The following is a 55246-nucleotide window of genomic DNA, read 5'->3' on the forward strand; positions in this document are numbered from 1 at the left end:
TAGATGCCGACCATTTCAAACAGTTCAACGATCAGCATGGTCACCTGATGGGGGATGAATGCCTGAAATTGATGGCCAAGACCATAGCTGCCGCGTTGCCTTCGCCCCAGTGTCTGGCGGCGCGTTTTGGCGGTGAGGAGTTCGCCCTGGTGTTGCCCGGATTCAACAGCGCCATGGCCTGGGTGGTGGCCGAGCAAATAGCCGAGGCCATTCGTAGCCTGGACTTCGTCAAATTGGGGCTGAGCCGTGAGGTTTGTGTCAGTGTCAGCCAGGGGATTGCCACTGAGATCAATGGCCAGTACCGCACCGCCGAGGCCATGCTCAGCGCGGCGGACACAGCCCTGTACCGGGCCAAGAGCGATGGCCGTGACAGGATTAAGTTATCCGCCTGAGGAGGAGAGGATGAACTGGTATGTGATGACGCTGATGCCCAGCGCCCGGGAGCGGGCCGACTGGTTTGTCGATATTCAGCTGCGGCGCTACTGCCATTCGCCGAAAAAAGCCGCCCTGAGACTGTGGAAGGGCTATTGCACCGAGCCTTTGGTAAGACAGCTGCTGAGCGACTTACAACAGATAGCAGCGGCTGAGGGGCAACTCCCGGCGGAAGAGCTGCGCTATTTGCAGGCCTTGCTGGCCCACTTCGACTGGTTGGCGTGTCAGCAACAGATGCGTTTGAGTCTCTCCTGAGTCTCACTGTGAAAGTGATAGAGAGCATCCTGAGGCTTGTCCTGACGCCAAAGTGCCTTATCATCCAGGCCCAGCAACAGGGCGCGCAGGATAATCCCTGTCAGGCCGTGCGACACAAGGATCACCCGCTCCGGGGTTGCTGGATCGGTCAGCCAATGTGCCAGCCGCTGTTGCACCTGGGGGAGTGTTTCTGCGCCCGGGCCCTGCAGATACCAGTCATTGCGCCCGGCAAGCTCGGGTCTGGCGGCGTGGATATCGGCGACCCGGGTCTGTTCCCATTCACCTAAACCGCATTCAATCACCCTGGGCTCGGCGATAATGGCGCCGGGATCCCGGCAAAGTACCTCTGCCACCAGAGTCGCCGTTTCCATGGCCCTTCCCAGCGGGCTGGAAACCAGCTGAAATTCGTGTTCAGGATTTATTGCCGATTGCAGCCGTTGTTGCAAGACAACACCATAAGCTCTTGCCTGCGCCCTGCCGAGTTCGGTCAGCGGTGAGTTACAGTGTCCCTGCAGCTTACCGGCGGCATTAAATTCAGTTTGGCCGTGGCGTAGTATAAATATTTCCTTTGGCATGGCGGTCAATTCCCGATACTGCTTAAACGGTTGGCTGCGAAAGAGGGTACTCCCCGGCTGCGGAAGGAGCAAGTTGGGACTGAATACTAGTGACTCACTTGCCATGGGCTTCCAGGCCATCTGCATCGCAGGTGATGGGCTGCAGCTTAGCCAGCAGATAAACCCAAGGTCATTGGTTAGTTTTTGCCTGAAGCTATGATAGCCGCTGTGCCAGCGGCCTAAAGTCGTGGTGTAAGTGCATCCATGCACAAAGGCCAGTTCGCCATCCCTGGCTCTCGCTCGTAGCCGGTCGCTAGGCGACACTCGCCCCTGATTCGACTGGCGCTGCTTCGGCATCAAAATCCTTCCATGGATAAAGGCCTGCTCGCCTTCCTTGGCTCGCGTTCATAAGCCACTCGCCACCGGCGAGCATTCGCCCTCAGCCACGTTATTTGTGCCAACGGCTTTCGGCGACACCGAGCCGAGGGGGAGAGGAGGTGTAATTCTTTCCACACAGAGTCGTTTAAAGCTGCAAACATACGCCTATTTTCCAGGCACAGGCGGAACTGTGACCTTCCGAGCCCGGGATGGCGAGGCAGAGCTTACAGGGATGTACTCGCAGCGAGTCACAGGATCGCCTGTGCATAAGCCTGCGGCAGGCAATGGGAGACATCCGTTGCTGGAAGTTCAATCTATGTTATTTGGCTATTTTGAGCTGAAAGCAATGCTAGCCGCTGTGCCAGCGGCCTAAAGTTGTGGTTCAAATGCCTCAATGCATAACAGCCAAGTTGCCATCTCTTGATCTCGCTCGTAAGCACGTTGCTGCGCAACTCTCGCCATGTCACAGGGGAGCCTGTGCGAAAGGCGCACCGCAGGTGATGGGCTGCATTGAGGCCTGAAGCTATATTAGCCTCACTGCCAGGGCTCGCTATGTAGCAGATAATCTCTTGTGTTTATAAGGCAATAGCGGTTTGGAAATAAGCCCCGCTATTGCCAAACCCTTCCTCAATCGCGTGTCTGACCTGTGCCATTGACCAGGAATTTCTCCGTGGTCAATGATTCCAGTCCCATGGGGCCGTAGGCATGCAGCTTAGTGGTGGCGATACCGATTTCGGCACCGAGCCCAAGCTCGCTGCCGTCGCTGAAGCGCGATGAGGCGTTGACCATCACCACAGAGGCATCGACCCCTTGCTGAAACTGTTGCGCCGCTTGCTGGCTTTCGGTGCAGATCACCTCGGTATGGTGGCTGCCGAAGCGGGCGATATGCTCCATGGCATCCGCCAGCGAGTCGACCTGGCGTACGGCTATTTCCAGGTTCAGGTATTCCTGGCCGAACTCATCTTCCGTCAGCACAGTGGCCTGGTCGAAGAAGGGGGCCGCCTTCTCATCGGCATTGATCTTCACCCCCTTGTCGGCCAAGGCCTGAGCGGCGATAGGCAGCCAGACTTTGGCGATATCCTTGTGTACCAACAGGCCTTCCAGGGCATTACAGACACCGGTGCGCTGGGTCTTGCCGTTGAGCAGCAGGTTGAGCGCCTTTTCCACATCGGCATCTCTGTCGACATAGAGGTGACAAACGCCTTTAAAGTGCTGGATAACCGGGATTTTAGAGTTGTCGCTGACAAAGTTGATCAGGCCTTCGCCGCCTCTTGGGATCACCAGGTCGATATAGTCGCGCTGTTGCAACAGTTCCAGCATCAGGGCGCGGTCGGGATCCGGCACCACGGATACCAGCGCGGTCGGCAGTTTGAACTCCTGCAGCACTTTGTGCAGCACTTTGGCTATCGCCAGGCTGGAGTTGAGCGCCTCTTTACCGCCGCGCAGTATTACCGCGTTGCCCGATTTGAAACACAGCGCTGCGGCATCAGCGGTCACATTGGGGCGCGCCTCATAGATCATACAGACTACCCCGAGCGGCACTCTGAGCTTGCTTATCTGAATACCGTTGGGGCGGCGGCCCAGCTCGCGGCGCTGACCCACGGGGTCATCCAGCTCGACTATGGTGTCAATGCCACTGGCCATGGCGGCGATCCGCTCTGGCGTCAGGGTCAGACGGTCGAGCATGGCTTCGCTGAGACCTGCGCTGCGGGCCGCCAGGAGATCTTCCTCATTGGCCTTGAGAATATTGTCATTTTCAGCGAGAAGCGCCCGGGCCATCGCTTTCAGCACCTGATTTTTGGTTTGGGTATCTATGAGTGCCAGCTCCCTGGCCGCCTTGGCCGCTGAGCTTGCCAGTGTGGTTATCAGACTCATTTGGGTCCTCCTTTGTTCGTTGCGCTACTCTGCTGGCGGGCCGCTGCTATTTCTCCAGTTGCGGCGTTTTACTGAGCAGGGCGATATCTTTTTCCGAGACTATGCCGCCCAGGCTGTCGGTGAAGCTGTCGGCCAGTTCAGGGTCTTCCTGCTCGGCGATAAAACTCAGCAGGCTGCTGCTGTAGTTACTGCGGGCCTTGGCCAGACGGGTGCCGTCGTCGCTGCGCAGCAGTATGGTATCACCGGCGGCAAAGTTACCTTTGACCTCAAGTACTTCATTGCTGGAAAGCTCGGCGCAATTCTTGGCGCTGTCCATCTCCTCATCGGCGGCGACTATCACTTCCCCTTGAGCCCTGACAGTGTGGGTCAGCCAATGCATCCGCTCCTGCAACGGAGTTTCGGATGCCCGGAACAGGGTGCCGGGATTGCGGCCCGACAACAGGGCATTAAAGCTCTCCTCTTTGAAGCCGTTGACTATATAGGTATCAATGCCGTGGGAGCTGGCCTTTTCCGCCGCTTCTATCTTGGTGCGCATACCGCCGGTACCGACATCGCTGTGACTGCCGCCGGCCATGGCATAGATGGCGGCATCGATTTTATTGACCTCGGGCAGCAGCTCGGCATCGCTGTGCAGATGCGGGTTTTTGTTGTAGAGGCCATCAATATCCGAGCAGATCACTAAGGTATCAGCGTCGGCCGCGGCCGCCACCATGGCCGACAGGTTATCGTTGTCACCCACCTTGAGTGCATCTGTGGTGACGGTATCGTTTTCGTTGAGGATCGGCAGTATGTCGTGATCCAGCAGGGTAAACACGGTTTCCCTAATCGACAGGTAACGCTCTCTGTCGCGTAGATCGCCATGGGTCAGCAGAATTTGCGCCGTGGGAAAGTCGAAAAACTTATCCCAGGTCGCCATCATCTCAGTCTGCCCGGCGGCGGCCATGGCTTTTTTCAGTACTACCTGGGCCTCCGGGCTATTGGCTTCACTGCCCGGTTTGAGCGGAAATCTGTGGGCTCCGGCGGCAATTGAGCCGGAAGAAACCAGTATGGTCTGAATGCCTTTAGCGCGGCAGCGCACAATGAATTGGGCTATGGCCAGCAGATAGCGCGAGCTACAGCCCTGTCTGTCAGGGGCAATCAGGGCGCTGCCGACTTTTAAAACAATTCGTTGCCTTGGTTGCTTATTCATAACTTCCTTAACCTGTTTGAGGTGTTACTTCGAAGCGGATTGGGGATTGAAGCTAGACCCGGCGTCTGCCACCGGGTCTATAACGGGATTTGTACTATCCAGCTATCAGCCGACCTGCTGCAGCTTTTCCCGGGTAGCGTGGAAGGTCTCCTGCACTGAGTGTGAGGGATCCTGGCTAAAGTGACTGACCAGCACTATCGCCGCAGAGCTTATGATAAAGCCGGGAACTATCTCGTAGATCACGCTGGAGAGTGTCTTGCCATCGGGCAACACCGGCAGCAGGATCCACAGCAGCACTGTGATGGCGCCGGTGAGAATACCGGCGACGGCGCCCGAGTGGGTCATCTTCGACCAGAACAGACTGAACAGCACCAGTGGCCCGAAGGCGGCACCGAAACCGGCCCAGGCGTTACTCACCAGTGACAGTATGCTGCTGTTGCTATCCAGGGCCAGCAAGGTGGCCACGGCAGCAACGGCAAATACCCCGAAACGGCCTATATTCACCAGCTTCTTCTCGTCTATGTCCTTGTGGAACACGGCGCGGTAGACATCCTCTGTCAGCGAGCTGGATGACACCAGCAGCTGTGAGGAGATGGTGCTCATGATGGCTGCCAGAATCGCTGCCAACAGGAAGCCACTCACCAAGGGGTGGAACAGAATTTCCGAGAACAGAATAAAGATGGTTTCCGGGTCCTGCAGCCCTGGGTGGAACTTGTTGACATAGGCGACACCGATAAGGCCTGTGGCCAGGGCGCCGAGTATGGTCACCAACATCCAGCTCATGCCTATGTTGCGGGCCGTCTTGATATCTTTAACCGAACGAATTGCCATAAAGCGCACTATGATGTGGGGTTGCCCGAAATAGCCCAGTCCCCAGGCCATGCTGGAAACAATCGCCAGCAGGCTCATTTTCTCCACAGATTCAGACAGAGGCACTATGGTGTGATTGGCCTGCGCCATCATCTCTGTGCCATTGTTGAACTCCTGAAAAGCCACTATAGGCACCATCACCAGGGCGACAAACATAATACAGCCCTGCACAAAGTCGGTCATACTGACGGCCAGAAAGCCCCCCAATAGGGTGTAGGCCACCACCACTGAGACAGTGATCACCAGGCCAAGCTGGTAACTCAGGCCGAAGGCGGATTCAAACAGTTTGCCCCCGGCGACCAGGCCGGCAGAGGTGTAGAGAGTAAAGAAGAGTATGATCACCGCTGCAGAAATCATCCGCACCGAGCCGTTTTTCTTCTCGAAGCGCTTGCTGAAAAAGTCCGGCAGAGTCAGGGCGTCATCTGCTTCCTGGGTATAAACCCTGAGCCTGGGCGCCACCAGCAGATAGTTGAACCAAGCGCCGATAAGCAGGCCCAGCGCAATCCAGATGGTGTCGAAGCCGATAACAAACATGGCGCCAGGCAGACCCATCAGCATCCAACCACTCATATCGGAAGCGCCGGCCGACAGCGCCGTGACCTGAGGGCTGACCTGACGGCCGCCGAGAATGTAGCCCGAAATATCATCGGTAGAATTGCGATAGGCAAACAGGCCTATCGCCAACATGACCACAAAGTAGATGGCCAAAGAGATATAACTCGAATAATCCATAGATTAGTGCCCGTTATTGCCACTGAAGGCTTGATTGAGTTTTTGTTTGCAGAATGGGTACAGGTAGGTTGAGAGTACGAGCCAGAAACACCCTAATTGGATCAGGTACTTGGCTTTATCTCTGAGGCTGATTTGGTAGCGTGAAAGATGACTGTCAGACTCCTGTGAGCTGTTGGCATTCATCGTGATTCTCCTTCCTTAAGTTTCAGCTAAAGTGGGACTAGCGAAAAACCACTTGAAGGCTAACCAATTAATTGATTAGTGTTCAAATGGTTTTGGTTCGAACGATATTATTCATGTTTATCAGAAAATGATCAAGTTTCTATCTGAGTGATTCACTGGGTTATGACTTGATGTCTTGTATGTTTTTCATTAAAAATCATTCGCTTATTTTTGATAAAACTTAATCTTTTCAATTTTTAATATATTGCATGCAATTATAAGACAAGCGATAAGATCTCGATTTGAGCTATAACTGTTTTGCAATCAAGCTCTGAAATAAGCCGGAAATAATTAGAGTTTAAAATTAATTTACGACAGTACCTGACTCTGCTAAATGAACAGTTGCAACCCAGCGCAATCGCTGGGCCAGATCTCCAATTCCAATCCGATAGACTCCTCAAAATAGCGCTTGAACTATAGGTGTTTTTATATATGATTTAGCACATATCTGTTTATCCATATATTCTCCAGGTTACTGAAGATGCTCATTTGAGTGGCCAACTGAAACGGCAGATGTATGGCAGGCCGACTAATGGCCTTAAGGAGTGGTGCTTATCATGGAACTAACCATTTTTTTCAAAGCCTTGGCCGATGAAACCCGGCTGCGCAGTCTGCTGTTGATCCTGCAGCAGGGAGAGCTTTGTGTCTGCGAGTTGACTGAGGCCCTGGCCTTGAGTCAACCGAAGATCTCCCGTCATTTGGCGCAGCTGCGAACTCAGGGGCTGCTGCAGGACAGACGCCGGGGCCAATGGGTGTTTTATCGTCTCAGCCCCGAACTGGCACCCTGGTGCGAGCAGTTGCTGCGGGACACACTGACGGCCAACCCTGGCTTTATTGCTGATGAGCTGACTCGGCTGGAGGCTATGGCCTCGAGGCCGCAAGCTTGCTGTTGAAACAGGCCGAAATCTATCACTTGAGCGCCGGAAGTTAACCGCCGGGGGATCGGAGAGGGGGATGTATGGGAATTTTTGAACGTTGGCTCAGCCTGTGGGTAGGGCTGTGCATTTTAGCTGGGATAGCACTGGGTTATTTGGCGCCGGGTGTATTTACCGCGGTGGCGGCGCTGGAATACGCCCATGTCAATTTGGTGATCGCCGTGCTTATCTGGGTGATGATCTATCCCATGATGGTGCAAATTGACTTTTCCGCTATCAAGGATGTTGGCCGAAATCCCAAGGGATTGCTGCTGACGCTGGTGATCAACTGGTTGGTGAAGCCTTTTACCATGGCGCTGCTTGGCTGGCTCTTCTTTCGTTTTCTGTTTGCCCCCTGGGTCGAACCGCAAACGGCGCAGGAGTATATCGCCGGGATGATCCTTCTCGGAGTCGCTCCTTGTACCGCCATGGTGTTTGTCTGGAGTCAACTGACCCGGGGCGATGCCAACTACACTCTGGTGCAGGTATCGGTCAATGATGTGATCATGATTTTTGCCTTCGCACCACTGTCGGCGCTGCTGCTGGGGGTGAGTGATATTCAGGTGCCATGGGAAACCTTGATCCTATCTGTGGCGCTGTATGTGTTGCTGCCCTTGTTAGCCGGGGTATTGACCCGCAAACACCTCAATAGCCGACCAGAGGCAATCACGGCCTTGCTGTCCAGGCTCAAACCCTGGTCGATATTGGGGCTGCTGCTGACGGTAGTGCTGCTGTTTGCACTGCAGGCCGAAACCATAGTGGCCCAGCCGCAAAATATTGTGCTGATCGCCATTCCACTGTTACTGCAGACTTACGGTATTTTCCTGCTGGCCTGGTGGCTGGCGAAGCGTTTGCGCCTGCCCCACAGCATAGCCGCTCCGGCTTGCATGATAGGCACTTCCAACTTTTTCGAACTGGCGGTTGCCGTGGCTATCTCCCTCTTTGGTCTGCACTCGGGAGCTGCGCTGGCCACAGTCGTTGGGGTACTGGTGGAAGTGCCTGTGATGCTGTCCCTGGTGGCATTTGCCAACCGTAGCCGCAGTAACTGGGCAGCGGCCAAAAAATTAACGGAGAATTGAGATGACAATAAAGGTGGGAATTAACGGCTTTGGCCGTATGGGACGGCTGGCCTTGAGGGCTGCCTGGGATTGGCCGGAACTCGAATTTGTGCAGATCAACGACCCTGCAGGTGATGCCGCCACCCTGGCGCATCTGTTGGAGTTTGACTCGGTTCATGGCCGTTGGTCGCACCCAGTCGAGCATGAGGGCAGTGCCATAGTCATAGCCGGTCGGCGGATAGTGACCAGTCGCAATCAGGCCATTGCAGACAGCGATTGGTCTCAATGCGATCTGGTGATCGAAGCCTCGGGCAAGATGAAAACCAAGGCGCTGCTGCAAGCCTATCTTGATCAAGGGGTGAAACGTGTGGTGGTTACAGCGCCGGTGAAAGAGGACGGTGTCGCTAACCTGGTGATGGGGGTGAATCATCAGAGTTACGACCCGGCCAGGCATCCGATAGTAACAGCCGCATCCTGTACTACCAATTGTCTGGCGCCTGTGGTCAAGGTTATCCATGAGAACTTCGGCATTCGCCATGGCTCCATGACCACTATCCACGACATCACCAATACCCAGACCATATTGGATGCGCCCCATAAGGATCTGCGCCGAGCCCGCGCCTGTGGCCAGAGCCTGATCCCGACCACCACAGGCAGTGCCACCGCCATTACCCATATTTTCCCTGAGCTGAAAGGCCGCCTCAACGGCCATGCGGTCAGGGTGCCGCTGGCCAACGCCTCACTGACCGACTGTGTGTTTGAACTGGAGCAAACAGTGACAGAGCAACAGGTCAACGACTTGTTGCAACAGGCGGCCGAGACTGAACTCAAGGGCATTCTCGGCTTCGAGTCGCGGCCGCTGGTGTCGGTGGACTACAAGACAGATTCCCGCTCCTGCATAGTGGATGGGCTGTCCACCATGGTGATCAACGGCACTCAGCTCAAACTCTACTGTTGGTATGACAACGAATGGGGTTATGCCAATCGCACCGCCGAGTTGGCGCTGATGGTGGGCCGTTTGGACCGGGATGCCTGAAGGACAACACCATGGCTGAAATGAGTCCGGCGCTGCGCCAATATCTGCTGATCACCGGCAACTACTGGGCCTTTACCCTGACAGATGGTGCGCTACGCATGCTGGTGGTGCTCTATTTCTATCAGTTGGGTTACGGTGCGCTGGCCATTGCCATGCTGTTTCTCTTCTATGAGTTTTTCGGTGTGGTAACCAATCTGTTGGGCGGCTGGCTCGGCGCCCGTTTGGGGCTCAACCGCACCATGAATATCGGCCTTGGGCTGCAGATAGTGGCGCTGGCCATGCTGTTGGTGCCTCAGGCCTGGCTGACCATTCCCTGGGTAATGGCGGCCCAGGCGCTGTCGGGGATAGCTAAAGATCTCAACAAGATGAGTGCCAAGAGTGCCATTAAGACTCTGGTACCCAAGGATGCGGCTCAGGCGGGACAGACCCTGTATCGCTATGTGGCGTTGCTGACCGGTTCCAAGAACGCCCTCAAAGGAATAGGTTTCTTCCTCGGCGGCGCCCTGCTTAGCCTGCTGGGATTTGCCGGTGCCATTGCCACCATGGCCGCTGTTTTGACCTTGGTGTGGTTGAGCTCGCTGCTGTTTCTCAAGGCGGAACTGGGCCTGGCCAAGAATAAGCCCAAGTTCAGTGAGCTGTTTTCCAAAAGCCGGGCAGTGAATATTCTCTCTGCGGCCAGGCTGTTTCTGTTTGCTGCCAGAGATGTTTGGTTTGTGGTGGCCTTGCCTGTGTATCTGGCCAGCCAATTTGGCTGGGATCACTGGCAGGTGGGGGGCTTTCTGGCCGGCTGGATTATCGCCTACGGCTTGGTGCAGGCCCTGGCACCCAGACTGACCGCCAGGACTGACGGCAAGACAGCCGGCAAGCATAAAGGCTCGGCCTTGCCGGGACGGGCGGCGGCGCTCTTCTGGTGCGGCTTGCTCGCTCTGGTGCCCGCGCTTATCGCCCTTGGGCTTGATAGCCAATACTCCCACGTCTGGCTTATCGGTGGCCTGTTGCTGTTCGGAGCCTTGTTTGCGGTGAACTCTTCGCTGCACAGTTTTCTGATTGTCAGTTATGCCCGCGAGGATGGGGTATCCCTGGATGTGGGGTTCTACTATATGGCCAATGCCGCCGGGCGCTTGCTGGGCACAGTGCTTTCCGGTGCGCTGTTTCAGTGGTGGGGGCTGGAGGCTTGTCTCTGGGTTTCCAGCGCCATGTTACTGCTGACTCTGATTATCTCCCGTGGTCTGCCCCAAGAGTATGAGGCGTAATGATCCATTGCAAAATTAGACTATAAGGGAGTGTCACTTTTTCCCATAAGGGCATAGGCTTAGAGGTGCGGTAAAGTTATTTCCGCAGCTGTATTGAATTGTTTCAAAGAGGGAAGTGTTATGTCCATGAGCTTGCAGTTTTGGGGTGCTACCCAGGAAGTCACAGGTTCCTGCCATCTGTTGCGGGTCAACGATGCAAGTTTGTTGTTGGATTGTGGTCTTATTCAGGGAGGGCGGCAGGATGAATTGCGTAACCATGAAGCCTTTCCCTTTGCTCCTGAATCCCTGACTGCCGTGGTGTTGAGTCACGCTCATATCGATCATTCTGGGCGCTTGCCCCTGCTGGTGAAGCAGGGTTTTAGCGGCCCAATCTACACCCATAAGGCCACCATGGATCTGTGCGCCATCATGCTCAAGGATGCCGCCATGTTGCAGCAGCGTGATGCCGAACGGCAGAACCGCAAACGTGCCAAGCAAGATCTAGAGCCGATAGAGCCGCTGTTCACCGAAGAAGATGTCGAACTGGCACTGACCCGCTTTATTCCACTGGACTATGGCACCAAGCTGGATCCCATTCCCGGTGTGACCCTGTGTTTGAGTGATGCCGGCCATATTCTGGGGTCGGCGCTACTGGAGCTGTGGATCAATGATGGCAACACCCAGAAAAAACTGGTGTTCAGTGGCGATCTTGGCCGCGCCGGTATGCCGATCCTCAAAGATCCTACGCTGATCCAACAGGCCGATCTGGTGCTGATGGAAAGCACTTATGGCGACAGGTTGCACCGGAGTTGGGAGGCGACTCTGGAAGAACTCAAGGGGATCTTCGCGACAGCCATCAGTGAGAGCCGCGGCAATATCCTGATCCCTGCCTTCTCGGTTGGCCGGGCGCAGGAGCTTTTGTATCTGTTTCACCTTTATGCCGGGGAGTGGGATCTGTCACGTTGGAAAATCTGCCTCGACAGCCCCATGGCCATAGAGGCCACCAAGGTGTATATCAATAACTATCCCTTGATGGACGAGGACTTCAAGCGTTTCGTGCATCAACACCCCGGGCAGCACCCGCTGCTGTCTGGAATAGAGTTTATCCAAAGTACCGAAGAGTCGATGGAACTCAACGACGTACACCAGGGGCTTATCATTATTGCCGGCAGCGGCATGTGTAACGGCGGTCGTATCCGCTGTCATCTGGAACACAACCTGTGGCGGCCCGAGTGCGACATTATCATCTGTGGTTTTCAGGCACTGGGAACCCCCGGGCGGCTGCTGGTTGATGGCGCCAGTGAGCTTACCATCAACGGTAATTCGGTGAATGTCGCCGCCAGAATTCACACAGTCGGTGGGTTGTCGGCCCATGCGGATCAGGCCGAACTGCTGCGCTGGTATCGTGAGTTTGAGGGCGCGCCGCCACTTATTCTGGTTCACGGTGAGCCGGATGCCCAGCGGCAACTCCTGAGTGTGCTGGAACATGCCGACGGCGTGCAGCCCAAGCCCAGACCTCAGGCCTCGGCTATAGCGACCGAAGGCGACAAGCTGGATCTCAGCCGTTTACCCGAACTGAGCTGGGTTGTGGGCTAAGTGTGTTGTCAGGCTTAACAGCTTCAGAGAATTAAACAGGGTTATTTTATCTTTGCCATTAACAAATAAAAACGCCCCTTAATAAAGGAGCGTTTTTATTGTTGGTGCAAACCTGGCTTTAGCCTTGGCGCTGCCAGAGGATCTCCAGTTCATCGGCTTCGCCCATGGCGGCTTCCAACAGGTTGATGAGCTCGGCATCGGCCTCTATGGCCTTAAAGGTTTCCAATTGAGTGCGGTTCAGCCAGTAGTCCTGGTCGGCATCATGCTCTTCTACCAGGTTGTCGATCAGGAACTGCAGCTGTTGTTCGGAGATATGGCCGATAACGGCGCCGGTTTCTTTATTGCTGAGTTGGATCATTCTCTCTCCTTGGATTGGTGTGGCCTCAGTGGCCGAAAATCATAGCTTGCACTATATCCTCTTCAGTGAGTGCGTTGAATCCCATGTTTTGTCATAAAACTCTCTTCATAAACGACCCCGGTCAGGGTGGCGATAGCTAGGCCAAGCACCAGTGCCAACAGTAGAGGCTTGCAAACCCCCATGGGCACCAGCCAGATCAGTAACAGTGCCAATACGCAAATGCCACCACTGATGGGGTTGAATAAGAGTTCCAGACTGATCTCGAAAACACTTAAGGTTTCTGCGTCCTGATAGCGCCGGAAATGGAGCAGGAAATAGAGAGCTCCGCAGAGCAAACTGACACTGGAAAATGCCAATAGGCCGCTGAAGCTGAAAGTTTCTTTGAAGTACAAAGTGGCTTGGTAACCCGCCACAGTCAATATTGCCAGCCAGATAACAAGTAGTGGCGCCAGGATCAGTCCCATTATACTTCCTAGGTTAGACGTCCATGTTTACAGGTGACTGTAACCTAAAAGCATATGCACAACAAACCACCAGTGGATGATTTGTGGCCCGGCTCGCTTCTCCACCAAGATTTGTTAGTGCTAACAGAGGTAAAACCACTATTTTCAACATTTAACAATCTGGTTACTTTTTGGGCTGTTTGCAGGATATACTCAGACAAGTAATTGTTGTCGGAAGAAAACTTGTTTGGAGAGTCCTTATGCGTTTTATCAAGACACTGTTTATCCTGTTGGCACTGATAGTGGCTGTGCCGCTGATTGCCGCTCTGTTTGTCAAAAGCGACTACCAGGTGACCACCAATGTGGTGATAAATCGCCCGGTGGCCGAGGTGTATGACTATGTAAAGTATCTTAAGAATCAAGATAATTTCAGCGTCTGGGCCAAGATGGATCCGGCGATTAAGCGCAGTTATCGCGGCGTTGACGGCACTGTTGGCTTTGTCTCGGCTTGGGAGAGTGACAACCCGCAGGTGGGCCAAGGCGAGCAGGAGATAGTCGCCATGGAAACCAACAAGCGCATCGATTATCAGCTCAGATTCCTGACTCCCTTCGAGGGTACTGAACCTGCCTACATGCTGTTTGAGCCCTATGAAGGCAATAGGACCAACCTTAGTTGGAGCTTTAAGGGGCATCTGGACTATCCGATGAATCTGATGTTTCTGTTTGTCGACTTTGAAACCATGATCGCCACGGATCTATTGCGTGGGCTCAGTAATCTCAAGCTGTTACTCGAGTCAGAACCCGCGCCGCAGGAACAAGTTCAGAGCCCGTAAATCCAGGCCACCCATTGACGGTAAAGATTAAGCCCTATCAGCAGGTTAATCGGGAAGGTGACCCCCAGCGAGGCCAGCATGGCCACGCCGATATTGGCCGATGGAATGGCCGCACGGATCGCCGCCGGTGCCGCAATATAAGAGGCGCTGGCGCAGAGACCGGCCAGTACCAATGTCGAACCGGCGGGCAGCCCCAGGGCGTGACCTGTAATGATACCCACCCAGGCGAGCACAAAAGGGGTGATGGCGGCAAATACCAATAGGCGCCAGTGACTCAAGGGCAGTGGAGCACAAACCCTGGCGGTACACAAGCCCATTTCCAGCAGGAATAGCGCCAGCAAGGTCTTGAATCCCTGCATCAGCACAGGGCTTAACGAGGCCAAGCCCTCAGCGCCGTAGCCCCAACCGATAAGCACGCCGCCCCCCAGCAGTATCACCCCACGACTTGTGAGTGCTTCCAGCAGAATATTGCCACTGCCTCCCGTTTTATCCCGGTTAAGGCGTCGATAGAGCCACAGCATGACTATGATGGATGGCAGCTCCAGCAGTACCAAATAGAGAGTGGTTTCGGGCTTGAGTGGCCAGCCCAGCTGTTCTGTCATGGCGTAGACAACGGCAAAAGTCCCGGCACTGACCGAGCCGTAGTGGGCGGCAATACTGATGGCATCGCTCTGGGATAGGCGAACCACTTTTTTCAGTATGGGATACAGCGCCAGCGGGATTGCCAGTCCCAAACCTATTACTAGTCCCAGTTCGGCAAAGGACAGCTGATCTGTGTGGCCGTGTAGCGCCATGCCGCCCTTGAGGCCCAGGGTCAGCATTAACAGTATGGAAAGGGTTTCGTAGGTGGATTCGGGGACTCTGAGATCCGATTTGAGCAGACCGGCCAACAGGCCTAGGCCGAAAAAGGCAATAACAACATCAGGCATGGGATTCTCCTTGTTAGACGGCTGGAGATTGTGCTCGCCCGGCGCTATATTGGAAAATAAATTATTAACTGCATATATATAGATAATTATCTATGGATCTTCGCCATCTCAGCCTGCGCTTGTTGCAGGTGTATATCGAAGTGGTTCGGCGGCAGAATATTTCAGCCGCCGCCAGACACCTGTATCTGACTCAGCCGACCGTGTCGCTGCAATTGAAAAAACTGGCTGAGCTGGTGGGTGAGCCTTTGCTGGAAACCGGCCCGGGAGGGCTGCGGCCGACTCAGGTGGGGCAGGAGTTGTACCGGGCGGCGGTCGATGTGATGACTCGTTTGGAAGACTTCAACGGCATGCTGGCCAAGGTGCGGGAAGGGCAGAGCGGCCACATCAATATCGGCCTGGTGACCACGGCCAAGTACGTGGTGCCGCGGATCCTAGGCGCTTTCTATCGTCGTTTCCCCGGTGTCCGAGTCACACTGAACATAGGCAACCGTGCCCATGTGCTGAATCGTTTTGAGCATCTGGAAGACGATCTCTACCTCTTCAGCCATCCTCCCAGGGGCGAAACTGTGCAATCGGCACGGATCATCCGTAACCCACTGCAGTTGATTGCCCCCAGAGATCATTGGGCCGCCGGGCAGAGTGAACTCAAGTTTGAGCAGCTCAGTCGCGAGCGGTTTCTCATCCGTGAGCCGGGTTCGGCTACCCGTTTGATGTTTGAGTCTTGGCTCAGCGGTCAGGGGGTGGAACTGGGCGACTGTATGCAGATAGAGAGCAATGAGGCCATTCGTCTGGGGGTCGCCTCGGGGTTGGGGTTATCAGTTATCTCGGCCCATACCCTGGAGGAAGGGCGCGAGCGCCCGGCTATTCTGGATGTGAAGGGCTTCCCGTTGGAAAGCAACTGGTATCTGGTGAGCCGTAAAGACAGGCGTATGCCCTATGCGGCGCGGCAATTGGTGCACTTTATGGCTGAGCATCTGCAGCAGTGCATAGAGGCTGAATGGGTGGCTGGTGATATCGCCCAGCTACCAACCAACCTGGGGTTGAGCGCCGACTGAGTTTGACCTCGGGTTTCCAATTGTTAATGTTTCGTTGTAATCTGGGTGTTCCTTATGCAGTTTTGCCATAACAGGTGGAAACTGCAACGATAACAATAACTACACGAGGTTGGAATGGAAACAATAATGGAATGGGTTAGCCAGCTCAACAGCCTGGTTTGGGGTGTGCCCATGCTGGTGATGATCCTGGGGGTAGGACTGTTTCTGTCCATAGGTTTGCGCTTTATGCAGCTTCTCAAGCTGGGGCGGGGGTTCCGCTTACTCTGGTCCGGGCGGATCCCGGATAAAGACACCAATATGAAAGGGGAGATCAGCCCCTTCAATGCGCTGATGACGTCACTGTCGGCCACCATAGGGACAGGGAATATCGCCGGGGTGGCGACGGCAATATTTCTTGGCGGCCCGGGGGCGTTGTTCTGGATGTGGTGCACCGCGCTGGTGGGGATGGCCACCAAGTTCTCCGAAGCCGTGTTGGCGGTCAAGTATCGCGAGGTCGATGACAGCGGCAACCACATAGGCGGCCCTATGTACTACATCAAGAACGGCCTCGGCCAGAAATGGGCCTGGCTGGGAACTTTATTCGCCTTATTTGGTGGTTTTGCCGGTTTTGGTATAGGCAACACAGTGCAGGCCAATTCGGTGGCCGATGCCTTGGATAGTAACTTTGGCGTTCCAGCCTGGGCAACCGGCCTGGTAATGATGATTTTGGTGGGTGCTGTTTTAATGGGCGGCATCAAGCGGATTGCTGATGTGGCCGGTAAGTTAGTGCCCTTGATGACAGTGTTTTATATCACCGCAGGCTTGGCTGTGATTGTGGTCTATTTCGATCAGATCCCGGCGGCGTTGGAGTTGGTATTCGAGAGCGCCTTCAGCCCAGTGGCGGCCCAGGGTGGTTTCGCCGGGGCGGCAGTTTGGGCTGCCATACGTTTCGGGGTCGCCCGCGGAGTGTTTTCCAATGAGGCAGGTCTTGGCAGCGCACCGATTGCCCATGCGGCTGCGCAGACCAATAACCCAGTGGCTCAGGGCCTGGTAGCCATGCTGGGTACCTTTATCGATACCATAGTGGTCTGCTCCATCACAGGTTTGGCGATTATCGTTTCCGGTGCCTGGACCTCGGGGGAAACCGGCGCGGCCTTGACCTCCTATGCTTTCAGCCATGCCTTGCCTATAGGGCATTACATAGTGGCGGTGGCTTTGGCTATTTTCGCCTTTACCACTATTCTCGGCTGGAGCTTTTACAGTGAAAAGTGCGTGCAATATCTGTTTGGTATTCGCGCTATAGTGCCGTTTCGCTTGGTCTGGACTCTGATGGTGCCAGTAGGGGCCGTTGCGTCTCTGGACTTTATCTGGCTGGTGGCCGACACCCTCAATGCCATGATGGCGATTCCCAATCTGATAGCCCTGGCGCTGCTCAGCCCTGTGGTTTTCGCGCTGACTCGTGAATATTTTATCAAGCAGCGTAAGGCTGAGTTGCAAAAATAGTGGGTCAATCAAGCGATCGCCATAAAAATGGGCAACTTATAGTTGGCCATTTTTTATCAGTCGGCGTTACTGTCAAACTCAGTGTCTTCCAGTAACTCGAACATGGGCTCGGCATTGGGTAACTGTTTGAATAGGTGACTGAAGTGTCGCTGCACGCCTTTGAGATCTATCCCAGCCATGCCAGAGGCGAAACCAAACCAGGCATAGAGGCCACTGAAGTTATCGAACATAGGCGGCAGATACTTGGGGGCGGCAATAAGCCCCTCCCTGTGGGCCTGATAAAGCACCGGGATATCCTCAATGGCCAGCTTGCCGACAAACAACATGGGGATGATCTCCGGGATCCCGGCTGTGATGGCAGAGCGGATAAAGTTAATGTTTTCCACATAGCCGCGCACATAGGAGATATCCTTGGTGAAGTAGCTGCCGCCTTGCACCATACCACCGCGAAATACTCGCTGAGTCACCCGGTAGCTGTCTCGTTTGCTGAGGTTCTGGCCGCAGAAATAGTTGAATACTTCTATGAAGTCGGCGCCTTGCTCGGCCATATCGACCGCAGTGATCCTGTCGCTGATGCGTCTGGCCCGCCCAGGGTTGGAGCTCAGGGTGATGGTTTCCATCAATACGGCTAGCCCTTCTTGGGCTGCGGCTACCCTGGGAGAACCAACACTGAGCCAGGTGGCCCAGGGTTGAGCCCGGCCATTGAGGGTGGTGCCCACATGTACCCAGCCCTCATGTACCTCATAAACATCGAGGTCCGATTGACTGAACAACGCCTTGCTGTTGAGTTTGACCGTATCGCCGCCCACTGCGGCATCCGAGACTATGCCGTCACTGAGGCGCACCCGAATATCGTCGCTGTGGAAATAATCTTTCAGGCGGCGGCTGAGAATATCCACCGCCTCCGGCGCGGCGATTTCTTTGGGGTGATGACGATTGCTGCGCAGCGCTGCCGGTAGCGAGAAGATGTAACTCAAACGATCGCCGAGCTGCCTGAGATTATGTCTGTCGCCGTGGAGCTTATGGTTGGCACTGCCGTAGAGGCGACGGCTGAATTCACCGAAATCGGCCTTGCCTCTATGTTGCAGCATGTCGATAACCTGAAGATATTGCTCGATATTGGCCACCAATATCTTGCCCAGCTTGTCGTATCTTCCCAGGCGCTTGCGGGTCTGCAAACGCAATTCGGTTAACTCTTGGCGGGTTTTATCCGGGTCAAAAGGCAGTGACAGGCGCTGGTAAAACTCGGCGTCTATGGCGGGTAACTGCTTGCCGTTGTTTTCGAGAAATCGGGCTTCCACCTCCCTCGGCCACTTGATGGTATCGAGGATTTTTATCGGTTTTTGCAGCCGGATTAGCTCGTCCGAGAGGCGCCGTAGATCCTCTTTATAGGTACTTGTGTCTGGCATCAATGGTCTCCTCGGAAGACACAGGTTATTGGCGGCTATCATCTTGGATAACACGCTGTCTGGCAACAGAATTTATCCTTGCCAGATCTTGGTGCAGTTGCTTGGTTATTGAGCATAGTCGCCGCGTATGATTTAAGCTAATTAATTGATATTCATCATGTTGCAATATTGGCACTCAAGCTGCTTATCTGAGGTTGTATAGGCGAACTTTCAGGAGCCGTTATGGCAAACATGAGTTACTTGAGTGTGATTGAACGTTTTCATGAGTATCAGCCGCTAATCGATGAACTATTGCAGTCGATTTTGACCGGAATGGCCGACTCTCAGCTCTTTGATGACACAGGGCGGGCCATCAGGGTGTTTTCTGAAGTGGCAGCCTGTTATCCCTTTGTGGAATTGATGTATTTGCTGGATGAAAATGGTCACCAAGTGAGCCCGAATCTGGCGCTTATCCAGCAAAAGATCAAACTGCTAGCTGTGGGTGAGCATCCGGATCGCAGCCAGAGGCCCTATTTTCTCAATGCCGGCGACAAGAGCGGGGTACAGATAACTTCACCTTATCTTTCCAATGCTTCCGGGCAACTCTGTTTGTCGGCATCCATGGGCGTGAGTCGTTTGGATGCCAGTCGCGGCTTTGTGGTGGTGGATATCAACCTGACCCGGCTGATTGAGTTTATGATGGGCGACAGTCACAGGCGCAAGGTGACGCCGCTGTTCAAGGCAGTTTATCTCACTCTGGTGACAGGGCTATTCATCATAGTCGGGGTACTGGTGTTGATCTCGGCCAGGGATATTTGGCATTTATTGGCGCAGGGGCCGCAACTGGCTCATGATTCGCTCAAGCCGTTTGGGATCATCATCTATATCACCCTGGCGTTGGCGATATTCGATCTCGGCAAGACCATACTGGAAGAAGAAGTGTTGATGCATAAAGACATCTTCCGCCACAGTTCCACCCGGCGCACCATTACCCGCTTTGTTTCCACCATATTGATCGCCATCTCTATCGAGGCCTTGCTGACCATGTTCAAGGCATCACTCGGACAGGTGGAGTACATTCAGGGAGCGATTTTGATGATGTTGGCGGTGGTTGGCTTGTTGGTGGCCTTGGGACTATACGTCTGGTTGGGGGCAAAGGCCGAGGCCTTGCTTACCCAAACCCAGTCTTTGAGAGGACGGCAAGGGTAAGGAGGGTGTTGCTGGCACCCTCCCATATTAAGGAAGGCTAAAACATATCGTCATCATCGAGCCCCATGGCTCGTCTGAGTTCCAAGCGTTCCAAGTAATCTTCCAAACGGCGTTTTACCTGGCGTTTGTGTTGCAGCGCCTTTTCGGCCTGACGGTTTTTTGGGGTGGTCATTGCTTCAATTTCAGCATCGTTGGGCACGAGTTCAACAATATGGGCCATCACGAATTCCTCACGGTTTATCCAAGGATTTTCTAGCCAAAAAAGCATTGGCTGAAAAGCAAAAATTTTTGTCTAACAAAGCAAATGATTCTGTCCGTCCCTCTACTCAATATTAGCTTTGGTTAAACTGAAATCTAGCACTGAGTTGCAATAGGAAGTGAGATCGAGACAACATTTTGACGATCTTTTCCAAGAACCTAAATTTGAGGGGGTTTTGCTGTTTTTAACTTGTTTTTTTCATGAACCCGACCAGAATTAACCCCATGGCATTTGCTTAATTGGCTAAGGACTCGGCTGTTTATGATCCCGGACGATCGTCTCACCGCATCATCCACCTCTGTAAAACGCTTCGGCTTTTCCACTCCAGCCTCGGTTTGGGTGATTATCCTGGTTGCACTCCTTTTTACTTGCCTGGGTTGGTATCTGTTTAATCAATATGCGGAGCAGCGCGGACGTGAGCGCTTTGAGTATCAGGCCATGTTGGTCAAAGATGCCATAAGAGATCGTCTGTTGACCTATGAGCAGGTACTGCGGGGGGGCGTGGGCCTGTTTATGGCATCCGATGGCGTGACCCGTGAGGAGTGGCACGAATATGTGACCAACGCCAAGATGGAGAGTTTTTATCCCGGGATCCAGGGAATAGGCTACAGCGTTATTGTGTCCCCGGAGCAGTTGACTGCCCATGAGGCAGCTATCCGCGCTGAAGGTTTTGAAGAATATCGGGTGTACCCAGTTGGTAAGCGTGATACCTACCAGGCCATTATCTATTTGGAACCCTTTGATTGGCGTAACCGGCGGGCATTTGGTTATGACATGTATTCCGAACCGACTCGCCGAGAAGCAATAGATAGAGCCATCAACACAGGGGAGGCGGCGATCTCCGGCAAAATTACCTTGGTACAGGAAACCCAGCAGGATATTCAGGCCGGCTTCTTGATGTATTTGGCGCTTTATGATGAAACTTCTGCCGGCCCCAAGGCTGCTACAGGTGTGGTCTATGCCGCCTTTCGAATGAATAACCTTATGCAAGGCATTTTGGCCGATAAGTTTCCCAGCCTGAATCTAGAGATCTTTGATGGCGACACCCCCTCAGACACTTCGTTGCTGTACAGCACTGAGGAGCTGGGGCCGATTGCCAAAACCTACAATCATGTGTTGCCGCTCAAGGTCGGTGGTCATCAATGGTTGCTGCAAATCGGCGCTGACAAGAGTTTTGTCACTGAAACCGAGAAACTGCAAAGCAAATTGATGCTGGGCATAGGCCTGCTGTTTATCTTGGTGCTGCTCTATTTTCTGCTCAGTAATGCCAGAGCCAGATATCAGGAAGGCTTGCTGGCCAACGAGATACTGGCCAATGAAAAACGCTTCCGCTTGGTTATAGAGGCCTCGCCGTCGGCGCTGATCATGGTTGACGGCCATGGGCTCATCACTCTGGTCAATGCGCATACTGAGCAACTGTTCGGTTATGCCCGGGACGAACTACTGGGCCGCAGCGTGAACATACTGCTGCCGGAGAGCCTGCATAAGTCACACAATCAACACATGGGCGGTTATCTGCAGCAGCCTATTGCCAAGAATATGTCCCAGCGTGATGACCTGTTCGGCCGAGCCAAAGACGGTTCTCTGGTGGCGGTCGAAGTGGGGCTAACCCCAATCCATTTCACCAATGGCCAGTCGATTTTGGCCACCATCAATGATGTGTCGGATCGCAAAAGGATTGAAGCCGAGAAAGCTCGTCACACAGAGGAGTTGGAAAAAATAAACCGTGAGCTGGACAGTTTTGCCTATATAGCCTCTCACGATCTTAAGTCGCCGCTGCGGGGCATAGAGCAGTTATCCGAGTGGCTGGCAGAAGATCTCAGCGACAACAGTAGCGAACAGGTGCAGAAGTATCTGCACCTGATCAAGAGTCGGGTCCAGCGTATGGTCCTGCTGCTGGATGGCTTGCTGACCTTCTCGCGTATAGGCAGGGTAGATACCGAGTTGACCGAAGTGGACAGCAAGCAGTTGCTGCAGGACACCTTCAGCCTGGTGGCTCCGCCAACTGGGTTCAAGCTGGTTATCTTGTCTGAAATGCCTGTTCTGACCACGGCCAGGGTGCCGCTGGAGTTGGTATTTAGAAACCTGTTCAGCAATGCCATCAAACACCACGACAAGGGAGAGGGGGTACTCAGCGTCAGCAGCGAGCGCCAGGGCGACTATTATTGTTTCTGTGTTACCGATGACGGCCCTGGGATAGCGGCCAAGTTCCATCATAAAATTTTCGCGATATTCCAAACGCTTAAGCCTAGAGATGAGGTAGAGGGCAGTGGCCTGGGGCTCTCTTTGGTGAAAAAGTCGGTGGAAAATATGGGCGGCAAGATCTGGGTGAAATCGGAAGGGCGTGGTTGCAGCTTTTACTTTACCTGGCCGGTGCACTTCAAGGAGGAGTCATGAGCCAAACTGCCGGATATAAGGAAGTCACTATTCTGTTGGTCGATGACGATGATGTCGATTACATGGCGGTACAACGGGCAATGCGGCAGCTTAGACTACTGAACCCCTTGGTCAGAGCCAAAGATGGTTTGGAGGCCTTGGAGATGCTGAATGATGGTCGGGTACATCATCCTTATCTAATCTTACTGGATCTCAATATGCCGCGGATGAATGGCTTGGAGTTTCTTGGTCATATCCGCAATGACCCTGCATTGTCTCTCTCAGTAGTCTTTGTGCTGACCACCTCAAGCGCCGATGAAGACAAGGTAGAGGCTTATAAGCATCATGTGGCCGGCTATATGGTCAAACATGAAATAAGCGATGGTTTTTATAATATTTTCAATATGTTGGAAAGCTATTGGCGTATTGTTGAACTGCCGGAAGCCTGAGGGATGGAAAGCATGAATTTGCTGTTGATCGATGATGATGAGATAGACAGAGCCGCTATCATTCGTGCCCTGGATCAATCGTCACTGGCGTTCAAGGTGCTGGAGGCCAACTGTGCCCAGAGTGGCTTGGAGTTCGCCTGCCAGCAGCACTTCGATGGCATACTGCTCGACTATATGTTGCCCGATGCCAATGGTCTGGAAGTATTGAGCCGCCTCAATGAATCGGCCGGAGAGCAAACCGCAGTAGTGATGATCTCCCGTTATGAAGACGACAAGCTGGCGCAGCGCTGCATCGAGTTGGGGGCACAGGATTTTCTGCTCAAAGATGAAGTGAATACCAGCCGCTTGACCCGTGCTATCCGCAATGCCAAGCAAAGGGCTTCCATGGCGTTGGCATTGCGCCAAAGCCACGAGAAGCTCAAAGAACTGGCTGAACATGATTCCCTGACCAAACTGGTCAATCGCTACGGTTTTGAACTCTGCCTGAATCGCACCTTGAGTCAGGTCAAGCGCCATCAGGACATGCTGGCGGTGATTCTCTTGGATCTGGATGATTTCAAGGGTATCAACGACACCTTAGGGCACCAGGTGGGGGATATCCTATTGGTGGAAGTGGCCAACCGTCTAAACGCGGCGCTCAGGGAAGGGGATCTCATTGCCCGTCTCGGTGGCGATGAGTTTGTGGTGTTGGTGACAGAGTCCGAGAATCGTTACTTCCCTATGGCGGTGGCCAATAGGCTGCAGCAGGCCTTCGAAGAGCCTTTCCCGCTGGGGGAACATGATGTGCTTATCGGCGCCAGCATTGGCATTGCTGTATACAGCGATTCTGTCTGCGACAGCTCAGAGCTGCTCAAGTGTGCCGATATTGCCATGTATCGCGCCAAAAAAATTGGCCGTAATCAGATCCAGTTTTATTCCGAAGAGTTGGCCAGGGAGGTCAGGTTTCGTAACCGTATCGAGATGGGACTGAGAACTGCGCTGGAGCGGGATGAATTCAGGGTCTTTTATCAGGGCAAATTTGATGCAATTTCCGGCGAGCTTTTGGGAATGGAAGCCTTACTGCGCTGGCAACATCCGGAAGATGGCCTGCTGGCGCCCGACAGTTTTCTACCGATAGCCGAAGAGATAGGCTTGATTGATGAGATAGGTGAGTGGGTGTTGGCACAGGCCTGCGCGCAAACCGTCGAGTGGCTGACGATGCTGGCTCCGGTAGGAAAGCAGTTATCTGTGGCGGTTAACCTGTCACCGTCGCAGATCATTCGCGAAACCTTGTATCAGACCATAGTCAGAGTATTGCAGCAAACCGGGCTGCCGGCATCGCAGCTGGAGCTGGAACTCACCGAAAATGCCCTGATTGAAGAACCGCTGGAGCTGGCCAAGGTGTTGGAGCGGATTGCTGCCTTGGGGGTAGTGTTGTCTTTGGATGACTTTGGCACCGGCTTTTCGTCCCTTGAGCACATCAAATATTTTCCTATCAATGTACTGAAAATCGACAAGAGTTTTGTGGCTTCGGTCGAACAGGATGAACGTGGCAAGCGTTTGTTGTCTGCCTTGATTAATTTTGCCAACGGTTTTAACGTGGTGTCTGTGGCTGAAGGTATAGAGACTGAGGCGCAGGCGCAGTTTTGTCGTGAGCGGGGCTGCAATCTGTTGCAGGGATATCTTTATTGTCGGCCGATTCGGCCCGTGGATTTTGAAGTGCAGCATATTTTACCTTTGCTGGCTGAGGGGAATGTTTGATTTTGCTTGCCTATTGGCAAAGTATGGTCAAAGATGCCCCCTCTTTTTTGCTGGGCCATAACTCTCTTTACCGGGTCTTCCAAACATGAAAATCGGTATTCTTTCTCAATTTCCCGAGCTCTATTCTACCCGCAGGCTGGTGGAAGCCTGTGAGGGTCGTGGTCATCAGGCCTTGGTGATCAATCCACTCAACTGTTATATGAACATCAACTCGGTGCAACCCAGTATTCATCTTGAAGGTGAAGAGCTTGCCGGTTTTGATGCCATTATCCCGAGGATCCATGCCAGTGTGACTTTTTATGGCTGCGCCCTGGTTCGCCAGTTTGAGATGATGGGGGTGTACGCCGCCAATGATTCCATCTCCATTGCCCGCTCAAGGGATAAGCTGCGGGCACTGCAGTTGCTGTCCCGCAAAGGGGTGGGCATGCCGGTCACAGGCTTTGCCAGCAAGCCGGATGATATTCCGGATCTTATCGCTATGGTGGGTGGGGCGCCGCTGGTGATAAAGCTTTTGGAAGGTACCCAGGGAATAGGTGTGGTGCTGGCAGAAACCAAAAAGGCCGCCGAGAGTGTGATAGAAGCCTTTTTGGGGCTTAAGGCCAACATTCTGGTGCAGGAATATATCAAAGAAGCCAACGGCAGTGATATCCGCTGCTTTGTGGTGGGTGATAAGGTGGTTGCGGCCATGAAACGCCAGGGGCCGGAGGGCGATTTTCGCTCCAATCTGCATTTAGGCGGCAGCGCCGAGAAGATTAAGATTACCCCTCAGGAGCGCAAGACAGCCATTGATGCGGTTAAGGCGATGGGGCTGGCTGTGGCCGGGGTGGATATTCTTCGCTCCGAGCGTGGCGCCTTGGTGCTTGAAGTCAATTCAGCTCCGGGTATTGAAGGTATAGAGTTGACCACAGGTATCAAGGTGGCCGAGCCGATAGTGGAACATATCGAAAAAATGGTTGCCGCCCGTAAACGCAATCGACCTGTCATCGCCTGATTGCGCCTCGGGCTTTCCCATCCTTAGAATTCGAACTCATAGACATAGCTGAGCACTATCTTGGCATCGTCGTTCGGCCGATCCGTATCGGCCACCATAAAGGAGACAGAGCCTATGCCTGTCTCCTTGCTGATGGCCAGATGGTAGTCGGCGTAGTCGGAAACTCCAAACCAGCTCTGCACCACATCACCGTCTGAATAACCATAGTGTGCCGTCAGCGTCACGGTTTCCGTGAGGGGATAACTGAAACCTGCGTGGATATAGCTTAAATCCTTATTATCCAGCGGCGCTTTGGCTACATCATCACCAGCGTTAACCACTTTGGCATAACCCAGCTCAAACCACTTCCAGCTGAGAGTCAGCGCCAGCTCACCAAAGTCGATATCGTCTTCGGCATCCGGGTAGCCATAGTAAAGATAGCCGATGTCATAGCCAAAGTCTTCGCCTATGCTGCCGGAGTAACCGCCGTAAAAATCGAGCTCGTAACTGGTGTCATCACCAAAGTCGACATTGGAGGCCCAGGTGCCCAGGTAAAAGCCTGTGTCGTGGCTATAGTCTATACCACCTTGAACGGCGACAGAGTCATCCGTCTGGGTAACCCCACGCCACAGATAGTTGGAGGTGGCTCCTATATTCCCTGATACAGTCGCCTGGGCTTCGCCGGCCAGCAACAACAGACCTGCGATAACTGACATTGAAAACTTGGTGTGTTTCATTCTCATCCCCTCAATGGTTTGGATTCCGAAACCGGTAATAGCGACCGGCGCAGACACTCGTTATTGTCTGTGCGGAATGAGCGAATCTTGTGCCAAGTTTAAATAGGCATTAAATACATGTGGTTAGCTTTTGAATATAAAGTAGGTTAATGAAATGTTGCGTTTAAATGGGGCGTTTTGCCCTTTTTTTGTGCAGTTGAGTGTTGGGCACGACAGGCAATAAAAAACGCCTCATTATGAGGCGCTTTCATCCGTGAAAAGCGGCTTAGTTGACGCTGTCACGCAGTGCCTTACCGGCCTTGAACTTGGGAATCGTAGCGGCAGGGATCTGGATCTCTTTACCGGTTTGCGGATTACGGCCAGTGCGGGCCGCGCGGGTTGAGGTTTCGAAAGAACCAAAGCCTACGATGGAGATTTTAGATCCTTCTTTCATGGCATCAGTCACTGCTACTTCGAACGACTTGAGGGCGCGGGCAGCTTCTGCTTTGGACAGGTTTGCATGTTCTGCCATTTTTGCGATCAGTTCAGTTTTGTTCATCTGGAGCGTCTCTTCTTTCCGTCGATTGAATTATTATTGCCCATCTAACATGCCATAAGGTTTTTGGCTTGAAAAGGCCTTTCAGCGGGCTTCTTGAGCTTTATTTGTTATTTTTTAACCAAAATTATACAAATTTGTGAGCTGGGCGCCGATTTCCTTAAATTCAGTGCGATCTAGTCAGATTTTTCCTGTTGCAAAAAGCATTTTGTGTTGGCGGAAAAAGCCACCCAATACTGGAATAACAGTAAGGCCAACAACACAGCCGCCAGCGGCAGCAAGGGGATATTGCGCCCAGCCAGCTCAAGTTTGACATCTTCAGGTGTTATCTGCAGTGCCATCAGTGCAGTAGCGGCCAATGCCAGCAGCCCCAGAGTCTGGATAAAGAGATAGATACGCAGTGCCCACAGCGACCAACTTGTACGTAACACTATGCCCACCAATACTGGGATGACTCCCAAGGTAAATAGATCTATTGCCCCCGTACTGATGGTGCGCCACAGTGCTACCCCGGCCAGTACCAGATAGAGGATGCAAAGTAGTACCAAGGGTATTGGTCTTGAAATGGACATAAATGACTCCTGTGAGAAATTGGCCTAAGTCTATGGAAAGCCCTGGAGTGAGTCCAGCCGGATTTTAATCGCTTTTTCCGGTAAAATGAGCGCTGACATTTTTGGCAGGATAACACTCAATGACAGAAGAGCAGTTCTGGGAGCTGGTCAGCCGCGACTATCCCGATCAGGACCAACAGCAACTCCAGGCGCGTTTGACCGAAAAACTGCAAAGCTTGAGCGATGATGAACTGGCAGAGTTTGATAAACACTTTGCCCGGCAGCTCCGGCTGAGTTACAGCTGGGATCTTTGGGGCGCTGCTTACATCATCGCCGGAATCGATTCAGATTATGGCTTTGCCGAGTTTCGCAATTTCCTGGTGACTCTGGGAAAGGAGCGTTATCAGGCGGCCTGCAATGCAGCGGATTCGTTAGGGGAGCTGGAAGTTTGGCCACAATTGAATGGTTATGCCTATCCTTTTGTTGAGGAAATAGATCTGTTGGCCGGCCAGTTATACGAGACTCGTACCGGGAAAGAGTTACCGTTTGTGCCTTCGGGGCTGAGTCAGCCCAAGGGTAAGCGTTTCAACGATCAGCCCAAGGCTCTGCGTAAACTGTACCCCAAGCTCTGTGCCCGTTTTCCTTTCTAAGCAGGCTTAGTCGTTGCGCATCTGTTCACACTGAAAGCCCTGACGGCGGGAGTCGAAGCGGCAATAGCTGCCACACTCCCAAGGTGCCCCCTCTGCGGCCTGGGACTTCTCGGTAGCAAACGCCTTACAGCTGGCATAATCACCAAAATCGTCCTCTTTGATATAACGCCCCGAATCAAAGCCATGGGTATAAATGAAGGCACTCCAGGTTTCCGGCCCCTTGGGTTTGGCATCCTGATTGATGGCGATAAGAACAATTCCCAGAGCGGTAAATAGTCCCAAGGTAATCAGCAAAGGCGGTGAGAGTTTCACTGGTGCTCCTGTTATGGCTCGGTTTTTGGTTTATTAGATTACTTCCTCGGGCCTGACTCAAGCCGCATTGTTTGAAAGTTTGTTGTTGCTGCTACAAATTGATACTCAGGTTAATCTTTTTGGATGGTGTATTGCGAAAAATACTACATTAAAATAGCTACTTATAACACAATGCTATTCTCATATTAGTTTTGCGTTAAGCCCGGATTCAGGTTAAATTTTATACTCTGAGTTCGAAGCAAAAGCATACTGACAATCGCTCCCAAAGGAGGCTGATATGAAAATCAGACATCTGTTACTTGTAAGTGCCCTGGCCTCTGGCTCGGTGCTGGCGGCCGATAAGGCCGATGAAAACCCGGTTACTGAATCGGGTAAGGTGAAAATAGAGTGGCAGTCACCCAAGGATTTTCGGGATATCAAGTCTGCCGGTGAGCTGCAATCCCGGTATGAAAAACGTCTGTTTGATACTTTGACCAAAGCCTTGGATAAAGATGTTTCCTCATCTCTAAAAGATAACCAAAAGCTGGAACTGACAGTCACAGATGTGGATTTGGCCGGTGATGTGCGGCCTACCTTTGGCGCTACCGCCAACGATATACGCGTAGTCAAGAACGTCTATCCGCCTAAGATCAGCTTCAGTTATCGCTTGATGGAAGGCGATCAGCTAGTCATTGCCGGCGATGAAAAGCTGACCGATATGCAGTTTCTCGACCATGTAGACAGAATCAACAGTGACAGCTTCCGCTATGAAGAAAGAATGCTGAAAGACTGGTTCCAGAAAACACTCAAGCCCAAACTCTAAGCCGTTTTCGGCATCTCCAGCAAGCACAGCCCTTGAGGGTTGTGCTTGGCCTGCTTTTTCGCCAGCGCACACAGGCGGGACAATTCATGCTCGTTGGCGTCCAGGCTTAATGGCGGTGGCAGTATTCCGACGCTGAGGCGCAATAGCGGTTGAAAGCATTCCTGCTCTTGTCTGTCCTGGGCAAACAAGTGCTGCCTTTGCCAATGTTCATCACTGAAAAATTGCCTCTTGCCCCGTTCAAACTCTGTCAATATCTGCTGACAAACCCTGAGCATTTTTGGCTCTGTGCCTATCATCACAAAATCATCGCCACCCACGTGGCCGATAAACTGTGCCTTGCCATATTGTCTGAGCAGGCCGGCGACGGCCCTTATCACCTCATCACCACGACCGAAGCCATAGATGTCGTTATAAGGCTTGAAATGGCATAGATCAAAATAGGCCAGATAAAAATGCTGTCGCAGTTTACGTAGCCGTTGCAGCTCTTCCTGAATGGGCACATTTCCGGGCAATTCCGTTAATGGGTTTGCGTGGCGTGCCATCTGTATTCTGTGTTCAGTGATGCGTTGCAGCAGCTCGCGGGTGTGACCAAGACCGATAAATTCCCCTTGACGCAGAATAATGAATTCCTGCGCTATTTCGGAGCCAGGCTTAGCGGTAAGTTTTTGGCTCACCAATGACAGAGGTGTAGCCGCATCGACCATAAGCACATCTCTGTCCATGAGTTCTGTGACCGCCTGGTGCTCATGAAGGGCGCGGCCATAGGGGCGGGAAAATAGCTCCATCAGCCGATGGCGATAGATCAGTCCCAAGGGACGCTTTTGCTCCAACACCACTATGCACTGAAGCTCCGGCTGGGCGAGAAAGCGTTCACTCAACTGCTTGAGCTCAGTCTCGGAGGGGCAGGTTTGTGCCTGATGGCACAGGCTCTCTGCCGCCTCGTTGTATCTCGGTTGTTCCTGCTGACGAATGGCAAGATAGCGGGTTTGCAGTTGTCTATCTGGCTGCGCCTCGGGTCTGCCGAGCAAAAAGCCCTGGCAATAAGTGATCCCGAGCTGGCGCAATATGGTCAGCTCGGCTTCAGTCTCTATACCCTCGGCGATGACTTTACAGGTCAGGCTTTGGCAAAGCTCTATGATGGAGCGGACAAACTCCTGTTTTACCGGAAACTTGTCTATCTGATGAATAAAATGGCGATCAATTTTGACATAGTCGGGGGAGAGTTCTGACCAGAGACGCAGGCCAGAATAACCGGCACCCAAGTCGTCGAGAGCGGTTAAAAAACCTTGGTTACGATAGTGATTAAGGCAGGCTTTGAGCTGATCTATGTCATCGGCCGGGTATTGTTCCGACAGCTCTATGACCACATTGGATGGCGCTATGCCGAACTGTTGCAAGAGCTTGAGGGTTTGCCCCTTAGGATGGGTTGGATCCAGCAGTGCCTTGGGGGAAATATTGATAAACAGCTTGCCAGGCAATTGTTTTTGCTGAAATTGGGCTATGGATACCCGGCGACACAAGGTCTCCAGCTCGGAGAGACGTCCTTGGCGTTCGGCAGCGCTGAACAGATGAAATGGAGAGTGAACACTGCTGCCTATGGGGCCGCGGCTAAGAGCTTCGAAGCCGTGGATACTATTACTGTCTATATTGATAATAGGCTGAAACAGTGCGGTGACATCCTCGTTATCCAACACACTTCCAAGTTCAGCTATCCTGTCTATGGCCATCAAACTGCAATACCTCTCCAGGCCCAAATCGGATAGAGTTTAGTCTTGCTAGATGACATTTAGATGACAAAGCCGGGGTTGGCCCGGCTCATATTATTGATTCAGCTGTTTGAACTCTCGCTGCTTACTCTTATGTAAACTTCTCTAGCTACTTACTCTGCTGTTTAAATTTTTGCAGTGTTTGCAGCAAGACCGCCAGTTTCGGTAGCAGCGCCTCCAACTGTTCCGGGGTAGGTGCCGTTTCGGCTTCAAGATCCGCTACCGCCTGTGCCAACTCCTGTACATAAGGGAGGAAGCGATTACTTCGGGTGGTAAAGCCTTGTTCTTGGGTGAATACGGCAGAAAACTTTCCATGACCGGCCTGTTGCAGCTGATCCAGACGATTATCGGCATCGACAGCCTGGCGGTAAGCGGTCTGCAGATTGGCTTTCAGTTGCTCAATGACCTTAGTGTATGGCATAACAGCCTCTAACTGGTGAACTTTGGCTGAAATTATAAGGAACAGGGATGCGCGCAACAAGTCGACTGCTGTGGTTCTTCTTAGGATGTGGCTTACTTTTAAGTGGCGTGGCTCAAGCAAAAGATGGTGATACACCACCCTTCTACCAATTGGAGTTTGCCGGCAAGACGGCTTTTCTCATGGGCTCAGTGCATGTCGGCAAGGCCGATTTCTACCCACTGTCAAACCAGATAGAGCAGGCCTATCGCCACGCCGGCGCTCTGGTACTGGAAGCCGATGTCCGTGATCCTGCGGCGCAGCAATTATTGCAGAAGTATGGCTTAAAGGCCGCAATACCGGATGAGGAAACCCAGACGCTGCTGCAGGAATATTGTGGCGGCAAACCTTTATGCCGGCAATTGGCTATGATGTCCCCCTGGTTGCAGTCGGTACAGATCAGTATGCAGCGCTTCGTTGAACTGGGTTATCAACCCAGCCTGGGTGTGGAACAGTATCTGTTGGATGGAGTCGGTGATAAACCTGTGTTGGAGCTGGAAAGTACAGAAATGCAGTTGGCACTGCTGGACTCGCTGGCGCTGGAGTACCAGTGGAGTATGGTTAGGGAGAGCATTCGCGGCGAAGATCGGGAGATCCAGGCACTGATCACCGCCTGGCGCAGCGGTAATGAAAAAGCTCTGGCTGAGTTGATGCTGCATCAGCTGTCCACCGAAGGTGAAGATGTATTGCTGGAAAAACTGCTGTGGCAGCGTAACCAAGGCATGGCCGAGCGCCTGTTGAGTCTAATGGGCTCCAATCAGGCACCACTATTTGTGGCCGTCGGTGCCGGGCATCTGGCAGGCAAAAGGAGCCTACTCGAGTATCTGCATAAAGCCGGTGTCAGCAGCCGTAACTGCTGGCGGCAAAGCTGTGATATACCGCCCGGCGAGGCAAACTGAGGCGCTGAGGTCTATACTTGCTGTGCTTGGACACAGGGAGTTGAGATGCAAGGCATTAGCGATGCGTACAAGGGGTTTGAAGGAACAGTTCGTCAGTGGGATCAACGTTTTGGCAAGGTGGTTGCCAGGGTCGATCCCGGCGATTTTTATATTACAGGTGCCGATGAGTACATTTTTACCCGCTTGGGGTCTTGTGTGGCGGCTTGTATCTGGGATCCCGTACTCGGCATAGGTGGTCTGAATCACTTTCTGTTACCCGAGCGCAAACTTCACGAAGATTGGCACCAACTGACCAGCTACAGCTGCCGCTACGGCAACTGGGCCATGGAGCAGTTGATCAATGCCATACTCTGTGTCGGTGGTCAGCGACACAGATTACAGGCCAAAGTATTCGGCGGCGCCAGACTGGGCCAAAGCAGTGTGCTGAATGTCGGCCAGTCCAACATAGATTTTGTACTAGGTTATCTCGAAATCGAGCAGATCCCTGTGCAGGCGGAGGATTTGGGCGGCCCTTGGCCGCGTAAGGTGATGTTTCACCCCAACAGCGGCAAGGTCTTGCTCAAGCACATGGATCCCGAACGTCTGGCGCAGCTGGTGCCGGAAGAGAACCGTTATCTGGATCAGATAGTGGATGGCAAAGATCAACCCTCGATCGAGTTGTTCGGCCCGGATGCCTTGTGAGCAATGAAATGCACGTAGCGCCCCAGAGACAGATAGGGTTGCTGGCGTGAGTATTTCAGCTCCATCTCCAGCAGTTGCTGGAAGTCGAAATTATCCGGCAAGCTCTTTTTAAGATAATCATGGATGACCCGTACCCCGGATTCACACCTCAATCTCAGTTGCCACTCGTTAAACCAAGCTTGTACATCGGCTATTTGCAGCGGATGTTTCGGGCTGAGGCGGACTTTTTTGCGGGTTTGCAGATCGGCAGCCACATAGTCGAGATTGCCTGACACCAGGGCGTGAAAGCGCATCGCTTCCTTATTGAAAAACATCAGTGAAAACAGGCCGTCATCTTTCAAGAGTGACAGCAAGCCCGCCAGCGTACCCTTGGCATCATGCAACCATTCGGCAACTGCATGACAGAGAATGAGGTCGAACTGGCCCAGTTCCGTTACGTTCAGCTCCTGAATGGCGCAGTGCAGCAGTTGAATATCCAAGGGCTCGGCCGAGGCGGCAATCTGCTCTTTGGCTTGTTCCAGCATGGCCGAGGAGATGTCGCAAAGAACGACTTCATGCCCCATGGCCGCCAGTTTCTGACTGAAAAAACCGAAACCGCCACCGGCATCCAGTACTCTGAGTTTACGGCCGGCAAAATAGGGTAACTGTTCCTGCAGATCGCGCCAGAGTACGGCGGCTCTGATCTGCCCTTTAGGGGTTCCATAAATATTGTTGGCGAACTTTTGCGCCAGCTTGTCAAAGTTCTGATCTTGCACTTTGGAGGGTTCTGAATGACTTGAAGGCATATAGTGTCTCACAAGCCGCAGCCCTTGGCATCAGAGCCAAGCGCTTATGGCGGACAGATCGCAAAATCATAGATAGCTCCGAAAACGGCAGGGATGAGGTATAATGCTCGGCTTGGAATACTCAAGGTGGGCTTTTTGGTTATGGAATTCAGTGTCGAACTGCGAACAATGCCTTCGTTGTTTTCGCTGTATCGCAAGATTTTTTTCGGGCGAAAGCCTGGCTGGGACAACCAGCCTTTACCTCGTATCAGCGTTAATACTCCCGGCGTGGCTTTGGAGCCCGGCAAGGTGGCCGACTACGCTCAGGTGTGTGGCTTCGAGTTTGATGGCAAAACTCTGCCGCCTACCTATCTGTATGTGATGGCCTTCAGGTTGCATGCGGTGATCTTTACCCATGACGCCATCACTTTTCCTCTGCTGGGTATGATCCACTTGCGTAACCGTATCAGTCAGTTTCGCAGTGTTACCCTTGATGAGCGTTTCGATATCGACTGTCGCCTCACCGACAGCCGAGAGACAGATTCCGGGCTGGAGTTTGACCTTATTTCCAGGGTGACTGTGGCCGGAGAGCTGGTGTGGGAATCCTTGTCTACTTATCTGTATCGCATAGATAAGCCCGGGCGCAGGGCAAGACCCCCCAAGGGCGGGGATATTCAGTGGGAAAACCCCAGTGTCTGGGAGTTGGGTGACGACTTGGGGCGGCGTTATGCCAGGGCCTCGGGTGACTATAACCTGATCCATCTGCATCCCTTGCTTTCCAAGCGTTTTGGTTTCGACCGGGTGCTGGCCCATGGCATGTGGTCCAAGGCCCGCTGCGTGGCTCAGTTGATGCCTGAGCTGGGCAATAGGCCCTGTGTCATTGACGTGGCGTTCAAGTTGCCGCTGTTTATGCCGGCCAGTGTTTGCTTCTGCGCCGAGGCCATGGAGCAGGGCTATAAGTTTGAACTCAGAGATCAGAAAGGGCGCAGGCCGCATCTTTGTGGTGAGATCTCCCTGCTCTAAGCTGTCGGGGCCTAGGTTTTCCGCCTTGGCCCCTGTTTGGCGCCATTATTCCTGCGTTCGCTATTTTCCCTCCGTTCGGAAACTGTTTTTCGGCCAATTCAGGCCAGAGATTTCTTGACCCAGATTAAGGTATTGCTGAATAAAGAGGGCTCCGACTTTAGCTTGAAGCCGGAATGGCCTAGTATGCGGGTCCTTTGATCTATTTGCTTTGGCCCTTGTGGGAGTTTTACTGAATGTTGAAGGACATAGAGATCTCTAGAATGACGCCGAGGCGTCCCATTGAGCATATTGCTACTGAGCTGGGGTTGCGTCCCGGTGAGTTCAGCTGTTACGGCGACCACAAGGCAAAAATCCCGCTGTCCTTGCTCGAACGGGTCTATGACTATCTGCCCGGTAAGCTGATTCTGGTGACTGCGATAACCCCTACGTCACACGGTGAAGGCAAGACGGTGACCAGCATAGGTTTGACCCAGGCCCTGCATGCGCTCGAACACAAGGTCTGCGCCTGTTTGCGCCAGCCCAGTATGGGGCCGGTCTTTGGCGTCAAAGGGGGAGCTGCCGGCGGTGGTTATGCCCAGATAGTGCCGATGGAAGAACTGAATCTGCATCTTACCGGGGACATTCACGCCATTACCAGCGCCCACAATCTGGCCGCCGCCGCGCTGGATGCCAGGCTGCATCACGAGCAACGCCTCGGGGCGGCAGAGTTCAGCCGTCGCAGTGGCTTGGATGCGCTCAATATCGATCCGGAAAAGCTCTTTTGGCACAGGGTGATGGATCATAATGATCGCAGTCTGCGGCAGATTCAGGTTGGGCTGGGAAATAACAATGGCCCCGAGCATGAGTCTGGCTTTGATATCACCGCCGCCTCTGAGCTGATGGCCATTTTGGCCCTGAGTCGCGATCTTGCCGATATGCGCCGCCGTATCGGCCAGGTGTTGCTGGCACTCGATACCTCCGGACAGGCCGTCACAGCCGAGCGGCTCGGGGTTGCCGGTGCCATGTGTGCCATTTTGCGTCAGGCGCTGGAGCCGACACTGATGCAGACCCTCAACGGCGCCCCTTGTCTTATCCACACTGGGCCTTTTGCCAATATCGCCCATGGCAATTCCTCTATCATTGCCGACGAAATGGCGCTGAAACTCAGCGACTATGTGGTCACAGAGGGTGGCTTTGGCTCTGATATGGGCTTTGAGAAGTTCTGCAATATCAAGGCGCCGATTTCCGGACGTCAGCCGGATTGCACCGTCTTGGTGGCGACCTTGAGAGCGCTTAAGAGTAACGCCGGGCTCAAGGGAGAGGCTGTAAGTCGGCCTAACCAACAGGCACTGGAGCAGGGCTTTGCCAACCTGGCCTGGCACCTGGCCAATGTGCGCCGCTACGGCACATCTGTGGTAGTGGCCATCAACCGTTTTCCCGAAGATACCGAGCAGGAGCTTGAGTGGCTGAGACAGGCCTGTCTGACTGAGGGCGCCGATGCTTGTGAACTCAGTGAGGCCTTTGCACTAGGTGCCGATGGCGCCAAGGCTCTGGCCGAGTCGGTATTGGCGGCCATTGGCAAGGGTGATGGCTTCAAGCCTCTTTATGACCCTTCGCTTGGACTCGAGGCCAGCTTGGCAACCTTGGCCGAGCTTGGTTATGGCGCTGCCGGGGTAGAGTTGTCGGCCAAGGCCCGTGAGCAACTGGCCGAGATCCGGCGCCTTGGCGCAGACAAGCTGCCTGTGTGTATGGCCAAGACGCCAATGTCTATCAGTCACGATCCCAAACTCAAGGGCGCGCCAAGCGGTTTTACCCTGCCAATCACTGAGCTTAGGCTCAATGCCGGAGCCGGTTTTGTCACCGCCTTGGTGGGCAAGGTGATGACAATGCCTGGGCTGGGTTTGAACCCAGGCTACCTGCATATCGATATCGATGAACAGGGTGAAGTGATAGGGCTTTAACTCGGCAATGACAAAGGGCGCATCTGCGCCCTTTGTGGTGTTGGATACTGCCGCACCGGTTTAACCGCGGTAGAAGTGTACATCCCGCTGCGGGAATGGAATGCTGATCCCTTCCTCGTCGAAGCGCATCTTCACCGCCCGGGTGATGTCCCAGTAAACTTCCCAGTAATCTTCCGGCCTGACCCAGGGGCGCACCACAAAGTCCACCGAGGATTCACCCAAGAGGTGCAGTTTAACCGTGGGCTCAGGGTGTTTAAGTACTTTGGGATGCTCTTGCACCAGTTGCTCCAGCACGGCTTCGGCCTGTTCGATATTGTCGCTGTAGCTGATGCCGAAGGTCATATCTACCCGCCTGTGATGCTCGGCGGTGATATTGTTGATGGTATCGCCCCAAATTTTGTTGTTGGGAACAATCAGTCGTTGGTTGTCCAGGGTCTTGATGGTGGTAGATACCAAGCTCATATGGCTGACTCTGCCTGTGACTCCGGCGGCATGGATCAGATCTCCGACATCAAAGGGACGGTAGATAAGGATCATCATCCCAGAGGCGAAGTTGGACAGGGTATCCTGCAGCGCAAAACCGATAATCACCCCGGCAATACCGAAACCAGCCAGCAGTGGGCCAAGTTCGAATCCAAGCTGTGACAAGGCTATCAGCAGCCCCAGGGTGAAAATAATCTTGCCGGAAAGCGAGGTGAAGAAGTCTTGCAGCAGCTTGCTGAACTTGAGTTTGGAGTTACTGACCGCCTTGGCGACGATTCGCTTGGTCAGTTTGGCCAGCAAGACGGTGATTAGCAAGATAAACAAGAAGATAAATATCTTGAACAGTATATCCGGCCCACCTTCAATCAACTGCGCCTTGGCGATATCGAACCATTGTCCGGCCAGACTGGAGACGATATCGATATTGAGGACGTCCTGGGTGATATCCCCGGAGATGGCAAACAAGGTCTTTTTCAGATCGCTGGTATCTACATCCAGTTTATCCAGCATGCTTATCACTGCACTCAGGCTGCTGCTGTTGTTTTCCAACCGTTCTTTTAGCAGGGTCAAGGTCTTGCTCTGCTCGCTGCTGACATCTTTGCCCGCCAGCGCATTTTCGGCTATTTGTACCCCCAATTGTTGCTGGTTATAGCTCACCAGACTCTCGAGCAACTCGGCTCTGACGATAAGACGTTGCTTGAGTGATTCTTTCGCCTGGCTGACATCCTGTCCCAGTTGTTCTGACCAATTGAGCAGTTCCAGCAAGCCTTTTTGAATTTCATCCTTTTCCAGACTACGGCGGGATATCTCAAGCATCAGCTGTTGATCTTCCCCTTTGCCGAGCTTGCCCTGCAGCGACACTATCTCCTTGTCGAGATATTGCACCATTTGCTGCAGGAGTTGTCGCTGCGCCTCCAGGTGCGGCAGAACGCTCATCAGGACCTGAGGGGCTGCATTCTTGTCGCCAATGGCATCTATGCTCTCTTTGAGTTTATTTCGCTGCGCCAGAGTCAGCGCCTTGATCCTAAACTCAGTCACTGCCTTGAGTTCGCCTTTGGCAGTGCGAAGCTGTTGGATATTTTGTCTTATAGTTTGCTGCATCAAAGTGAGCTGCTCGGTGGCGAGCGGTTCAGGTTCAGATGCAAAGGATTGCCAGGAAAGAGTTAAACACAACACGAGCAAGAGAGATCTAACCATGTTTTTGTCCGATTTTTATCTGTTTTTCTGAAGTGTTTGAGTCAATAAATATGACACGAAAATTTCCATGGTGCCTAAAAAGCGCGTGGATTTGTGGTTTTTAACACATAGGAGATATAAGGCGGACGCCAGCTTTGCTAGAATAGCGCCCCTTTGTCGAACTCGCCGGAGAACGCCCGAGTGTTATGCTCCAATTGCAATAAAACCTTTAATGTTTCTCAGATAGCCCAACAGCGGGGCAGCGGCTTTTCTGCGCAGATCCAGTGCCCTCATTGCGAGGCCTGGCTTGGAAAGACGCCTTGGTTATTGAAATTGAAACTGGTGGGTTTTTACCTGGGACTGGTGGCGGCGATCTGCTCCTGGTTGATACCAGAGACCAGACACTTCGGGATACCTGTTGCAATCCTTGGGCTGATAGTCTTGCTGATCAGCCACCTGATGGATCATCTGCACACGGTTGAGGCACCGGTTAAAGTTGAAGAGGATGATTCGGCGCAGCGGCAGAAGTATCGCTGAGGGCTCAGTCTACCACCTGTACCTGATTGGCCAGGGAGGTTTCTACGTAATAGATACCGCCCAAAATGGCGCCGCAAAACAGAATGGCAAATAGGATAATCCCCAGGTTATTTTTGAGAAATGCCAGCATAGCTTTTCCTTTGGTTAGGCTGCTCCCATGGGCGAGCCCGCGCGAGCACAAGAGTATAGGGTAAACCTTAACCGCCAGAGCTTAAGCAGAACTTAATCTCAGCCCGGCCGGTGGTTTGCGCCGAAACCTCTGCGCCGTTACATATCTTGTAACTTTTAGTTTCAGCTTCGCCTTGTTAACCTTGTTGCAACCTCGGGGCAGGCTGGCTTACACTAGCGCCGGATCTATCTGGGGGATGTTAGGTTTGGATATCGCTGTTCGTACAAGAAGCACTATTGCCATATGGCTTGCCGCCATATTGGTGCTCTTGTCTGTGGCTGCATCGGCCCACAGCATTTCCCATCTCCAAGAGGGTCACAAGACCCACTGTACTCTCTGTTTTCATCAGCATCAGCTGAATAAGGTTATGCCCGGCACCGGGCTGCACCTGGATACTGTCAAACAATCCTATATCAGAGTCAGTTTTACGGCTCCTTCCTGGCAGGCGCCCCACGTTCGTCTGTTCAACAGTCGTGCTCCTCCTGTAACAGCCTGAATTTAAAGAAACCTCTATTTAAATTTTTTGCTATCGACCGCATGGGATTGCGGTGCGATGACTGCTGTATTTCAGGAGCTAAAATGACTGTTTTTTCAACTCGTATTTCGCCTCTGGTCTTGGCCTGTGGCTTGGTTTCCACCTGTGCCATGGCCCAGGACCCTTCGCTGACCAATCCGGCGATCAGTGCGGTTTTGGATGGCTATTATCAAACGGCGGACCGTCCCTTGGCCGAGCGCCAGGAAGGTTTTGGTCTGGGGGAAACCGAACTGGCGCTCAGCGCCAATATTGATGATATGTTCTATGGCAAAGTCACCACCATCATAGAAAACCATGATGGTGATACCGAAGTGGAGCTGGAAGAGGCTTTTATTCAAACTTTGGCCATGCCCGCCGGGTTTGCGGTGCGCGCTGGTCGTTTCCTGTCTGACGTGGGCTATCTCAATAATCAACATCCCCATACAGACGCCTTTACCGACCGACCAGCGGCTTACCGTGCATTCTTGGGCAATCACTACTTCGATGATGGTATCCGCTTGAACTATGTGGCACCGACTGATCTTTACTGGGTCATGGGACTGGAGGCCTTCAAAGGCGACAAGATGCGTGCCGAAGATGAACACGGAGAGCGCGAATTCAAGGATGTGGGTGTCTATAGTGCTTACACCAAGATAGGTGGTGATATAGGCGCTGACAGCTCCTGGCAGCTGGGGTTGTCATATCTGCGCAACGAAAATGGCCGCCTGACCCCCTTTGAAGAACATGCGGGTGAGGAAGAGGAGCATGATCACGACCACGAAGGTCACAGCCATGGTGCCGCCTATACGGGTGAAAACACCTATATCGCCGACTTTGTTTACAAGTGGGCGCCTAACGGCAACTACAAGTATCAGCATCTGACTGTGAGTGGTGAATATTTCCGGGTGGCGGATTTCGTTGCCGAGGCCGAGCATGAGCATCACGAGGATGAACACGCTCATGCAGAGCCGAAAGATTACCATCAGGGCTGGTATCTGAGCGGTGTCTACCAATGGAGTCCCAGCTGGTCTACCGGGATCCGTTACGGTGAGCTGGATACCCAGCAGGCCCATGATGATCATTTCCACGGTCAGAAGCTGAAAGAAACTGAGGTCAGCCTGGCCTGGCATCATAGCCATTTCTCTACCGTAAGACTGCAGTACACCAATCAGCGTGGCACTAATTTCAATGGTATCGAAGACGACAATGTTATCACTCTGCAATACGTTATGACTCTGGGGGCCCACGGTGCGCATCAATTCTAAATTTGTCGGCCTGGCCACGGCCGCTTTGACTCTGGTGGCCAGTTGGCAGGCTCAGGCCAGCCTGAATATTTTTGCTTGTGAACCTGAATATGCCGCATTGGCCAAGAGCTTGGCGCCTGATGCGGACATCTATTCGGCCACAACGGCCTTGCAGGATCCTCACCAGGTGCAGGCTCGGCCCAGTTTAATCGCCAAGATGCGCCAGGCTGATCTGGCGGTCTGCGCCGGTGCGGATCTGGAAATCGGTTGGTTGCCTATGCTGCAGATGAAGTCATCCAACGCCAAGGTGCGCTCTACGGATCAGGGGCTGTTTTTTGCCGCCGATCAGGTTGAGACTCTGGATAAGCTGGATTCGGTCGACCGCAGCATGGGGGATGTGCATGCCAAGGGGAATCCGCATCTGCACTTTGACCCTTATCGGATGCTGGATATCGCCAAGGCGCTGAGCGCCAAGCTGGTGGCTCTGGATCCTCAAGGAAAAGCCGACTATGAGGCTGCGCTCAAGGCATTCAGCGAGCGTTGGCAGCAGGCGATTCCCAAATGGGAAGCCGAAGCGGCATCACTCAAGGGCCAGAAGGTTATCGCCTATCACACCAGTTTCCGCTATCTGTTCAACTGGTTGGGAGTTTCTCAGGTCGCAGATCTCGAGCCCAAGCCCGGGTTGCCCCCCAGCAGTTCGCACTTGGCCTCACTGCTTGAGCGGGCAGGGCAAGGGGATATCAGTGCCGTGGTGGTGGCTTCTTATCAGGATGAGCGCGGCGCCAATTGGCTGGGTGAAAGAGCCAAGCTGCCGGTGTTGGTGTTGCCCATGTCGGTCGGTGGAAACGCCCAGAGTCAGGATCTTTTCAGCTTGTATGATAGCGCCATCTCGCTGCTCAAGAGCGTGAAGTGATTATGGACAGCGGACTGTTCAGCATACTCCTGCCGGCCTTTGCGGCCGGCCTCTTGGTGCTCTCAACCCATGTGGTATTGGGGCGCCAAGTGTTGAAGCGCGGGATTATCTTTATCGATCTGGCGATTGCCCAAGTGGCGGCACTGGGGGCGATAGTGGCGCATCTTAACCATGATCTGGAGGATATTCCTTATTCTCATGTATGGATGCCTGCATTGTTTGCCCTGGCCGGGGCCGGAATCATAGCCTGGTTGTCACGTAAAATGGCCTCTGAACTGGAGGCCATGATCGGCTGCTTCTACGTGTTGGCTGCTGTGACTGCCATGTTGTTGCTCTCCAACGACCCTCATGGCGCCGAGTTGCTCAAACAGCTGATGTCGGGGCAGATCCTTTGGGTCAACTGGCCACAACTGATCTTGCCGGCTCTGGTTTATGCTCTGGTGTTGGGGCTATTGCTGTGGCGCCCGTCTTTGCTCAATGGCGCCGTCTTCTATCCCCTGTTTGCCCTGGTGATAACCCTGTCGGTGGAGCTGGTGGGTGTCTATCTGGTGTTTAGTACCTTGATTCTGCCGGCACTGGCGCTGAATAAATACAGCGGCCGTTTCGCACTTGGCTGGGCCTATCTGGTCGGGGTATTGGGTTATGTCGCTGGCCTGTGGGCCTCGGCGAGTTATGACCTGCCTAGTGGCGCCGCCATAGTGGCAACTCTGGCACTGAGCGCTCTGCTGTTTCGTATACTGTTAAGTTTCAGCGACCCTCGCTGAGTCAAGGAAGTTGAGAACAAGCCCCCAAATGCGGCCCGGTGGCCGCATTTTTTCTGCTGTTAAAAATCAGCGCACAGATGTAAACAAAAGATTGAGCCGCAGCAGGCCTGTAGCTATACTGTCCGCCGTTGCATAAGCGGAGTAAATTTATGCTGTTGATAGTCCGTTCTCTGCTGCTGGCAGTGCTCTTGTTGCTGGCCTTTGTTTTTGGTGGCATTTTTTGCATTTTACGCCCGAGACACAGAGATAATGTACACTTGTTTGCCCGACTTTTTTCGGCGGTAGCGCCTATATTGGGTGTTAAAGTCATAGTGCGAGCAGGCAAAACCAAACCGGGTGAGCCCTGTATCTTCCTGGCGAATCACCAAAATAATTTCGATATGTTTACCCATACTGCCGCGGTTCCCAAGGGCACTGTCAGCCTGGGAAAGAAGAGCCTGTTGTGGATGCCGCTATTTGGTCAGCTTTATTGGCTTTCGGGTAATATTCTCATCGATCGCAAGAACCGTGCCCGCGCCTTTGAAACCATGGCCGAAACGGCGCGCAAGATCAAAGAGAAATGCCTCTCTGTGTGGATCTTTCCTGAGGGTACCCGTAGTCGCGGTCGCGGCTTGTTGCCCTTTAAGGCAGGGGCATTTCATACCGCCATAGCCGCCGGAGTGCCTATGGTGCCGGTACTGGCTTCCAATCAGTGCCATATCAAGCTTAACCGTTGGAACAATGGTGTGGTGATTATTGAGATGATGGAGCCGGTGGCAACCCAAGGCTTGAGCAAGGCTAATGTCAAAGAGTTGTCCGATAAGATCCATGCCACCATGGCCAGTAAGCTCAAACAACTCAATGCCGAGGCGGCAGCACTTATGGGTAAAACTGTGCCCGCGGATATCGTATAATACCCTCTGACCTATTTTTTCGGAGACAAGCATGTCCATTGAACGTCTGTTGCAGGCACAGAAGCAGGAAAACCGTGACATTATTCAGTCCTTGCTGGATGACGGTTCTGAGGCCGATGCTGAATACACCATAGAGCACCATTTTTCGTCCACTAACTTTGACCGTCTGGAAAAAGCCGCAGTCGATGCCTTTAAATTGGGCTTTGAGGTTAACGATGCTGAAGAGGTGGAACTGGATGACGGTAGTCTGATTTTCTGCTTTGACGCTATAGCTTATCATCAACTGGAAGCCGAGCTTCTGGATAAGGCCTGTGAGCAGTTGCTGCAGCTTGCGGTCAAGCACAAGGTCGACTATGACGGCTGGGGCACTTATTACATAGGTGACGAGCTGGAAGATGAAGACGACGAAGAGTGAGTCCTGCTACCAATAAAAACACCGGGTTATTGACCCGGTGTTTTTATTTCTGCCATCTTAACCGGCAGATTTATTTTCAGTTGTAGTCGACCGGCTTTTCGCCAATGACTACTGGAAGTTCTATCTGTTTACCGGCGCGGATCACCTGCAGGGTGACCTTGGTACCGGGGGGGGTCTCGGCAATCCTATCCATCAGCATATAAATGCGGGTAACGTCTTCACCCTGATACTGAGTGATTACATCTCTGGGTCTCAGGCCAGCCAGTGCTGCCGGGCCGTTGGGTTCTATGCCGGTCACTACTACGCCGCGAAGATCCGGCAAGTTGAGTATTTGCGCCACAACCGGGCTAACGTCTTCACCCGAGATCCCCAAGGCACCGCGAATAACTCGGCCATCCTTGATCAGTTTGCCCATGACGGCGTATGCCAGCTTGATGGGAATGGCGAAGTTGATGCCATGGCCGCCCCCTTCACCACCTATCTGGAAGGCGGCGGTGTTAATGCCTATGAGTCCCCCATGGGTGTCAATCAAGGCGCCGCCCGAGTTACCAGCGTTGATGGCGGCGTCGGTTTGCAGAAAGTCCAGGTATCCTGTACTCAGGCCATTACGGCCGGTGGCACTGATGATCCCCTGAGTGATGGTTTGTCCCAGGTTATAGGGGTTACCTATGGCCAGCACCACATCGCCCACCTGAGGAGGGCTGTTGAGGTTAAGCGGCACCACGGGTAGATTTTCGCCCTGGATCTCCAGTACGGCCAGGTCGGTTTCCGGATCCTGACCGACCACTTCGGCCCCGAATTTTCGACCATCCTGTAACGCTACCACAATCTCATCGGCCTTCTTGACCACATGATAGTTGGTGAGAATGTAGCCTTCTTTGCGCATGATGACGCCTGAGCCCAGGCCCTGCAGCGAACCGCCGTTAAGGGGGCGGCTTTGGTTGATGCTCAGGCTGTAGATATTCACCACCGCAGGCGCGGCGCGGCGTACCGCTTTGGCAAAGGACAGCTCTGCACCACTGTTTCCCCTGAACTGCAACAGGTTACCACCAAGATTGCCTTCGCCCATAAAACGGCTGACCAGCAGAAAGACTGCTGCCATTACCAGGCCAAAGACCACTGCTTTGCAGATATAGATCAGGGTTTCTTTCATTGTGATGATATTGCTGAATATTAAAAAAGGCTCGTTAGATTAGCATGTTTCTTGCTATTACGAACAATAGTCAAGGCCCGGGAAGTTAATTTTGCCCTGAATTGGGCGCCGGAAATAAAAAAAGCGGGGAGAACCCCGCTTTTTCAGGATGGCTGTCAACCTCTGAGGATCAGATACAGGCTGCTATTGCCCCTGACTATCTTCAGTGCCACCGCGCCTTGTTGCTCTTTGAGCTCTTCTTTCAGCGCTTTTAGGGTGGTGGTCTTGGTGCGGTTGACCCCAACAATCAGGTCACCTTTTTGTAAGCCGCTCATGGCCGCAGGAGAGTTCTGGGCGATATCGGTGATTTCGATACCTTTCTTGCTGTTCTCCAGTGTGGCACCGGCCAACATTGGATGAACAGCGCCGGCCGCAGTTTCTTTCACCTGGCTGGCTTCACCCAGGGTGACTTTGACTGTCTTGTCATCACCATCACGTATCAGGCCAAGCTCTATTTTACTACCGGCACCCATGGTGCCAATCTTGGCCCGCAGTTCTTGGAAGCTCTTGATCTTGCGCCCATTGATGCTGACGATAATATCACCGGCCTTGATGCCTGCCTTGTCGGCGGCACTGCCTTCCATCACTTCACTGACAAAGCCACCGTGCTGGGTCTCGAGACCGAAGCCTTGAGCCAGTTCATTATCCAGATCTCGGCCCATGACCCCCAACACACCGCGGCGAACCTCGCCGTGTTCGATAATCTGATCTACCAGGCTGTGAACCATGTTGGCCGGTATTGCGAAGCCGATACCAACGTTACCACCGCCGGGAGCCACAATAGCGGTATTGATACCGATAAGCTCGCCGCGCAGGTTAACCAAGGCGCCGCCTGAGTTACCGCTGTTGATGGCGGCATCGGTTTGAATAAAGTTTTCCAGCATCTCTATGCCAAGACCGGTGCGCCCCAGAGCACTGACTATACCTGAGGTGACGGTTTGCCCAAGACCGAAGGGGTTACCTATGGCTACGGCAAAGTCACCGACTCTCAAGTCATCCGAGTCGGCGGACTTGATTGCCGTGAGGTTGTCGGCTTCAATCTGCAGCAGAGCGATATCGGCGTCTTTATCTTTACCTATCAACTTGGCCTTTATTTCACGGCCGTCGTGTAGACCTATTTGAATATCATCGGCGCCATCAATCACATGGTTGTTGGTGACTATGTAGCCCTTATCGGCATCTATGATGACACCGGAGCCCAGGCCGCGGAAGGGGCGCTCCTGTACTTGCTCCTGAGGGGCATTGGGGCCAAAGAAGTAGCGGAAGATATCCGGTACCCGTTGGCGGGAAACCTGAGTGCCGGAAACGGCGACAGAGACAACTGCCGGAGTAGTTTGCTCCAACATGGGGGCCAGGCTCGGCATGGTTTGGCCGGCAACAGCTTGAGGTAGAGCGGCCTGGGAAACCACAGGAGCCAGTGTCAGCGTGGCTCCAAGCAGGGCGGCGGAAACAAGAGATAACTTGGTCTTCATCTATGCATTGCTCCTAATACGGGATCAAATAACCATGTACTGTTTGCCACCAAGGTGGCTGAATCGTAAGGGCTCTTACGAGCGTTCGGTAATTAATCCGACTTTAATCTTGTTTAAAAAGTTCATCCTTCATTAATAAAGATTAATTTTTAATGCTTTCCGGCGAAAGTACGGCGTCACTCTTGTCATCAAGGTCACTGATACTGGATTGCATAAATGGCAAAGGGGCCAATTGCTCCTCTTTGGCCAATCTTTGGCTGCCCTGATTCCAATGTTGATTGAGGCGATTGATTTGCTCTGTCAGTTGTCCCAGCAGTGCTCTCTGTTCGGCCAGATGGTCACTGACCTCTTGTTTGTGTTGGCTCAACTCCATCTTGCTGCGTTCAATTGCCACACTTTTACTACTCTTGCCGAGTCCGCGGCTGACCAAGGTCTTACCGATATAACCCAGTATTAACCCCAGAATAAAAGCCGCAAACACCAGTGGCCATTCCATATCGACTCCTTAAGTTTGTCTTTGTGTCTTATGCTCTTGCCCGATCCCATTGGGATATTAGGCAAAATATACCCCGAGCGTGGGTCTCATGATACCATTTGCCGCCCTAACTCTGTTGCGTGAGTTGGCTTAAGGAAAGTGGGAACAAGTCCTCGTGGGACTTGTTCCCACTTTCCTAGGTACCCATCAAATAAGGTTAAAAGAGAAGAATTCAAGTGTCGCAGTTAACCCCCTGGCAGCATTACCAACAAGATCTCACCCGTGAGGATTTCAGCCATGACCCGGCGCAGGAGCAAGCGGTAAAGGCATTGCAGCGTGTTTATGATGAGCTGCAAAGGCCGCAAAAGTCCGGATGGCGCAATTGGTTTAGCCGGGAAAAAAACGCCAAGGTTCAAGGACTTTATCTCTGGGGCGGTGTTGGGCGCGGCAAGACCTATCTTATGGATACCTTTTTCGATGCCCTGCCGGGTGAGCAGAAACTGAGGGCGCATTTTCATCGCTTTATGCACAGAATTCATCGGGAGCTGGACGAACTCAAGGGAACCCGGGACCCGCTGTTGGTGATAGCCAAACAGATGGCAGCGCAATATCGGGTGATCTGTTTTGATGAGTTCTTTGTTTCGGACATCACGGATGCCATGTTATTGGGCACTCTGTTCGAGGCCCTATTTAAGGAAGGGGTAGTCTTGGTAGCCACTTCCAACATAGTACCGGATGACCTCTACAAGAACGGTTTGCAGCGAGCCAGATTTTTACCGGCTATCGCCGAAATCAAGGCCAACTGCCAGGTGCTGAATGTCGATTCAGGAATTGACTACAGACTGCGAACTCTGGAGCAGGCTGAGATCTACCATCATCCACTCGATGAAACCGCCGAATCCAATCTGCAACGTTATTTCACCCAACTGGCGCCCGAGTCAGAAGTCTCGGAAACGCCGCTGGAAATCGATGGACGCAGCATAGTTATCCGCAAACAAGCCCAAGGTGTTTTGCTGGCCGACTTCCGCGCCCTGTGCGATGGGCCGCGCAGTCAGCGGGACTATATGGAACTGGCGCAACTGTTTCATACCGTGCTGCTCAGTGGCCTGGAACAAATGGGCGCCCAGCAGACAGGGGATGATATCGCCCGTCGTTTCCTGGCGTTGGTGGATGAGTTCTATGAGCGGCATGTGAAACTGATCATTTCGGCCGAGGTGCCGCTCGAGCAGATTTACACTGATGGGCAATTGAGTTTCGAGTTCCACCGTTGTCGCTCCCGTTTGATTGAGATGCAGTCCCGGGATTACCTGGCGCTGGAACATCTGCCATAGCTAAAAGGGAGATCCGCTTAGGTGTGGAAAATTCAATCAAATAGCCATACTCAATAAGCCTTGGATGGTGGCAAAGTGCTAACAGCTTGAAAAAGATCGTCTTTTAAGGCGAGATATTAAAAAGCAGGTGATTTTTAGTTCAGCTTTGACTATAATCCGCCACCTGCCCACGTTACTCCGCCGATTGGGCGGATTTAAAAGCCAGTTTCTTTGCTCGAAGGGGCAGAGGAAGGCATTTTTGTGTTATCTGCATCCGCAGGTAGCATGTGACAGAATTTAACTTTGGGTTTTTGTAATAATGAAGACTTTTACTGCTAAGCCAGAAACTGTAGCTCGTGACTGGTACGTTGTTGATGCCGAAGGTAAGACCCTGGGTCGTATCGCCACTGAAATCGCTCTGCGTCTGCGTGGCAAGCACAAGGCTGAGTACACTCCTCACGTAGATACCGGTGATTACATCATCGTGATCAACGCCGAGAAAGTAACTGTGACCGGTAACAAGGCTGCAGGCAAGACGTACTACTCGCACTCAGGCTTCCCAGGTGGCATCAAGCAAATCAGCTTCGAGAAGCTGCAAGCTCACAAGCCAGAAATGATCATCGAGAAAGCAGTCAAGGGTATGTTGCCAAAAGGCCCCCTGGGTCGTGCCATGTTCCGTAAGCTGAAAGTTTACGCTGGCGCAGAGCACAACCACGCTGCACAACAACCTCAAGTTCTTGATATCTAAACGGGATTAAGCAAATGGCTGCAACTCAGTACTACGGCACTGGCCGTCGCAAAACTTCAACTGCTCGCGTATTCGCTAAAGCAGGTAGTGGCAACATCGTTGTTAACCAACGTCCTCTGGATGTTTACTTTGGTCGTGAAACCGCTCGTATGGTTGTTCGTCAACCGCTTGAGCTGGTTGAAATGACTGAAAAACTGGACATCTATGTAACTGTTAAGGGCGGTGGTATCACTGGCCAAGCTGGCGCTATCCGTCACGGTATCACCCGTGCTCTGATGGAGCTGGACGAAGCTCTGCGTCCTACTTTACGTTCTGCTGGTTATGTAACCCGCGATGCTCGTAAGGTTGAACGTAAGAAAGTGGGTCTGCGTAAAGCACGTCGTAAGCCACAGTTCTCCAAGCGTTAATATCGCTTTCGAGATACCAAAAACCCAGCGTATGCTGGGTTTTTTTATGGTTGAGATTTATCTCTGACAGCCCTGTATACTTTGGGCACTCGTGGCATAAAGGGAGAAAATCATGAGTTGGCAATTGTTGTTGATAGCCTTGGGTTTGGTATTGATACTTGAAGGCGTTGGGCCCTTGTTGTTCCCCAACCGCTGGCGTCGTTATCTGCTGGAGGTAGCTTCCCAACCGACCGCCATCATGCAACGCCTGGGCGGCGTCCTGGTTGTTGCAGGAATCGTCATATTGATTATTTTTTCATAAATACTTGCCCTTTCCATGCCAATATCTGTTAGAATCCTGCTTTAACCGCAACCTTGCAGCAAACAATGGGCAAAAATGTAGTTGTTCTCGGCACTCAATGGGGTGACGAGGGAAAAGGTAAGATTGTCGACCTTCTGACCGAACAGGCAAAATTCGTAGTCCGTTACCAAGGTGGCCACAACGCTGGTCATACTCTGGTTATCGATGGTGAAAAAACCGTTCTTCATCTGATCCCCTCAGGCATTCTGCGCGATAACGTCAAGTGCATTATCGGCAACGGCGTAGTTTTGGCGCCCGATGCTCTGATGAAAGAGATCGGCATGCTGAAAGAGAAAGGTATTCCGGTAGAGGAACGCCTACTGATCTCTGAAGCTTGTCCTCTGATCCTTCCTTTCCACTGTGCGCTGGATATCGCTCGCGAAAAAGCGCGTGGCAATAAGGCTATCGGTACTACAGGACGCGGCATAGGCCCGGCTTATGAAGATAAAATTTCCCGTCGCGGTCTGCGCGTAGGGGATCTCTTCAATCCGCAGCTATTTGCCGAGAAGCTGAAAGAAGTGATGGCCTATCACAACTTTATGCTGACAGAGTACTATAAGTGCGAAGCCGTTGATTACCAGAAGACTCTGGATGAAGCGCTGGCACTGGCAGACTACCTGAAAGGTCTGTGTGTGGATGTCACCGAATTGCTGGATCAAGCCCGCAAGAATGGCGACAACATACTGTTCGAAGGCGCTCAGGGCACATTGCTGGATATCGACCACGGTACTTATCCATTTGTAACCTCTTCCAACACTACAGCGGGTGGTGTGGCAACTGGTTCAGGATTCGGCCCTCGTCATCTGGACTATGTCTGCGGCATCATCAAGGCTTATACCACCCGTGTGGGTGCCGGTCCATTCCCGACTGAACTGGAATGTGAAATCGGCGATCACCTGGGAACCAAGGGCCAGGAATTTGGTGCGACAACCGGTCGTAAGCGTCGTCCGGGTTGGTTGGACATAGTGGCTATGCGCCGCGCGGTTCAGATCAACAGCATCAGTGGTTTCTGCCTGACCAAGCTCGACGTTTTGGACGGCTTGAAAGAAGTGAAGCTCTGCGTAGGCTATCAGCATCCAGACGGTACTGTGTCCAATGTGACTCCGCTGGCAGCAGAAGGCTACGAGCATGTCACTCCTGTGTATGAAACCATGCCAGGCTGGAGTGAAAACACCTTTGGTGCCACTTCTCTGGAGCAACTGCCACAGGCAGCAATCAATTATATCAAGCGGATTGAAGAACTGCTGGAAACACCTGTCGATATCATCTCAACCGGGCCAGACCGGAATGAGACCATGATTCTGGTGAATCCATTCAGTTAAGTAAAAAGGCCGCCTAAGCGGCCTTTTTCGTTTATGGGGCTTACACTGTTTGCCCTTAAGAATTGGGTTATACTGCCGATGAAAAGACAGTCTATTTGTCATCAGGACAGCTTATGTTGCGTATAGCCCTATTACTCTTGTTGGTAACCAGTGCCAATGTGTTGGCCGAAGAAACCAAGGCCGTGGATATCTACAGCCAGGAACAACTGCTGGAGCTGATTCGCAGCAAGCAATACCTGACCCGGGTCAAAGCCGATGACTGTCAGTTGGTACAGGATATTGAGGCGCGCGCCGAAGTGCTCAAGCAGCCGTTGTACCAGTACCTCTGGGGTGAGATGCTTAATTTCGGCATCTGCGTCAAGGCCAATCCACCCAGAGGAATATCGCTGCTCAGGGATGCCGCCGAGCAGGGCAGTGCCGAAGCCATGGTGCGCATTGCCGAGTATTATAAAGATGGCAAGTTTGTACTGCAGGACAAAGAACGTTCGGTGCAGTACCTGTTACCCGCTGCCGCCAACGGTGACCTGCCGGCCAGAATGATGCTGGTCGAGCTGTTTGCCAAGGGTTATGGCAGCCCAAGGGATTATGTCTTGGGGTATCACTGGCTCTACAACCAGGTGTTCAGCGATGAACAGACCCAGCAAGACGCCAAAAGATTATTGCAGCTGTTAGCGGCTAAAATGCCCGCCAGTCAGGTGGAGAAGGCCAAAAAGGAACATCTGCAAAGCCGTTAATTAGCTTGTCGCACTGGATGCGACAACGAAAAAATTGGAAATTGAATGATAAAAGATCCTCATTTTGAGCGAGAACAAGATAAGTACGACAACCCCATCCCCAGCCGGGAATTTATATTGGAATATCTGCGCTCGCAGACCTCTCCCCTGAATCGTGAGCGGATCGCCACGGCCCTCAACATCTCCGACGAAGAACAACTCGAGGCGCTGCGGCGTCGGCTGCGTGCCATGGAGCGCGATGGTCAGCTGGTATTTACCCGCGGCCAGTGTTACGGCCTGCCGGAGCGGATGGACTTGATCCAGGGCACTGTGCTGGGCCACAGAGATGGCTATGGCTTCTTCCGTCCAGATGAAGGCGGCGATGACCTGTTTATCAACCATGGTGACATGCTCAGATACTTCCATGGCGACAAGGTGTTGGCGCAGAAGGCTGGAGTCGATCGCAAGGGGCGCCGCGAAGCTCGCATAGTGCGCTTGGTCGCCGAGCGAACCGCCGCTCTGGTGGGGCGTTTCCATGTCGATTGCGGCATGGCCTTTGTTATCGCCGATGATAAGCGTATTACCCAGGAAATATTGATAGACAACGCCGATCGCAACGGCGCCCGTCAGGGCGATGTCGTGGTGGTAGAACTCACCCGCAGGCCGGGGCGCTATGTCAAAGCCGCCGGTAAGGTGGTCGAGGTGCTGGGTAAAGAGATGGCACCGGGAATGGAAATAGAGATTGCCCTGCGCAACTATGATCTGCCCCATACCTGGTCTGCCGCCATCGAGAAGAAACTGAACAAGATCCCCGATGAAGTGCAGGAACAAGACAAGGTAGGGCGGGTCGACCTGCGACAACTGCCCTTGGTCACCATAGACGGTGAAGATGCCCGCGACTTTGACGATGCCGTCTATGCCGAGCGCAAGCGCAGTGGCGGTTGGCGCCTGTGGGTGGCCATTGCCGATGTCAGCTATTATGTGCGTACTCAATCGGCACTGGATCAAGAAGCCCGTGCCCGAGGCAACTCTGTGTACTTCCCGTCACAGGTGATCCCCATGTTGCCGGAAAAGCTCTCCAACGGCCTGTGTTCCCTGAACCCGGGAGTTGACCGTCTCTGTATGGTGGCCGAGATGACAGTGTCGGCGGCGGGTAAGTTGTCCGGCTACAAGTTCTATCCGGCGGTGATGCATTCCCACGCCCGCTTCACCTATACCCAGGTGGCGGCCATGCTGGAAGGCGAAGAAGGCCTGGAAGAGCATAAGCCTTTACTGCCGCACCTCAAGGTGTTGCAGGAGCTGTATCTGGCGCTCGATAGCCAGCGGGCCAACCGTGGCGCCATCGCCTTTGAGACGCTGGAAACCCAGTTCATCTTCAATGAGCAGCGCAAGATAGACAAGATAGTGCCCAGAGCCCGTAACCAGGCGCACAAGATTATCGAAGAGTGTATGATCCTCGCTAACGTGGCGGCGGCCAAGTTTGTCAAAAAGCACAAGGGTGAAGTCCTCTATCGGGTGCATGAAGCGCCATCCGAGCAGAAGCTGACTCAGTTCAAGGAGTTTCTGGCTGAGCGAGGGCTCTCCATGGGCGGCGGTCTCGAACCCGAACCCAGTGACTACCAGGCTCTGATGGAAAAAGTACAGGGTCGCGCCGATGCCGAACTCATTCAGGTGATGTTGCTGCGATCCATGCGCCAGGCGACTTACACACCGGACAATGAAGGCCACTTTGGTCTGGCGCTGGAGGAGTATGCTCACTTTACTTCACCCATTCGTCGTTATCCTGACTTAGTGTTGCACAGGGTGATCCGTTACCTGCTCGCCAAAGAGCGTGGCGAAGCGAGCGATAAGTGGACCCCGGACGGCGGCTATCACTATCAGCTCGATGAGCTGGATCAGCTTGGCGAAGAGTGTTCCAACACTGAGCGCCGCGCCGATGAAGCCACCCGGGACGTCTCCGACTGGCTCAAGTGTGAGTTTATGCAGGACCATGTGGGTGACACCTTCGATGCGGTGGTGGCTTCCGTCACCAGCTTCGGGCTGTTTGTGCGCCTCAATGATTTGTTTATCGACGGTTTGGTGCATATCTCCACTCTGGGCAGCGACTATTTCCAGTATGATCCCATGCGCCAGCGCCTGATAGGTGAGCACTCAGGGCAGATCTACCAGATTGGCGATGCTGTGACGGTTAAAGTCGCCTCGGTCAATCTGGACGACAGGCAGATAGACTTGCTGATGGTGGACGAAGAGGGCCGCAGCCAGCGCCGTAAAGGCCGCAGTAAGAGTAAGCCGCTGACCGCGCGGGAAAGGGTCAATATTGAAGGAGCCCGCCGCTCGGCTAAGGCACAGAAGCCGACAGGTAAAGGGAGCGCCAAGTCTAAGTCCACAGGCGCATCCGCCAAGAGCAAATCAACCAAGGCTGCCGGCAACGCCGGGGCGAAAAAGCCCAAGGCAGCCAAACGAGTCAAGAGAAAGAAGTAAATGAAAAAACAGGAACTGGTGTTTGGCATTCACGCGGTCGAGTCTTTGCTGAAACACGCTCCGGAGCGGGTATTGGAAATGTGGCTGCTCAGTGGTCGTCAGGATGACAGGATCAAGCCCTTGTTGGAGATGGCGGCTCAGTGGGGCATTCGCCCCCAGCAGGCATCCCGCAAGACCCTGGATGACAAGGCCGAAAGCTCTCAGCATCAAGGGATCATCATCCGGGTGCGTCCAGCCAAGGTCTTGACCGAAAACGATCTCGATGCCCTGCTGGACAAGACAGATTCGCCATTTTTGTTGATCCTGGATGGGGTCACAGATCCCCACAATCTGGGCGCCTGTCTGCGAAATGCCGATGCGGCCGGGGTTCACGGCGTCATAGTGCCCAAAGACAACTCAGTGGGACTGACGCCGACCGTCAGCAAGGTGGCTTGCGGCGCGGCCGAGACAGTACCTCTGTTTCAGGTGACCAACCTGGCGCGTACCATGAAGCGTTTGCAGGAAAGGGGTGTATGGATTGCCGGCACCGCAGGCGAGGCCGACAGCACTTTGTATCAGGCTGACCTCAAGGGGGCTCTGGCCATTGCCATGGGCGCCGAAGGCAAGGGGCTGAGACGCCTGAGCCGCGAAAGTTGCGACACCCTGATCTCTATTCCTATGGCGGGCAGTGTCTCCAGTCTGAACGTGTCGGTGGCGACCGGCATCTGTCTGTTCGAAGCTGTGCGTC

Annotated in this window: 58 protein-coding genes (2 of these 58 running past the window's edge); 36 read left to right on the forward strand and 22 right to left on the reverse strand. The window is 53.2% G+C overall.

The window, feature by feature from the left end; translation table 11 throughout:
* Together WKR14_RS02975 and WKR14_RS02980 are read left to right on the forward strand one after the other, a co-directional pair.
* Positions 1 to 392, forward strand: partial view of a sensor domain-containing diguanylate cyclase gene (locus tag WKR14_RS02975; RefSeq protein ID WP_165564444.1) — the 3' portion only. It extends 541 nt beyond the left edge of the window; 392 of the gene's 933 nt are visible here — the last part of the coding sequence; its start codon lies beyond the left edge, outside the window; it ends in the stop codon at positions 390 to 392.
* Between the two features lie 10 nt (positions 393 to 402).
* Complete coding sequence (locus tag WKR14_RS02980) at positions 403 to 687, forward strand: hypothetical protein (protein ID WP_101056720.1); 285 nt, start codon at positions 403 to 405, stop codon at positions 685 to 687.
* Here WKR14_RS02980 and WKR14_RS02985 read toward each other — a convergent pair.
* The 5 genes from WKR14_RS02985 to WKR14_RS03005 form a co-directional block, all read right to left on the reverse strand.
* Positions 657 to 1262 (reverse strand): histidine phosphatase family protein, encoded by a 606-nt coding sequence (locus WKR14_RS02985; protein WP_101056741.1) that lies wholly within the window; start codon positions 1260 to 1262, stop codon positions 657 to 659. The genes WKR14_RS02980 and WKR14_RS02985 overlap by 31 nt on opposite strands.
* Positions 1263 to 2246: 984 nt before the next feature.
* On the reverse strand, positions 2247 to 3494 hold the full coding sequence (locus WKR14_RS02990; protein ID WP_165564446.1) for a glutamate-5-semialdehyde dehydrogenase: 1248 nt from the start codon (positions 3492 to 3494) through the stop codon (positions 2247 to 2249).
* Positions 3495 to 3540: 46 nt separating this feature from the next.
* Positions 3541 to 4683, reverse strand: a complete 1143-nt coding sequence (proB, locus tag WKR14_RS02995) for a glutamate 5-kinase (RefSeq protein ID WP_093982026.1) — start codon at positions 4681 to 4683, stop codon at positions 3541 to 3543.
* Positions 4684 to 4788: 105 nt separating this feature from the next.
* Entirely contained in the window at positions 4789 to 6285 is a 1497-nt protein-coding gene (putP, locus tag WKR14_RS03000) for a sodium/proline symporter PutP (protein WP_100143042.1), read from the reverse strand.
* 3 nt (positions 6286 to 6288) lie between these two features.
* On the reverse strand, positions 6289 to 6468 hold the full coding sequence (locus WKR14_RS03005; protein ID WP_039034429.1) for a hypothetical protein: 180 nt from the start codon (positions 6466 to 6468) through the stop codon (positions 6289 to 6291).
* Positions 6469 to 7064: 596 nt separating this feature from the next.
* On the opposite strand from WKR14_RS03005, the gene WKR14_RS03010 reads away from it, so the two are divergent.
* The 5 genes from WKR14_RS03010 (at position 7065) to WKR14_RS03030 (ending at position 12343) form a co-directional block, all read left to right on the forward strand.
* Entirely contained in the window at positions 7065 to 7400 is a 336-nt protein-coding gene (locus tag WKR14_RS03010) for an ArsR/SmtB family transcription factor (protein WP_028779633.1), read from the forward strand.
* Positions 7401 to 7465: 65 nt separating this feature from the next.
* Complete coding sequence (gene arsB, locus WKR14_RS03015) at positions 7466 to 8500, forward strand: ACR3 family arsenite efflux transporter (protein ID WP_101054790.1); 1035 nt, start codon at positions 7466 to 7468, stop codon at positions 8498 to 8500.
* A gap of 1 nt (position 8501) precedes the next feature.
* Entirely contained in the window at positions 8502 to 9515 is a 1014-nt protein-coding gene (locus WKR14_RS03020) for an ArsJ-associated glyceraldehyde-3-phosphate dehydrogenase (RefSeq protein ID WP_339087349.1), read from the forward strand.
* 11 nt (positions 9516 to 9526) lie between these two features.
* Positions 9527 to 10768 carry an organoarsenical effux MFS transporter ArsJ gene (gene arsJ, locus WKR14_RS03025; RefSeq protein ID WP_339087350.1) on the forward strand — a complete coding sequence of 414 codons (1242 nt, stop codon included), beginning with the start codon at positions 9527 to 9529 and terminating at the stop codon, positions 10766 to 10768.
* Positions 10769 to 10888: 120 nt separating this feature from the next.
* Positions 10889 to 12343, forward strand: coding sequence for an MBL fold metallo-hydrolase RNA specificity domain-containing protein (locus WKR14_RS03030; RefSeq protein WP_045283178.1), 1455 nt, complete (start codon positions 10889 to 10891; stop codon positions 12341 to 12343).
* Positions 12344 to 12461: 118 nt separating this feature from the next.
* Here WKR14_RS03030 and WKR14_RS03035 read toward each other — a convergent pair whose 3' ends face one another.
* Both WKR14_RS03035 and WKR14_RS03040 read right to left on the reverse strand, forming a co-directional pair.
* Positions 12462 to 12701, reverse strand: coding sequence for a galactosyldiacylglycerol synthase (locus tag WKR14_RS03035; protein WP_101054799.1), 240 nt, complete (start codon positions 12699 to 12701; stop codon positions 12462 to 12464).
* A 62-nt stretch (positions 12702 to 12763) separates the two neighbouring features.
* Positions 12764 to 13165: a hypothetical protein gene (locus WKR14_RS03040; RefSeq protein ID WP_101054803.1), complete on the reverse strand. Its 402-nt coding sequence runs from the start codon at positions 13163 to 13165 to the stop codon at positions 12764 to 12766.
* Between the two features lie 239 nt (positions 13166 to 13404).
* Here WKR14_RS03040 and WKR14_RS03045 point away from each other — a divergent pair, with 239 nt between their 5' ends.
* Positions 13405 to 13977 carry an SRPBCC family protein gene (locus WKR14_RS03045; protein WP_101054806.1) on the forward strand — a complete coding sequence of 191 codons (573 nt, stop codon included), beginning with the start codon at positions 13405 to 13407 and terminating at the stop codon, positions 13975 to 13977.
* Here WKR14_RS03045 and WKR14_RS03050 read toward each other — a convergent pair.
* On the reverse strand, positions 13965 to 14906 hold the full coding sequence (locus WKR14_RS03050; RefSeq protein ID WP_101054809.1) for a sodium-dependent bicarbonate transport family permease: 942 nt from the start codon (positions 14904 to 14906) through the stop codon (positions 13965 to 13967). The genes WKR14_RS03045 and WKR14_RS03050 overlap by 13 nt on opposite strands.
* A 92-nt stretch (positions 14907 to 14998) precedes the next feature.
* On the opposite strand from WKR14_RS03050, the gene WKR14_RS03055 reads away from it, so the two are divergent.
* Positions 14999 to 15961 (forward strand): LysR family transcriptional regulator, encoded by a 963-nt coding sequence (locus WKR14_RS03055; protein ID WP_101054811.1) that lies wholly within the window; start codon positions 14999 to 15001, stop codon positions 15959 to 15961.
* A 114-nt stretch (positions 15962 to 16075) separates the two neighbouring features.
* The gene (locus tag WKR14_RS03060) at positions 16076 to 17443 is read left to right on the forward strand and encodes an alanine/glycine:cation symporter family protein (protein ID WP_224865961.1); all 1368 of its coding nucleotides are present in this window, start codon (positions 16076 to 16078) and stop codon (positions 17441 to 17443) included.
* Positions 17444 to 17499: 56 nt separating this feature from the next.
* On the opposite strand, the gene WKR14_RS03065 is transcribed toward WKR14_RS03060, so the two are convergent.
* The gene (locus tag WKR14_RS03065) at positions 17500 to 18852 is read right to left on the reverse strand and encodes a flavohemoglobin expression-modulating QEGLA motif protein (protein WP_226563689.1); all 1353 of its coding nucleotides are present in this window, start codon (positions 18850 to 18852) and stop codon (positions 17500 to 17502) included.
* A gap of 222 nt (positions 18853 to 19074) precedes the next feature.
* Here WKR14_RS03065 and WKR14_RS03070 point away from each other — a divergent pair, with 222 nt between their 5' ends.
* Positions 19075 to 20040: a PDC sensor domain-containing protein gene (locus WKR14_RS03070; RefSeq protein ID WP_101054820.1), complete on the forward strand. Its 966-nt coding sequence runs from the start codon at positions 19075 to 19077 to the stop codon at positions 20038 to 20040.
* A gap of 37 nt (positions 20041 to 20077) precedes the next feature.
* Here WKR14_RS03070 and WKR14_RS03075 read toward each other — a convergent pair whose 3' ends face one another.
* Entirely contained in the window at positions 20078 to 20260 is a 183-nt protein-coding gene (locus tag WKR14_RS03075; protein WP_025886854.1) for a PA3496 family putative envelope integrity protein, read from the reverse strand.
* Between the two features lie 303 nt (positions 20261 to 20563).
* Here WKR14_RS03075 and WKR14_RS03080 point away from each other — a divergent pair, with 303 nt between their 5' ends.
* From WKR14_RS03080 to rimK, 4 genes are all read left to right on the forward strand, one after another.
* Positions 20564 to 22696 (forward strand): CHASE domain-containing sensor histidine kinase, encoded by a 2133-nt coding sequence (locus tag WKR14_RS03080; protein WP_373296808.1) that lies wholly within the window; start codon positions 20564 to 20566, stop codon positions 22694 to 22696.
* The gene (locus tag WKR14_RS03085; RefSeq protein WP_101054827.1) at positions 22693 to 23124 is read left to right on the forward strand and encodes a response regulator; all 432 of its coding nucleotides are present in this window, start codon (positions 22693 to 22695) and stop codon (positions 23122 to 23124) included. Before WKR14_RS03080 ends, WKR14_RS03085 begins: the two co-directional genes overlap by 4 nt.
* Positions 23125 to 23136: 12 nt before the next feature.
* The gene (locus WKR14_RS03090; RefSeq protein ID WP_101054963.1) at positions 23137 to 24864 is read left to right on the forward strand and encodes a putative bifunctional diguanylate cyclase/phosphodiesterase; all 1728 of its coding nucleotides are present in this window, start codon (positions 23137 to 23139) and stop codon (positions 24862 to 24864) included.
* A gap of 85 nt (positions 24865 to 24949) precedes the next feature.
* The gene (gene rimK / locus WKR14_RS03095) at positions 24950 to 25855 is read left to right on the forward strand and encodes a 30S ribosomal protein S6--L-glutamate ligase (RefSeq protein ID WP_101054830.1); all 906 of its coding nucleotides are present in this window, start codon (positions 24950 to 24952) and stop codon (positions 25853 to 25855) included.
* 23 nt (positions 25856 to 25878) lie between these two features.
* Here the strand turns inward: rimK and WKR14_RS03100 are convergent, their stop codons facing one another.
* The 3 genes from WKR14_RS03100 to WKR14_RS03110 all read right to left on the reverse strand — a co-directional run bounded on the left by WKR14_RS03100 (position 25879) and on the right by WKR14_RS03110 (position 27678).
* Entirely contained in the window at positions 25879 to 26571 is a 693-nt protein-coding gene (locus WKR14_RS03100; RefSeq protein WP_339087355.1) for a TorF family putative porin, read from the reverse strand.
* 265 nt (positions 26572 to 26836) lie between these two features.
* Positions 26837 to 27109: an HU family DNA-binding protein gene (locus tag WKR14_RS03105; protein ID WP_039034447.1), complete on the reverse strand. Its 273-nt coding sequence runs from the start codon at positions 27107 to 27109 to the stop codon at positions 26837 to 26839.
* Positions 27110 to 27282: 173 nt separating this feature from the next.
* Complete coding sequence (locus WKR14_RS03110) at positions 27283 to 27678, reverse strand: hypothetical protein (RefSeq protein ID WP_101054836.1); 396 nt, start codon at positions 27676 to 27678, stop codon at positions 27283 to 27285.
* A gap of 119 nt (positions 27679 to 27797) precedes the next feature.
* Here WKR14_RS03110 and WKR14_RS03115 point away from each other — a divergent pair, with 119 nt between their 5' ends.
* A complete protein-coding gene (locus WKR14_RS03115; protein WP_101054839.1) occupies positions 27798 to 28307 on the forward strand; it encodes a DUF4240 domain-containing protein in 510 nt (169 codons plus the stop codon).
* Between the two features lie 6 nt (positions 28308 to 28313).
* Here the strand turns inward: WKR14_RS03115 and WKR14_RS03120 are convergent, their stop codons facing one another.
* A complete protein-coding gene (locus tag WKR14_RS03120; RefSeq protein ID WP_101054842.1) occupies positions 28314 to 28619 on the reverse strand; it encodes a hypothetical protein in 306 nt (101 codons plus the stop codon).
* A 277-nt stretch (positions 28620 to 28896) separates the two neighbouring features.
* Between WKR14_RS03120 and WKR14_RS03125 the strand changes: the two genes are divergently transcribed.
* Positions 28897 to 29421, forward strand: a complete 525-nt coding sequence (locus WKR14_RS03125) for a DUF3016 domain-containing protein (protein WP_101054845.1) — start codon at positions 28897 to 28899, stop codon at positions 29419 to 29421.
* On the opposite strand, the gene WKR14_RS03130 is transcribed toward WKR14_RS03125, so the two are convergent.
* Together WKR14_RS03130 and WKR14_RS03135 are read right to left on the reverse strand one after the other, a co-directional pair.
* Positions 29418 to 31151 (reverse strand): GGDEF domain-containing protein, encoded by a 1734-nt coding sequence (locus WKR14_RS03130; protein ID WP_404829451.1) that lies wholly within the window; start codon positions 31149 to 31151, stop codon positions 29418 to 29420. The two genes, WKR14_RS03125 and WKR14_RS03130, sit on opposite strands and share 4 nt — an antisense overlap.
* 145 nt (positions 31152 to 31296) lie before the next feature.
* Positions 31297 to 31608, reverse strand: a complete 312-nt coding sequence (locus WKR14_RS03135) for a prephenate dehydrogenase (RefSeq protein ID WP_101054850.1) — start codon at positions 31606 to 31608, stop codon at positions 31297 to 31299.
* A gap of 47 nt (positions 31609 to 31655) precedes the next feature.
* On the opposite strand from WKR14_RS03135, the gene WKR14_RS03140 reads away from it, so the two are divergent.
* On the forward strand, positions 31656 to 32543 hold the full coding sequence (locus tag WKR14_RS03140; RefSeq protein WP_101054853.1) for a TraB/GumN family protein: 888 nt from the start codon (positions 31656 to 31658) through the stop codon (positions 32541 to 32543).
* A 45-nt stretch (positions 32544 to 32588) separates the two neighbouring features.
* Positions 32589 to 33224 (forward strand): chemotaxis protein CheD, encoded by a 636-nt coding sequence (locus tag WKR14_RS03145; protein ID WP_101054856.1) that lies wholly within the window; start codon positions 32589 to 32591, stop codon positions 33222 to 33224.
* On the opposite strand, the gene WKR14_RS03150 is transcribed toward WKR14_RS03145, so the two are convergent.
* Positions 33185 to 33979, reverse strand: a complete 795-nt coding sequence (locus tag WKR14_RS03150; RefSeq protein WP_101054965.1) for a methyltransferase domain-containing protein — start codon at positions 33977 to 33979, stop codon at positions 33185 to 33187. The two genes, WKR14_RS03145 and WKR14_RS03150, sit on opposite strands and share 40 nt — an antisense overlap.
* Before the next feature lie 198 nt (positions 33980 to 34177).
* On the opposite strand from WKR14_RS03150, the gene WKR14_RS03155 reads away from it, so the two are divergent.
* Together WKR14_RS03155 and WKR14_RS03160 are read left to right on the forward strand one after the other, a co-directional pair.
* Positions 34178 to 35011, forward strand: coding sequence for a MaoC/PaaZ C-terminal domain-containing protein (locus WKR14_RS03155; RefSeq protein WP_339087727.1), 834 nt, complete (start codon positions 34178 to 34180; stop codon positions 35009 to 35011).
* Between the two features lie 233 nt (positions 35012 to 35244).
* A complete protein-coding gene (locus WKR14_RS03160) occupies positions 35245 to 36951 on the forward strand; it encodes a formate--tetrahydrofolate ligase (RefSeq protein ID WP_165564455.1) in 1707 nt (568 codons plus the stop codon).
* Positions 36952 to 37011: 60 nt separating this feature from the next.
* On the opposite strand, the gene WKR14_RS03165 is transcribed toward WKR14_RS03160, so the two are convergent.
* A complete protein-coding gene (locus WKR14_RS03165; RefSeq protein WP_101054861.1) occupies positions 37012 to 38631 on the reverse strand; it encodes a mechanosensitive ion channel family protein in 1620 nt (539 codons plus the stop codon).
* Positions 38632 to 38811: 180 nt separating this feature from the next.
* On the opposite strand from WKR14_RS03165, the gene WKR14_RS03170 reads away from it, so the two are divergent.
* Positions 38812 to 39147: a hypothetical protein gene (locus WKR14_RS03170; RefSeq protein ID WP_101054864.1), complete on the forward strand. Its 336-nt coding sequence runs from the start codon at positions 38812 to 38814 to the stop codon at positions 39145 to 39147.
* 4 nt (positions 39148 to 39151) lie between these two features.
* Here the strand turns inward: WKR14_RS03170 and WKR14_RS03175 are convergent, their stop codons facing one another.
* Positions 39152 to 39277 (reverse strand): hypothetical protein, encoded by a 126-nt coding sequence (locus tag WKR14_RS03175; RefSeq protein ID WP_037436329.1) that lies wholly within the window; start codon positions 39275 to 39277, stop codon positions 39152 to 39154.
* Positions 39278 to 39512: 235 nt separating this feature from the next.
* Here WKR14_RS03175 and WKR14_RS03180 point away from each other — a divergent pair, with 235 nt between their 5' ends.
* The 6 genes from WKR14_RS03180 to rraB all read left to right on the forward strand — a co-directional run bounded on the left by WKR14_RS03180 (position 39513) and on the right by rraB (position 44059).
* Positions 39513 to 39812 carry a DUF2946 domain-containing protein gene (locus WKR14_RS03180; protein ID WP_101054866.1) on the forward strand — a complete coding sequence of 100 codons (300 nt, stop codon included), beginning with the start codon at positions 39513 to 39515 and terminating at the stop codon, positions 39810 to 39812.
* 83 nt (positions 39813 to 39895) lie between these two features.
* Positions 39896 to 41095, forward strand: coding sequence for a hypothetical protein (locus tag WKR14_RS03185; protein WP_101054869.1), 1200 nt, complete (start codon positions 39896 to 39898; stop codon positions 41093 to 41095).
* Positions 41079 to 41987 (forward strand): metal ABC transporter solute-binding protein, Zn/Mn family, encoded by a 909-nt coding sequence (locus WKR14_RS03190; protein ID WP_101054872.1) that lies wholly within the window; start codon positions 41079 to 41081, stop codon positions 41985 to 41987. The genes WKR14_RS03185 and WKR14_RS03190 overlap by 17 nt, the downstream gene beginning before the upstream one ends.
* 2 nt (positions 41988 to 41989) lie before the next feature.
* The gene (locus WKR14_RS03195) at positions 41990 to 42751 is read left to right on the forward strand and encodes a metal ABC transporter permease (protein WP_248952923.1); all 762 of its coding nucleotides are present in this window, start codon (positions 41990 to 41992) and stop codon (positions 42749 to 42751) included.
* Between the two features lie 149 nt (positions 42752 to 42900).
* The gene (locus WKR14_RS03200; RefSeq protein WP_039034463.1) at positions 42901 to 43644 is read left to right on the forward strand and encodes a 1-acylglycerol-3-phosphate O-acyltransferase; all 744 of its coding nucleotides are present in this window, start codon (positions 42901 to 42903) and stop codon (positions 43642 to 43644) included.
* A gap of 31 nt (positions 43645 to 43675) precedes the next feature.
* On the forward strand, positions 43676 to 44059 hold the full coding sequence (gene rraB, locus WKR14_RS03205) for a ribonuclease E inhibitor RraB (protein WP_101054880.1): 384 nt from the start codon (positions 43676 to 43678) through the stop codon (positions 44057 to 44059).
* 76 nt (positions 44060 to 44135) lie between these two features.
* Here rraB and degS read toward each other — a convergent pair whose 3' ends face one another.
* From degS to WKR14_RS03220, 3 genes are all read right to left on the reverse strand, one after another.
* Positions 44136 to 45218 (reverse strand): outer membrane-stress sensor serine endopeptidase DegS, encoded by a 1083-nt coding sequence (degS, locus tag WKR14_RS03210; protein WP_039034464.1) that lies wholly within the window; start codon positions 45216 to 45218, stop codon positions 44136 to 44138.
* A 149-nt stretch (positions 45219 to 45367) separates the two neighbouring features.
* Entirely contained in the window at positions 45368 to 46723 is a 1356-nt protein-coding gene (degQ, locus tag WKR14_RS03215; protein WP_101054885.1) for a Do family serine endopeptidase DegQ, read from the reverse strand.
* Between the two features lie 142 nt (positions 46724 to 46865).
* The gene (locus WKR14_RS03220; protein WP_101054888.1) at positions 46866 to 47219 is read right to left on the reverse strand and encodes a ZapG family protein; all 354 of its coding nucleotides are present in this window, start codon (positions 47217 to 47219) and stop codon (positions 46866 to 46868) included.
* Positions 47220 to 47434: 215 nt separating this feature from the next.
* On the opposite strand from WKR14_RS03220, the gene zapE reads away from it, so the two are divergent.
* The 8 genes from zapE to rlmB all read left to right on the forward strand — a co-directional run.
* Positions 47435 to 48529 carry a cell division protein ZapE gene (gene zapE / locus WKR14_RS03225; RefSeq protein ID WP_101054891.1) on the forward strand — a complete coding sequence of 365 codons (1095 nt, stop codon included), beginning with the start codon at positions 47435 to 47437 and terminating at the stop codon, positions 48527 to 48529.
* A 298-nt stretch (positions 48530 to 48827) separates the two neighbouring features.
* Positions 48828 to 49256, forward strand: a complete 429-nt coding sequence (gene rplM, locus WKR14_RS03230; RefSeq protein WP_025009334.1) for a 50S ribosomal protein L13 — start codon at positions 48828 to 48830, stop codon at positions 49254 to 49256.
* Between the two features lie 14 nt (positions 49257 to 49270).
* Positions 49271 to 49663 (forward strand): 30S ribosomal protein S9, encoded by a 393-nt coding sequence (gene rpsI / locus WKR14_RS03235; protein WP_025009335.1) that lies wholly within the window; start codon positions 49271 to 49273, stop codon positions 49661 to 49663.
* A 112-nt stretch (positions 49664 to 49775) separates the two neighbouring features.
* Positions 49776 to 49964 carry a DUF2065 domain-containing protein gene (locus WKR14_RS03240; RefSeq protein WP_101054894.1) on the forward strand — a complete coding sequence of 63 codons (189 nt, stop codon included), beginning with the start codon at positions 49776 to 49778 and terminating at the stop codon, positions 49962 to 49964.
* 65 nt (positions 49965 to 50029) lie between these two features.
* A complete protein-coding gene (locus WKR14_RS03245; protein ID WP_100143079.1) occupies positions 50030 to 51325 on the forward strand; it encodes an adenylosuccinate synthase in 1296 nt (431 codons plus the stop codon).
* A 113-nt stretch (positions 51326 to 51438) separates the two neighbouring features.
* Positions 51439 to 52059, forward strand: a complete 621-nt coding sequence (locus WKR14_RS03250) for a tetratricopeptide repeat protein (protein WP_101054897.1) — start codon at positions 51439 to 51441, stop codon at positions 52057 to 52059.
* Between the two features lie 45 nt (positions 52060 to 52104).
* Entirely contained in the window at positions 52105 to 54519 is a 2415-nt protein-coding gene (rnr, locus tag WKR14_RS03255; protein WP_234555995.1) for a ribonuclease R, read from the forward strand.
* A protein-coding gene (gene rlmB / locus WKR14_RS03260; protein ID WP_165564459.1) for a 23S rRNA (guanosine(2251)-2'-O)-methyltransferase RlmB crosses the window boundary here: on the forward strand, positions 54520 to 55246 show its 5' portion. It continues 11 nt past the right edge of the window; the window shows 727 of its 738 coding nt (coding positions 1-727); it begins with the start codon at positions 54520 to 54522; the stop codon falls past the right edge of the window. It abuts the gene before it with no gap.

It is taken from the genome of Shewanella chilikensis (genome assembly GCF_037953065.1).
Taxonomy (GTDB): Bacteria; Pseudomonadota; Gammaproteobacteria; order Enterobacterales; family Shewanellaceae; genus Shewanella; species Shewanella chilikensis.

Excerpts from the sequence above, each read along its gene's own strand:
- WKR14_RS03105 (WP_039034447.1), bottom strand. The coding sequence starts at position 27,109 with ATGAACAAAACTGAACTGATCGCAAAAATGGCAGAACATGCAAACCTG.
- arsJ (WP_339087350.1), top strand. The coding sequence starts at position 9,527 with ATGGCTGAAATGAGTCCGGCGCTGCGCCAATATCTGCTGATCACCGGC.
- WKR14_RS03005 (WP_039034429.1), bottom strand. The coding sequence starts at position 6,468 with ATGAATGCCAACAGCTCACAGGAGTCTGACAGTCATCTTTCACGCTAC.
- WKR14_RS03175 (WP_037436329.1), bottom strand. The coding sequence starts at position 39,277 with ATGCTGGCATTTCTCAAAAATAACCTGGGGATTATCCTATTTGCCATT.
- WKR14_RS03135 (WP_101054850.1), bottom strand. The coding sequence starts at position 31,608 with ATGCCATACACTAAGGTCATTGAGCAACTGAAAGCCAATCTGCAGACC.
- proB (WP_093982026.1), bottom strand. The coding sequence starts at position 4,683 with ATGAATAAGCAACCAAGGCAACGAATTGTTTTAAAAGTCGGCAGCGCC.
- WKR14_RS03050 (WP_101054809.1), bottom strand. The coding sequence starts at position 14,906 with ATGCCTGATGTTGTTATTGCCTTTTTCGGCCTAGGCCTGTTGGCCGGT.
- WKR14_RS02980 (WP_101056720.1), top strand. The coding sequence starts at position 403 with ATGAACTGGTATGTGATGACGCTGATGCCCAGCGCCCGGGAGCGGGCC.
- WKR14_RS03195 (WP_248952923.1), top strand. The coding sequence starts at position 41,990 with ATGGACAGCGGACTGTTCAGCATACTCCTGCCGGCCTTTGCGGCCGGC.
- rimK (WP_101054830.1), top strand. The coding sequence starts at position 24,950 with ATGAAAATCGGTATTCTTTCTCAATTTCCCGAGCTCTATTCTACCCGC.
- WKR14_RS03100 (WP_339087355.1), bottom strand. The coding sequence starts at position 26,571 with ATGAAACACACCAAGTTTTCAATGTCAGTTATCGCAGGTCTGTTGTTG.
- degQ (WP_101054885.1), bottom strand. The coding sequence starts at position 46,723 with ATGAAGACCAAGTTATCTCTTGTTTCCGCCGCCCTGCTTGGAGCCACG.
- WKR14_RS03140 (WP_101054853.1), top strand. The coding sequence starts at position 31,656 with ATGCGCGCAACAAGTCGACTGCTGTGGTTCTTCTTAGGATGTGGCTTA.
- WKR14_RS03110 (WP_101054836.1), bottom strand. The coding sequence starts at position 27,678 with ATGTCCATTTCAAGACCAATACCCTTGGTACTACTTTGCATCCTCTAT.
- WKR14_RS03020 (WP_339087349.1), top strand. The coding sequence starts at position 8,502 with ATGACAATAAAGGTGGGAATTAACGGCTTTGGCCGTATGGGACGGCTG.
- WKR14_RS03185 (WP_101054869.1), top strand. The coding sequence starts at position 39,896 with ATGACTGTTTTTTCAACTCGTATTTCGCCTCTGGTCTTGGCCTGTGGC.
- WKR14_RS03010 (WP_028779633.1), top strand. The coding sequence starts at position 7,065 with ATGGAACTAACCATTTTTTTCAAAGCCTTGGCCGATGAAACCCGGCTG.
- WKR14_RS03250 (WP_101054897.1), top strand. The coding sequence starts at position 51,439 with ATGTTGCGTATAGCCCTATTACTCTTGTTGGTAACCAGTGCCAATGTG.
- WKR14_RS03220 (WP_101054888.1), bottom strand. The coding sequence starts at position 47,219 with ATGGAATGGCCACTGGTGTTTGCGGCTTTTATTCTGGGGTTAATACTG.
- WKR14_RS03040 (WP_101054803.1), bottom strand. The coding sequence starts at position 13,165 with ATGGGACTGATCCTGGCGCCACTACTTGTTATCTGGCTGGCAATATTG.
- WKR14_RS03030 (WP_045283178.1), top strand. The coding sequence starts at position 10,889 with ATGTCCATGAGCTTGCAGTTTTGGGGTGCTACCCAGGAAGTCACAGGT.
- WKR14_RS03125 (WP_101054845.1), top strand. The coding sequence starts at position 28,897 with ATGAAAATCAGACATCTGTTACTTGTAAGTGCCCTGGCCTCTGGCTCG.
- WKR14_RS03155 (WP_339087727.1), top strand. The coding sequence starts at position 34,178 with ATGCCTTCGTTGTTTTCGCTGTATCGCAAGATTTTTTTCGGGCGAAAG.
- WKR14_RS03165 (WP_101054861.1), bottom strand. The coding sequence starts at position 38,631 with ATGGTTAGATCTCTCTTGCTCGTGTTGTGTTTAACTCTTTCCTGGCAA.
- WKR14_RS03245 (WP_100143079.1), top strand. The coding sequence starts at position 50,030 with ATGGGCAAAAATGTAGTTGTTCTCGGCACTCAATGGGGTGACGAGGGA.
- WKR14_RS03145 (WP_101054856.1), top strand. The coding sequence starts at position 32,589 with ATGCAAGGCATTAGCGATGCGTACAAGGGGTTTGAAGGAACAGTTCGT.
- WKR14_RS02985 (WP_101056741.1), bottom strand. The coding sequence starts at position 1,262 with ATGCCAAAGGAAATATTTATACTACGCCACGGCCAAACTGAATTTAAT.
- WKR14_RS03180 (WP_101054866.1), top strand. The coding sequence starts at position 39,513 with ATGTTAGGTTTGGATATCGCTGTTCGTACAAGAAGCACTATTGCCATA.
- rnr (WP_234555995.1), top strand. The coding sequence starts at position 52,105 with ATGATAAAAGATCCTCATTTTGAGCGAGAACAAGATAAGTACGACAAC.
- arsB (WP_101054790.1), top strand. The coding sequence starts at position 7,466 with ATGGGAATTTTTGAACGTTGGCTCAGCCTGTGGGTAGGGCTGTGCATT.
- rplM (WP_025009334.1), top strand. The coding sequence starts at position 48,828 with ATGAAGACTTTTACTGCTAAGCCAGAAACTGTAGCTCGTGACTGGTAC.
- WKR14_RS03045 (WP_101054806.1), top strand. The coding sequence starts at position 13,405 with ATGCGTTTTATCAAGACACTGTTTATCCTGTTGGCACTGATAGTGGCT.
- WKR14_RS03200 (WP_039034463.1), top strand. The coding sequence starts at position 42,901 with ATGCTGTTGATAGTCCGTTCTCTGCTGCTGGCAGTGCTCTTGTTGCTG.
- putP (WP_100143042.1), bottom strand. The coding sequence starts at position 6,285 with ATGGATTATTCGAGTTATATCTCTTTGGCCATCTACTTTGTGGTCATG.
- WKR14_RS03115 (WP_101054839.1), top strand. The coding sequence starts at position 27,798 with ATGACAGAAGAGCAGTTCTGGGAGCTGGTCAGCCGCGACTATCCCGAT.
- WKR14_RS03075 (WP_025886854.1), bottom strand. The coding sequence starts at position 20,260 with ATGGCCCATATTGTTGAACTCGTGCCCAACGATGCTGAAATTGAAGCA.
- WKR14_RS02990 (WP_165564446.1), bottom strand. The coding sequence starts at position 3,494 with ATGAGTCTGATAACCACACTGGCAAGCTCAGCGGCCAAGGCGGCCAGG.
- WKR14_RS03070 (WP_101054820.1), top strand. The coding sequence starts at position 19,075 with ATGGCAAACATGAGTTACTTGAGTGTGATTGAACGTTTTCATGAGTAT.
- WKR14_RS03160 (WP_165564455.1), top strand. The coding sequence starts at position 35,245 with ATGTTGAAGGACATAGAGATCTCTAGAATGACGCCGAGGCGTCCCATT.
- WKR14_RS03090 (WP_101054963.1), top strand. The coding sequence starts at position 23,137 with ATGAATTTGCTGTTGATCGATGATGATGAGATAGACAGAGCCGCTATC.
- WKR14_RS03055 (WP_101054811.1), top strand. The coding sequence starts at position 14,999 with ATGGATCTTCGCCATCTCAGCCTGCGCTTGTTGCAGGTGTATATCGAA.
- WKR14_RS03085 (WP_101054827.1), top strand. The coding sequence starts at position 22,693 with ATGAGCCAAACTGCCGGATATAAGGAAGTCACTATTCTGTTGGTCGAT.
- WKR14_RS03035 (WP_101054799.1), bottom strand. The coding sequence starts at position 12,701 with ATGATCCAACTCAGCAATAAAGAAACCGGCGCCGTTATCGGCCATATC.
- WKR14_RS03065 (WP_226563689.1), bottom strand. The coding sequence starts at position 18,852 with ATGCCAGACACAAGTACCTATAAAGAGGATCTACGGCGCCTCTCGGAC.
- WKR14_RS03060 (WP_224865961.1), top strand. The coding sequence starts at position 16,076 with ATGGAAACAATAATGGAATGGGTTAGCCAGCTCAACAGCCTGGTTTGG.
- WKR14_RS03240 (WP_101054894.1), top strand. The coding sequence starts at position 49,776 with ATGAGTTGGCAATTGTTGTTGATAGCCTTGGGTTTGGTATTGATACTT.
- rraB (WP_101054880.1), top strand. The coding sequence starts at position 43,676 with ATGTCCATTGAACGTCTGTTGCAGGCACAGAAGCAGGAAAACCGTGAC.
- rpsI (WP_025009335.1), top strand. The coding sequence starts at position 49,271 with ATGGCTGCAACTCAGTACTACGGCACTGGCCGTCGCAAAACTTCAACT.